Genomic DNA, 57301 nt, shown 5'->3' with positions numbered 1-57301 from the left:
AGAACTGGCTGTTTGCTGGCTCGCTGCGCAGTGGCCAACGAGCTGCCAATATCATGACTTTAATCCAGTCAGCAAAGCTCAATGGCTTGGATCCGTATGCCTATTTAAGTGATGTGCTGAAAAGGCTACCGACACACAAAGTGACCCAAATTGAAGAATTACTGCCACACCGGTGGCAACCCGACCAAAATTAAAAAATAGGTATGGGGTTCAGCGGATGCTTACGCTACTATTACAAAAACTTAATAATAGGCAGCACAACATCTATTTTTTGTTTACACTAGTCACAGGTACAGGGGATGAGCACGCTGCATAAGACAGCGATATAGACATGATAAGAATTCAAAGTGACGACAATGAAAAAATTAACTGTAATCAAACAGATCAAAGGCTTAATGGGTTTTATTGTACTGCTGTTATTTTTAGGGTTAGGTTATCATCAATTTAACCGCCATACAGGTCAGCCTTTGGTACGTTTAGCAGATCAAGATCAGCAGAAGCTGCAACAATATCAACAGCTGCGTCGGGTGAAGCATTATGAGTTTAAGTTAAAACCCAGACAATCTTTGTATTGTGCTGGGCGAATTTATTGTGTCGAGCAATCTACAGCAAGTCCTTAAAATTGCAAAAAAGCACCCAAGGGTGCTTTTTTTATGCTTCACAAAACTTCATAAAGGCTTTAAGCCCCGGACCTTGATATTTTTGGCGATGTACCAGCATAAATAAAGGACGGGTGAGTTGCCAAAACGGCGTATCTAAAATCACCAATTGACCTTTTTCACATAAAGGTTCAATGGCCAATTTAGAAATACACGACAAGCCTAAGCCACCCGCCACAATTTTTAAAATGGCTTCGTTATGACCAAGCGTCAAACGAATATTGGCATCAGGTACATCTTTTAAGATGGCATTATCAAACACTTCACGCGTGCCTGAACCTTCTTCACGTAAGATCCAATCAGCCTCGACAAAGTCCATCGCAGTCAATGGACGTTGTAATTGCGCTAAAGGATGGCTAGGCGCACAGCACACCGCCAACTCATCATCACGCCAATGAATACATTGTAATTGCGGTAAATGGCATGAGCCTTCAATGAGTGCTAAATCAAGCTGAAATTGATTGACTGCTTCAATCATTTGCCGAGTATTACCCACTTGTAACTGTAGATGCGCTTGTGGCTGAATTTGTAAAAAATTCGCCATCAAATCTGGCATTAAATAGTCACTAATGGTTAAAGTTGCCCCAAGACGTAGATCGATACTTTGTAATTCGCCTTTGGCTGCTTGTTCAAAAGCTTCACAGCGGCCTAAAATTTCTAAGGCTTGTGGGAGCAAAAAACGACCTAAATCATTCAGTTGTAAGCGTTTACCTAAACGATCAAATAGCGGAGCGCCTAAGCCATCTTCAAGGTCGGCCAAAGCCATACTTGCCGCACTTTGTGTGAGCTTGACCGCATCACTGGCTTTGGTGACGGTACCCTCTTGAGCGACTGCTACAAAAACAGCCAGCTGACGTAATGTCATGCGCATGAATATAGCCTTAACATTGAAAAAATATTCATAAATTATCGTCTCATGCTACCATGAGCGCAGTCTTTGATGCCACGTTGAAATTATGTCAATTGAGAAATTTACACAAGAAAAGGTTTTATCTGTACATCGTTGGACCAATACGCTGTTTAGTTTTACCTTAACGCGTCCTGCACGTTTTAAATTTACCGCAGGTCAGTTTGCCCGTATTGGTTTAAAAGTGGGTGATGATTTAGTGGTACGGGCGTACTCAGTCGTGTCATCGCCATTTGATGAAACTTTAGAATTTTTCTCAATTGTGGTGCCAGATGGGGCATTTACCTCTAACTTGCAGCATTTGCAAGTTGGCGATGAATTGTACCTTGAAAAAATTCCCTATGGCTTTTTAACACTGGCACGTTATCAGTTACCATTGCCACAAGATTTATGGTTATTGGCTACAGGCACAGGTTTAGCGCCATTTTTATCGATGCTACAAGATTTTGAAACTTGGTCAAAATATCAAAAAATTAATTTAGTCTATAGTGTACGTACAGCGGCAGAACTGGCCTATAGCGAGCGCATTCAAGAGATTGCTGCTACGTTTGGTGAAGGGCATACAGGCTTTAAATTTATTCCGATTATTACCCGTGACCCTAATGCAGTATTACATGAGCGTTTACCTGTGCTCATTGCCAACGGTGAGCTCGAACAAGCCGCAGGGATGCCGTTAAATCCTGAAACCAGTCATGTGATGCTGTGTGGTAATCCGCAAATGGTTGATGACACCAAAGAAGCCTTAAAAGCGCGTGGATTAACTATGAACCGCCGTGGGGAAGGCAATATTGCCGTAGAAAATTATTGGTAATTGCTTTGAAGCCCCTCCTTTTTAAAAGGAGGGGGTTTGGGTGGATTGTATTGACTACATTTATTCACAATCGAATCCCTCCCTTGCGAAGCCGTGCTTCTGAGCCTTTGAAAAAGGCAAGATGAGGTAAAAAAACCTCCAATCGGGAGGTTTTTTTATGTTTTAGTGCACAAACATATCAACAAATTGACGAATTTCTTGCAAGGCTGTTTCTACATCGGTGTTTAGCCACGTTGGTTCAAATAAACCCGCATAGTGATCGAGACGATCCTGTGGCACGACCAAACGTACAGGACATTCCTCTTCTAATAAACGCCATGGAATAATCGGTACTTCATTGTCTAAAAATGCTGCCACATTACGAATATCAATGACCATAGCATTAATGCATTCAGGGAAGGGCATGACCGAAAATTCTTCGGTACGACGGCGAAAATACTCTAAATCACCCCATTTTAGTCGGAAGCTTGGTTTATTAAATGCAATGATGCCAATCAAATGCTGATCACGCGTGTGGTGTAAAGTACATTGATGCGTGACATCCGTGTCTAAATCAAGCGTTACACTCTGTTGACGATACGCCATAAAGTAAAAACACAGCAAAAAAAGAGTGGCTGATTATAGCCTAAAATCACATCAGCGAGCGACTATTCGTTCACCATCCTGCTATGCTTCTTCACACAATGCAACACTTAGACTTGTTAGTATGAAAAACAAACAACTAAGGTGAGAGCAATATGCAACACGATCACAATAAGTCGCATCATGCCGCCAGTGCTTCAGAAACCCAACAAAAAAAGCGTTTGCCGGTATATATCTTAATTATTGTTGGGGTGTTTCTTGCGGCCTTAATTTTTTACATGACCGCAGACGTTAAACCAAAGCCAAGTGAGGCACCTCCAGGCCATCCAAATCCAACGGCCCAACCTGCAGGCGTGACCAATAGTCAGACTGCAACAGCTACAGATACCAGCACAAATGATCGCTAAGTTTGCTGCTACATATTGAAAAAGCTCTAGTTGTAACTCGCTAGGGCTTTTTTTACTCGCGCATTGTGGGTTTTTGTTGTAGTTTTAACACTAAGCGTTGAATAAAAAATAGACAAAATTTAAGGTGATAAAGAGAAAACGCTGGGCCAAAACCCGATAAACAAACAATAAAGGATAACAATATGAATGATTATTTTGAGCGCAGTCGAGGTGGTCTAAATGCCATGTACTATTGGGAGCAATTTCACCCAATTTTAGCCGCCATTGCCATTTTGATTATTGGTTGGATTATTGCTTTGGTGGTGGCAGCTGGCATTAAAAAGCTGCTGCAAAAACTCGGCACCAACCAAAAACTATCCAATGCCACAGGGCATCGTTCCAATATTGAAAATATTGTGTCGCGTATCGTGTTTTGGATCGTGATGATTATTGCGGTGATTGGCGCTTTGAATGCTCTTAACCTGAATAGTGTGAGTGGGCCATTTAGCAGTATGGTGCAGCAATTCTTATTGTTTGTACCACAATTATTGGCCGCGGTTGCCGTGGGTTTTATTGGTTGGTTAGTGGCCAATGTGGCCAAAGTAGGCTTGCAAAAGTTACTTGATCGTACCAGCTTAGATGAAAAACTCAGTGCAGAAGTGGGGGTAAGTCCCATTAGCCAAAATATCAGTGAAATTGTTTACTGGTTGATTTTATTACTTTTCTTGCCAATTGTACTGTCTATTTTAGGTTTAAATGGTCTGCTTTACCCCGTACAAAACATGGTTAATCAAGCCGTGGGCTTTTTACCTAATCTGTTTATTGCGGGCATTATTGTCTTTGCAGGTTATATCTTGGCCAAGATTGTACGTGGAATTGTTGAGGGTTTAGGCAATAGTTTAAATCTACAACAGCAAGCAGAAAAAATTGGTTTATTCAAAGGTTCGAATTTACCGCGCTTATTAGGCTCGTTCTTGTTTGCTGTGGTCATGATCACCGCCTTGATTGTGGCATTTGAGGCTTTAGGCGTAGAAGCGATTTCACAACCTGCCACAGCAATGTTGCATGAAATTATGAATGCGATTCCACACATTATTGCCGCAGGTTTAATCCTGATTGTGGCCTATGTGGTGTCGCGCTTCGTGGCAAAATTAGTGGTTGAAGTTTTAGCAGGAACAGGTGTAGATAATATTCCTGCCAAAGTAGGTGTCCAGCGCTTCTTAGGTGATACCAAAGTTTCTTGCGTGGTTGGCTACTTGATTGTGTTGTTTACCATGCTATTTGCTGTGTCTGAAGCAGCCAATCGTTTAGGCTTTGATCAAATCAGTGATTTGATTGCCATGTTTATTTACTTTGGTGCCAACATTTTACTAGGTGCTGTCATCCTAGTAATTGGTTTCTGGCTGGCCAATATTGTTGCCAATGTGGTACAGCGCGGTGAATATAAGAGTTCACGTTGGTTAGCCAACTTAGTCCGTGTGTTAATTATGGGTCTAGTCTTGGCGATGGGCTTACGTGCCATGGGTATTGCGGATTCGATTGTGAATTTGGCCTTTGGTTTAACTTTAGGCGCGGTTGCAGTCGCTTTTGCTCTAGCTTTTGGTCTAGGTGGACGCAATCCTGCCGAGCGAGTACTGAGCGATTTAATTGATAAAGCCAAACGCGAAGCCAATGAGCCAAATCCTGAACCAGCCAGAGCACCAGATTTGATGAAAGCACAAAGTCCAGCGCCAACTGCTGCTACCAAAACACCAAGTATGAAAAAAGCAGATAGCCCAATTATTGCCCCTGTTGAAGTAGTCACCGATAAAAAACCAAGCAGCCCAGATCCTGATGTTGCTGTGCCAGATAGCTTGGTCGTGAATCCTGAGCAGAAACCGTTAAATAACCCTTATGGTTCGACAGGCGAACCAGAAAGCGATACGGATATTCGACCTGAAGATAAAAAATAAACCTCACTAGACCGATGGCTAACTCCCCATCGGTTTTAACATTAAGGATGCCAAAATGTCATATAAAAAACCCAACAACCGTTTTGCCCCTGCTGTCATTGCAGGGGTGACTATTGGTTTTCTAGTCGCAGGTTATCAATTGGTCTTTGGCAGTAAAAAGCCAAAAGCAGAGCAAAAAGCCAAACACCACCACCAAGATAGAGCCAAGCAAAAAGAGCAAGAACAACAGTTAGAAAAGGAACGTGAAGACAAACGACAGCAAGAGCAAGAACAGCAGCACAAAGAGAAAAAGCAGGCCGCTGAAGATGATCAACAGCCTAAGTAAAGTTTATACATATTGGGCAGCGGCATGTGCTGATGCCCAAGCCCATTGGAAGTTATAACCACCTAAATGTCCTGAAACATCCAACACTTCACCAATAAAATACAAGCCTTTTTGTTTTTTACTTTCCATGGTTTTAGAAGATACTTCTGTAGTATCTACCCCGCCTAAGGTGACCTCGGCAGTACGATAACCCTCTGTACCTGAGGGTTTGACCTCAAAGCCGTGTAGCTGTGCTGCAATGGCATCTAGTTTATCATCACTAACATTACCAATCGCAGTATCAGCATGTTCTAACCAAATCAGATTTTGTAGCTCTAACACCACACTTTTTGGTAAATGCTCGCTCAATAGAGTACGTAATAACACTTTAGGTTGGCTTTGCTTCTTGGTTTTAAATAGGTGAGTTAAGTCCAGACTAGGTAACAGGTCAATCTTAAAGCTTTGCCCAACATCCCAATAGTTCGATAATTGCAGTGAACTTGGACCACTTAAACCGCGATGGGTAAACAATAAAGCTTCGGTAAAGCTATTGAGATCATTGGATAAAGTCGCTTCAATGGCATTACCACTTAAACGCGTGGTGACTTCTTTAAAGCCATCTGAAAAGGTAAAGGGCACTAAACCTGCACGGGTTGGATAGATATGATGACCAAATTGTTTGGCAATCTCATAGCCGACCCCCGAACCGCCTAAGGTGGGAATAGACAGACCACCGCTTGCCACGACCACAGACTCAGCTTCAAAAAAACCGAGTGTGGTTGCCAGTTGAAAACCGTGATCATCAAGCGTGGTGACTTGTTTGACTTCGGCACTGGTTTTAATCGTCACTAAACCAGTTTTGTCACATTCTTTTAACAACATGGCTAAAATTTCTTTAGCACCGTTTAGGGTAAACAGCTGGCCGTGTTTACGCTCTTCATATTGAATACCATAGTCGCAGACCATGCCAATAAAATCCCAATTGCTGTAACGGCTCAGGGCTGAAATCACAAAATGTGGGTTATGCGAAACGTAATTTTCAGGCTCGACATATAAATTGGTAAAGTTACATTTACCCCCGCCTGACATGAGAATTTTTTTACCCACTTTATTGGCTTTTTCTAACACTAAAACCCGACGACCACGCGCAGCGGCCATGGCTGCCAACATTAAGCCCGATGCACCAGCACCAATTACAATTACATCAAACACAGAGGGAGACACGGTGATATACCAAACAGCCAACAATGAAGCCGCGCATTATAGTCGATTTTTAGGCAATGTTGCGCCCTTGTAAGCCACCGCTATGAATCACCAAGATATTTTGGCTAGCAAGCAGCTCGCCACGCGCAATCATTTGAAAAATGCCATACAGCATTTTGCCGGTATACACTTGCTCTAAAGGAATATGATATTGGGCGCTAAACTCAAGAATAAATTGGATAAGCTCTGGGCTGGTTTTCGCATAACCGCCACAGCAAAACTCATCTGTAATCGACCAATTGCGTTTATGGGTCAGTTTTGCCACATCATGGCTTAAAAAATCGCCTTTTAAAGCTGAAAAGCCCAAAATCTGTTGCTGCGCGTGGCTGGCTTCAATTAAACCTGTGATGGTGCCGCCTGTCCCTACAGCGCAGCAAATTAGGTCAAAGTGCTGTTCTTGAGGGGTTAAAATCTCACGGCAACCTTGTATCGCCAGTGAGTTGGTGCCGCCTTCAGGCAATATATAGCTATGGGGATATTGGGTGTGCAGTGCCTGTAAAAACTCAGGCTGATTTTTATGGCGATAATCCTCGCGTGAGATAAACTTAAGCTGCATACCCAAATCTTGCGCCATGCTTAAAGTAGGATTAAGGGGTTGATCTTGTAGCTCTAAACCGCGGATGATACCAATGCTGCTTAAACCCATAGCCTGTGCGGCAAAAGCAGTTGCTGCAATATGGTTAGAATAAGCCCCACCAAAGGTTAATACTTGCTGATTACCTTGTTGCAACGCAGTAGCTAGATTGTATTTCAGTTTAAAAAACTTATTGCCTGAGATATAGGGATGAATCAAATCAAGGCGTTTAATACTGATGTTGACCCCTAAATAACGAATCCGTTGAGTCGGGATAGGTTGGGCTAAATTATCAAACATAAGGCAAAAGTCCATTACTAAAAAACTGCTGATAAAATATACAAATCCTGCTATGCTCAATCGCATAACAACAACAGAGGAGGCTTATATTATGCGTTGCATGCTACTCCTTATTTTTAGTCTAAGCACAGTGCTGTTATCCGCTTGTGATAATGCGACTGATCGTTTAAATCAACCACGTACCATGATTATTGGTGGCGTACCTGTCCATGAACACGACTATAAGCTCCCTGCTCAATCCTCCTTAAATGCGCCACATCAAAGTGTGGGCGAATAAGCAGCCTAAGCACATCGAAAAAGATGCCTAGAACAGGCATCTTTTTTGTATATGGATGCCATATTAACATGTGCAGCGCACAGCAGATTTTTTATCGATTGTTTAAAAAAAAATGCAGTAAAAAATTGTCAGTCAGCGTAGAATTGCGCTTTATTTTTTCCCTTGAATAGAGGAATCTCGATGGAATCACTTGTGATTTTAGGCTCAATTGCTTTGGCGCTGATGTTAGGTGCGATGAGTCCCGGGCCAACCTTTATTTATGTGGCAAAAAATTCAATTGCGGTTTCACGTAAACATGGTTTATTTACTGCTTTAGGCACAGGTACAGGTGCAGCGATTTTTGCGTTGTTGGCGGTACTGGGTTTGCAGGCATTATTATTGGCTGTGCCTGCGGCATATATGCTACTTAAAATTTGTGGTGGTTTATATTTACTTTGGCTGGCGTATAAAATTATTAAACATGCTAAAGAGCCTGTACAAAGTGTAGCAGATGGCGCACAAGTGATGAGTTATCGCCGTGCTTATGTTTCAGGCTTAATTACCCAAATGAGTAATCCTAAAATAGCGATTATTTTAGCCAGTATTTTTACTGCACTTTTACCTAAAGAAATCCCAAGTTATTACTATGTAGTATTACCGATCTTATGTTTCTTTATTGATGCAGGGTGGTGTTCTTTGGTGGCAGTTGCACTTTCGGCAGACAAACCACGCCGTGTTTATTTACGTTTTAAGGCATTGTTTGACCGTGGCGCAGGTGTGGTGATGACAGTGCTGGGTTTAAAATTATTATTTGGTATGAAATAAGCATGTTCTATAAAAAAAATCCTCTATTTGTAGAGGATTTTTTTGCAATGAATATTTACTAAGCATCTCTCATACAATAATCAAGTGGCAGAATGAGGCGGATATATTGCCAGTACATGGTAGTACGCAGTAAAAAGTCAGCGGTAAAAGATGCACAGTGCTGCGCCTAATGAGTAAATGGGCGAAGCAGACGCCTTGCTTCTAGCTAGTGTTTGTTGGATTAAAGCCTTACAAACCAAAGGCCTTGTACTCGCTCAATATATCCTAAAGCAGTTATAACCTAGAGTAGCTCAATTTGCCAATTGGATGCTTGAATTTCGAGATTATTTAAACGTAATTGTTTGCTGATGTCATCAGCCTGTTGTTGCAGTTGCTGTACCGAGACCGTTTTTAGCCAGCGGATTTCACTTGAGCTATAACGCGCATTATCACGACGAGTATGCTCGATAGCTTGTTGCACGATACGATGTTGCTGAGTGAGCAAATCCCGTTGATTGAGTACGCCAAGTAAAGCATTGCCATTGATAGTTTGTGCTTGTGCATTGGTTTGATGAATACGTCGAATCAGCCGATGCAGCTCGCTATTGACTTGAAATGCTTCTGCCAATAATGCAGTCGGGTCTTCACTGGGTTGATCACCTTCTTGTACTACCACATTGCTATTAATCCGTTGTTGTAAGGATACCAGTTTCGTTTGTAGATCACTTCGAAGTAATAAGGCTTCAGCGAGTTTCATGATAGGTCTCAATAAGAATAGATAGGCAGCTTCATCTGCATAAGGCAGATGTAGCCTTAAAAGTGACGTGCTTTAGCGCTGATCTTAGTCTTTAAAGTGAATAGGAATCCATTGATAACTTGTATCATTTTGGCGGTAAATATGCCCAATACCCGGAAAAGGTAAATGTGGTGCGGCAATCAGCTGTCCGTCTTTGGCATATTGGGCAAAATGTTTCAGTCGCGTTTGCACTGCCGTTTGCGGATCAATATCAAACTCAATTGCTGTTTCAGGTTGATCAAACTGTAAAGTATGTGAGTGTACAATATCCCCAATAAAAACTAATTCTTGACCATCTGTTTTTAATTTAAAACTGTAATGCCCCGGTGTATGCCCAAAAGATGGTTTAAATTCAACAGCACCAAAGCTTAAAGATTTATCCGAAAAAACTTTAATTTTTTTAGCTTTTTCATAAGGTGCAAGTGCGGCTTTAATTTTTTCAACTGTTGCTAAAAAACCTGCTTGTTTGTCTTTGGGTAGTTTTTTGACTGTGTTTGGACTCAGCCAATAGTCATATTCAGTTTTAGCAATGTGCAAAGTGGCATTTGGATAATTGGCTTTGCCGCTATTTGAAATACCGCACACATGATCAGGGTGTAAATGGGTGAGGAAGATGCCATTCACTTGCGTAGGTTGATAACCTGAAGCTTTAAGGTTGTTATAGATTGAGCCTAGATGTGTGCCAAAGCAGCTTGCCGCGCCACTATCGACCATAAAGAGTTGCTTACCTGTATTAATTAAAAAGGCATTCACAGAGGTTTGGATGCCTTTCTCATTTACTGCTGAGTATTTCTTTAAGATTTCTGTTTTTTCAGCGTCGCTTAAGCCTTTAAACATAGATGGACTTAAGTAGTTTGTACCATCAAGGAGGGCGGTGATTTGGGTATTGCCAATTTGGTGATGATAGTAGCCAGCGACTTGCTTTTGCGTTGGGATGGTTGGTTCAGCTGCTTGGGTGGTAAGGGTTGTGGCGCTTAAAGCGAGAGTAAGGAATAGGAGCTTTAGAGTTTTCATGGGATTTTTATTGATTTTAAAAGGATATGTTGTTTTAGCATTTGTAATTAATGAAGTGAATAGATAAATTGTCTAAAAAAATCTAAGGACTAAAAATGACAATATTAAACAATGCAATTGATTCTATTCACTTGGGGATAGATGACTATGAATTAATAGAGGAAAATCCTAAAAGATTGGTTTCATGTACACGAAATCTATTTTCAGGGATCTTACTACTATTTAAGAATTATTTGGCGGATTTAAGTCCAATAGGATCTAATGATTTATACATTAAAGTTAAAAATAAGGAAATAACAGATAAAGATGGAAATAAGAGTCTTGTCGGGGTTGGAAATAACACAGTAAATTTCAAAGGTATAGTTGATAGATTTAATGAATTTAAGATAGAAGTAGAATGGGAGAATTTAGAAAAAATTCAAGAGTATAGAAATAATGTAGAGCATTATTTTAGCAATGAAAATCCTAAGGCGATCCAAGCTATATTAACTCATAGTTTTAATATTATTAACGATTTTGTTCGAAAGTATTTAAATGAAGAGCCATCTAAACTACTAGGACAGAATTATTGGCAAAAATTACTTGATGTCAAAAATGTTTATGATAAAGAAAAACTAGAATGTTTACACTCACTAGATCAAAACACATATTTTTCAGCAAAACAAAAAAGCTTAATAAAAGATGCAATATGCTCAAATTGTGGTTCAGATTTGTTAAAGCCTATCGAAATACAAGTGTCAGCTAAATATACCGACTATGAGTGTGTAGCTTGTCATGATGAGCTTTCATTCGAACAAGTAATCGATTCTGCAGTTTCAGTCGATTGTAAAAGGCACTATGGTTATCACCATTATAAAGATGGTGGTTCTGATCCTTATACAATATGTCCAGAATGTGGTGAAGAAACATATTCTATGGAAGAGGGAGTTTGTTTATGCTGCGAGGAAAGTGCTAACCATGAATGTGAACGATGTTCAGCCAGTTTATGTCCAGAGGAAGTTACTTGGAATGAAGGATATTGTAGTTACTGCATACATCAGTGGGAAAAAATTCAAGAAGAATAAATATCAATTTTTACTTTTGAAGGATCAAAAGTAACAAAAATCCTTTGTTCGTTAGAGGGCACGTCCGTGTGCCCCTAACGAACGGGCGACATCCATGTCGCAAATCATCTGATTGCATACTGCTTTGGAAGTCAAAAAGACTTTCCCTCTCTTTTTAGGAGATGAGCAGCACTGCTGCGCAAGGGAAAGGTGAGAAAACCAATAAAAAAGCCCCTAAAACGTAGAGGCTTTATAATTAAGGTGTTCTATCTTATTTTTTACATTCAGGTTGTGAACGGTCAATTACTTGAGTACCTTCCACGCGGTAACCTATTTGACCAACAATAAATGCTTGGTTAAGTTGCGTAATCACCACATCAGATAAAGCAACTGCACAACGGTCTTTCTCAATTGCACGGTCTATGGCAGTTTTAAAGTTAGGAATACCTAATGGGAATAGAACTACAGGTACTTTATCTTCACCTGTAACTCGCTCACCTTTGACAAATTGGTTTGAGTTTAAGTTGTAGTTTTTAGTTGAAGCAACAGTCATGTCTGCCATACGAACAGAACAACCAGTGAATGCCACAGATGATACCGCTAAAGCAGCAATTAATAATTTTTTCACGATGTATTTACCCCATAAATAACGAGTGAATTGTAGTCAAATTGGTTGAATTTTCAATTGCAAATTCCACCAAAGTTGTAGCTATGATCTAAAAAATATATTTTTAAAATGGCTTAGGTAAATTGCAAAAATAAAAAAGCCCCTACAATGTAGAGGCTTTTCTTTATCTTAATCTAAAAAATTAAGACACTTTATCGCCCGGTTTAGCACCAGATTCAGGTGAAATCACCCAAACACCATCGCCATTACCCGCAGCTAATACCATACCGTTAGAAATACCAAAACGCATCTTACGTGGTGCAAGGTTTGCAACCATCACCACTAATTTGCCTTTTAAGTCTTCAGGCGCATAGAACTCACGAATACCGCTAAACACGTTACGTGGTTCAGCTTCGCCCACATTTAATGTCAATTGTAAAAGCTTGTCAGAACCTTCAACGTGAGCGGCTTCTAAAACTTCCGCTACACGTAAATCCACTTTCATAAAGTCTTCGATGCCAATAATTTCAGCTTCGCCTACTTTAGCTTCAGGTTTCTTTTCAACTTTCTTTTCTTTTTTCTTTTCAGTTTTTGGTGCTTCAGCAGGAGCCGCTAAAGAGTCTTTAGATGCATCGACCATTGCCGCTACAGCTTTCGGGTCTACACGTTGCATTAATGGTTGGAACAATGCAATTTCATGACCCACAAGAATCGTTTCACGCGAAGCAAAGTCGAAGCTGTCTAACTGTAAGAAGGCTTGCACTTGTTCAGCAAGTGTAGGCAATACTGGCGCAAGGTAAACTGCCAATTGACGGAACAGGTTAATACCGACAGAACATACGTCATGTACTTGTTGTTCTTCGCCTTCAATTTTAGAGAGTGCCCAAGGCTTTTTCTCATCAATGTATTGGTTGGCTTTGTCAGCTAACGCCATGATTTCACGAATCGCAGCAGAGAATTCACGCGCTTCGTATTGCGCTGCAATTGATGCACCTGCATCAATAAAGCTTTGTACCAATTCAGGTTCAGTACACGTCGCAGATAATTTATTGTCAAACTTGGTGTTAATGAATTTTGCACAGCGGCTAGCAATGTTCACCACTTTACCCACTAAGTCAGAGTTGACTTTTTGTACAAAATCATCAAGATTTAAGTCAGAATCTTCAACTTTATCAGACAGTTTAGATGCGAAGTAGTAACGTAGATATTCAGGGTTTAAATGCTGTAAATACGTTTCAGCTTTAATGAATGTACCACGAGATTTCGACATCTTCTGACCGTTTACAGTTAAGAAACCGTTTACGAATAAGCCAGATGGGGTACGGTAGTTGGCACCTTCAAGCATTGCAGGCCAGAACAGCGCGTGGAAATACACGATGTCTTTACCAATGAAGTGATACACCTCATTTTGAGAATCTTTTTTCCAGTAATCGTCAAAGCTTAAATCAGGACGTTTAGTCTTGATGTAGTTTTCAAAGCTCGACATATAACCAATTGGCGCATCCACCCACACGTAGAAGTATTTGTTTGGCGCATCAGGAATTTCAAAGCCAAAGTATGGCGCATCACGAGAAATATCCCAATCTGACAAACCTGCTTCAAACCATTCATCGAGTTTATTGGCAATAGAGACCGGTAAACGACCTTCGTCACGCGTCCATTTTTGCAGGTATTCTGAGAAATTCGGTAGTTTAAAGAAGTAATGATCTGAAGATTTCTCAACCGGTGTTGCACCGCTTAAGGTTGATTTTGCATCTAATAATTCAGTCGCGTTATAAGTGGTACCGCAGACTTCACATGAGTCGCCGTATTGATCTTCCGCTTTACATTTTGGGCATGTGCCTTTAATGAAACGATCTGACAAGAACATGCCTTTTTCAGGGTCAAACAATTGTTTAACAGGGCGTACAGCACTGTTACCGCCATCACGGTTTTTAATATAAATTTCTGAAGCACGCGCTTGGTTTTCTGCGCTGTTGGTCGAGTCGTAGTGGTCAAAGTCGACTTTAAAGCCTGCGAAATCGCGTTCGTGTTCGGCTTGCACATTGGCAATTTGTTGTTCTGGGCTAATGCCGTTCGCTTCGGCACGTAGCATAATTGCTGTACCGTGAGCATCGTCTGCACATACATAAGTCACGTTATGACCCATTGCACGCATCGCACGAACCCAAATATCTGCTTGGATATAACCAAGTAAGTGACCCATATGGATCGGGCCATTGGCGTAAGGAAGGGCATTGGTGACTAAAATATTACGCACGGATTAACTCTCTCATTCGTATTCATATGCAATAGGCTCGATTTTACCTGAGTTCCTAATCGCTTGCACAATAGATTGAGGGAATTATTTTAAGGAGGACTGCTTGAAAAATAAGCCAGTGATTTTGAAATTGATCTAAATATAAACACTGCTTGCGCGAGATTGTATGAGTATGAATTAAAACTAGATATAACAGGCTTTTATTTCTAGGGGAAACGCCATGACCACATTAGTTACACCACAAGACATCTTTCAAAAAGATGATTTACATGCTGCAATTGACCAAATGAAGGTCTTATTTCCAGACCAAGCAGAGCGTTTTGAGCAAGAAAGAGAAAAATTAATTCAAGAAATCTTAAAGAAAAAATCTATTGAAAATATCGCACCGATTCAGATTAATGAAGAAAATGAGCAAACTTATCTTTCAAAAAGTTTGATTAATTCAAACTTTGTTTGCACTACATCTGCGCCGTTAATAGGTAGCCCTGTTAAGGATTTAATCGGTGGCTGTCAATTTGCACTAATTCAAGTAAGTTTTAATATTGTGGCATTTGTTTGCTCACTTTTAGGCTGTAAGGTCAGCTTTAATGCAAAGATTGCGCAGAAAATTTGGGATTGCCTGGAAAAATCAGGTGATGTGGATGAGTTATTAGATGCTCTCATTGAGTTTAAGGATGCAGAAGGCGCTTTTGATAAAGCATCAGCTTTGTTCAAAGCATTTACCATTTTGATGGAAGTAGGTGTTTTTGGGGCTGTACTTGATGCTATTAAAGAAGGTGCAACTTGGTGGGAGTGGTCTTTAATGGTTGTAAGTATTACAGCTATGATTACAGCGTGGGTTGCAAGTGGTGGTGCGGCATTTGTTGCATTAGCTGCAGTACGTGTAATGGCTGCATGTGATTTAATTTCTAGTACAATTGAAGCAGTAAAAGAATGTTGTTTAGATTAGGTTTTTAGAAAAAATTAAGTCTATTCTGTATTCAGAGTAGACTTAAATCATTTAATAGAAAAATTAATACTACTTCTAGCTTAAAACTAAAGTAATAATAGCCACAAGATAAGTAAATTGAGCTTTTAAGTCATGATAGATGACGATTTTGATTTTGACGGCCCTGTCACCAAAATTGCCGCTAACAATAGCGCACAGTTGCTTGCAGGTAAGCAGATTTTGGCAGATGCCCAAGATTACTTTGCGACTATGTCGAACAAAGAACATCAGTTTTTACAGCAGCATTTAAGCAAGTTGGCTGAGCAAGATGCCTATTTCCAAGTCTTAGCAGATGAGCTAAATCAAGCGGAAGATGCCAAAATTGCCAATGATGCTTTAAATCTGTTGCATTTTTGGCAACTGATTAATCAAGCAGAAGATGTAAATAGCTTTAATTTATTGGATGTAATTAACGATACATTCTTTAAAACTGAGCTGTTTAAAGCCTTTGATGACTTAAGCCAAAATGCCAACAGTAGTGCGCGTCGTAGCGTGATTGAACAAGCCTTAGAAATGTATAAACTTGGTTTTTATGCAGGTTGTGTGCCGCTGCTGTATGCACAGCTTGAAGGTTTACTGACCGATGTATTATTAGCACAAGGCTTTTTAGCGCAAAAAGACACCAAGTTTTTAGATGTGTATAAAATTGTGCCCGGTTTAAAAGGCAACGAAATTAAAAGTTTGTGGCATAAAGCTAAAATTGCCACCGAAATGAATGCGTATTTTGCTGAAATTGCTGCCTATAAAATGGATAGTAGCTCCAATGTAACCATGACGCGTCATAATATTTTACATGGCACAGATGTGGCGCACTTTACCCAAGCGCGCAGCTTTATTCTATTCTTATGGTTATTTGCCGTGACGAATTTTATGCGCGGCATCCGCTAATAGCGATCAGCACTTCATTTGAAGTGCTGATTTTTTTATGGCACACAAGAGGTTTAAGGCTGACATACTGGTAACGATATAAAGCAAGTTATAGCGCTTTGCAAAATTAATAACGCACATCTGGTACTTATATCTTGCCATTGCGATGTTGGGTTCGGGTTTAGACAAATAAGATGCATACGAGTTAAATTTTGATGATGAAGCTGGCTATTCAGATCAATAACCTCCACACAAAAAACAACATGCTGCTTTATGTAGTCGACATGTTGCAAATTGCAGCTTTTAACAATTCATTCAGTAAAAAGCGCTATAACTAATTTAAAGCCCAAACTACAAGGTGTAGCGCATGAGTAAAATTGACGATCTCAAACATAAAGCCCATGAACTTGCCGATGAACTGAAACTCAAAGCCAAAGAGGCGTTAGTTAAAGGTGAGCAACTGGCCGATGATTTAAAACACAAAGCCCAAGATGCTAAGCTGAAGGCCGAACATAGGCTACATGATTTAAAACATGACAAAAAACCTGATAGCGATGATGAAAATCAACATCATGGTTAAGCAAAAAGATTGCCATTTGGCAATCTTTTTAGTTTTTGCTGCGTGAAAACTTGGTAATTAAATTAAAGCGGCTTAACCTTAACTTAAATAACCGCTAAACTAAGCGATTCGATCGAAAAATGCAGTTTTGGAGTAAATATATGTCGTGGCTTTCTTCGCTTAAATCAGTTTTTTCGCCCGCACAGGAGGTGAAGGAAGAAGAAATCCAACAGGTGCTACAAAGTTATCTATTGCCCAACTCCAAAGATGCACTCAAAGATCGTATTACACAAATTAATGTGCAAGGGCAAATTCTGCAAATCACTATTAATACTTTCCCAAGCGAAGCAGATGATTTGCAGCAGATTCATGATGAATTAGCAGATGCATTGGAAAAATGCGGCATTAAAGAGCTGAATATGCATGTGATTCAGCAAAAAACTGGGCATAAAAAACAAGGTGGTTGTGGGCATAACCATGCTGCCGGTGAAAGTTGCTCAACTAAAACAGCTGAACCTGCAAAAAATAATTTACCGCCTGTGGTGGATGCCTCTGCAAGTATGGATGCGGTGCAACAAGCCAATGCCAATTATCAGCCTAAGCAAGCAGAAGCACCTATTCAAAAAGCAGCGCCACAGCAACGTGATGTACCGAAACATCCACGTATTCAAAATGTGATTTTAGTCTCTTCAGGTAAAGGTGGTGTTGGTAAATCTACCACTACGGTTAACCTTGCTTTAGCGCTACAAAAGCTTGGCTTAAAAGTGGGTGTGTTAGATGCTGACATTTATGGCCCAAGTATTCCAACGATGTTGGGTAATGCTGGTCGCACGCCAATGATTGAAGCTGAAAACTTTGTACCATTAGATGCTTATGGCTTAGCGGTTTTATCTATTGGTCATTTAACTGGTGATCACAATACCCCAGTGGCTTGGCGTGGGCCAAAAGCCACCGGTGCCTTAATGCAGTTGTTTAACCAAACCTTATGGCCAGATTTAGATGTGTTAATGATTGATATGCCACCGGGTACAGGTGATATTCAACTGACATTGGCACAGCGTATTCCAGTGACGGGCGCCGTGATTGTAACCACACCGCAAAACGTAGCGCTGTTAGATGCCACCAAAGGTATTGAATTGTTTAACCGTGTTCATATTCCAATTATGGGCGTGGTAGAAAATATGTCGACGCATGTATGCTCAAATTGCGGTCATGAAGAAGAAATCTTTGGTACAGGCGGTGGTGATCAATTGGCGGAACAATACCAAATTCCGCTATTGGGTCGCCTGCCTTTAAATGCGCAAATTCGTGAAAATGCCGATGCCGGTAAACCATCCGTATTGGCAGAAGATGCTGCAGCAGCAAGTTATATCGCGATTGCTGAAAAAATCGTTCAAGCATTACCAAAAGCTGAAAAAGATCAAAATCGTATTTTTTAATACCAGATAACAAACAGACCCAAAGCGCAAGCTTTGGGTTTTTTTATGTTTAATTGCTGAAATTTATAGCAATTTTAAGTTAATGTTACAATTTGGTTACATTGTTTCCATATGTAATTCTTAATTGCGGCGCTTAATAGGCTTAGATTTTTTTGGGGGACACATATGAAAACTTTAACGCAAGCCATTGTTCTTGGTTTAGCTTCTGCTGTTATGGCAGCACCTGTTATGGCAGCTGAAACTCAGCCAGTGACTTTACAGCAATTTGCAGCACAGAAAAAAGCGGCAGCTGAAGCAGAAGCTGCGCAAAAATTAGCAGCGCAAAAATCGCAAGCAACACAAAAAGTAAATGCCAGCAAAGTGGTATTAAGCGAAAAAGAGCAAAAAGCTAAAGCCAAAGCTGCAGAAAAAGCGGCTAAAGCCAAAGCAAAAGCAGATGCTAAAGTGAAAAAACAGCAAGATAAAGTGGCTACAGAAAAAGCCAAAGCCGCAGAAAAAGCAGCGAAAGCACAAAAAACTGTTGCAGCTAAAAATGCCAAAATGAGCAAAGAAGCCAACAAAGTATCTACACAAGTACAAACTGCAAAAAGCCTAAAAACTGCAGTACTTGGTCAGTAATTTACGCTTCAGCGTTATAGCCCAACTTCGGTTGGGCTTTTTTTTGTTATTTAAGCAGTTTGGTACTGCTTTTTCGCTTGTAAATAATTCATCACAATTGCAATGGCAACCATAATCATGCCAATTACATCGGTGATGGTTTCAGGCACAATCATCATTAATGCGCCAATGCCTAAAAAAATACGCCAAAACCAATTGAGAGCGACTTTAAAATAGCCTTCGACAGCAGCCCCTAAAGCAATAATGCCCACTACAGAAGTAAAGCCAATACTGATAATAGTGGTCCATGCGGGTAAGGCAAATTCGCGTGCATTAACGGCAATATCTGTAGTGTCAATCATCAGCATTGCAGGGTTATACACAAATAAAAACGGCACAATAAAACCAGCTAAAGACAGTTTTAAGGCTTGAAAACCTGTGCGCATTGGATCACCCCCTGCAATGCCTGCACCTGCAAAAGCCGCCAATGCTACAGGAGGGGTAATGTTGGCAAATAAACCAAAATAAAACACAAACATATGTGCCACTAATACGGGAATATCAAAGTTGGCCAAAGCAGGGGCAGCCATAGTGGCAGTAATGATATAAGCCGGAATTGAAGGTAAACCCATGCCTAAAATCATAGATGCAATCATGGTAAAGAATAAGGTGAGAAATAAGCTACCTGCACCAATACTCATAATAGATGAGGTCATTACTGAACCTAAACTGGTTAAACTCACCACACCAATAATAATCCCGACCACGGCGCAGGCCGCCATGACTGATAAGGACTGTTTAGCACCATCGGCGAGAGCATCTAAAATATCTTTAAAGCCCATACGCGTAGACTTACGTAAATTCGCCACGACTATAGTTAAGACAATGGTATAAACCGCTGCATAGCTGACAGGTATAGATTGGAATAAGAAAAACACCAATGCGATGATAGGAATGAGTAAATGCCCACGTGCTTTTAAGACGTCTTTGACGCGGGGTAGGTCGGCTTTGGGCACGCCTTTTAAATTGTCACGACCAGCACGAAAATGCACTTGTGCAATCACACCTAAATAATAAAGTAGCGCAGGCAATAATGCCGCTAAAGCAATGGTGCCATAACTGACCCCTGTGGTTTCAGCCATAATAAAGGCACTCGCCCCCATGACAGGCGGTAAAATTTGCCCACCGACAGAGGCACTGGCTTCGACTGCACCAGCAAAGTTTTTGTGATAGCCAATTTTTTTCATCAGTGGAATAGTAAAAGAGCCCGTACCTACCACATTGGCCACAGCAGTACCGTTAATACTGCCCATAAAGCCACTAGAAATCACCGCAACTTTGGCAGGACCACCTTGTTTATGACCCGCAAGTGCCATGGCTAAATCATTAAACAGTTTGCCCATGCCTGATTTTGCTAAAAATGCCCCAAATAAAATAAACAAGAAAATAAAGGTCACTGAAGCACCAATCGCAGAGGAGTATAGACCTTCGGTTTTTAAGTACATTTGCCCAAAAATATCACTTACCGTATAAGGACGGGTGAGCAGCCGCTCAGGCATCCAATTGAAATGACTCATAAAAGGATAGGCTAAGAAAATTAACCCTAAAATAGGTAACATCCAGCCCATGACACGCCGTGCCGCTTCAATCACCAGTACCACGGTTAAAATGGCAAAAACAATATCAAGGCTGTTGGGAATACCACCACGAGTGGTCATAATGTCTTGATATTCTATAAATAAATAAGCAAAACTGGCAAAAGACAGCAACATGAGCAGCCAGTCAAGCAAATGAACTTTTTGCCGACTGCTGGTCTGACGTGCAGGATAGAGTAAAAAAATTAAGCCTAAACCAATCGCGACATGGGCAGAACGCTGAATCAGCTCGGGTAAGGGATGATAGGTAATCAATAAATGAAATAAGGAATAGCTGATCGCCAATGCACCAATCAACCATGCGACAGAGCGATTGCTTGGGCTGCGAGTTACAGATTCACGATCAAATTTTTCTAATAAAGCTTGTTGTTGTTGTTCATTAAGTTGTTCGGTATAGATTTTATCTTGGCTCATAGACATTCTCCTTGCTGCCAAGCTTGCCAACGCATAAAACGGCGCGGGCGGATATGAATGATTTGATAGTCAGAAACCTGTTCGGCAATCGGCCAAATTTGATCAGCCACTTGGATTTGCCCTTGCATGTGCCGCGATACTACCCAATTCAGTTCTGGTAGGAAGCGCTGCACCTGTAAGTGAATACTGTGTTGATCTTGCTGTTGAATGGGCAAATCGCTAGGTATGCCTGCACCAAAACCTTGAATGATGGTACTGTCTAAGTAAAGCTGTTGTTGCCTCACTTGATAGTTTTCTTGCCACAGGGTTTTTTCTACCGAATGGCGCCAAATTAAACTTAGCTGTGGCGTGCTGATCACACATTGTAGCTGTTGATCTTGGCTTTGCAGCGCAACATAAGTGTTGGGCCAAAGCAGATAAACACTCAACAGCAAAAGTGCAGCTAAAGCTGCACTGATCATACGCGCCATTATTTGCTGGCAAGCTCATCATAATATTGTTTAGCACCTGGATGCAGTGGGGCAACTAAACCTTGCTGTGCATGTTGCAAGCTAATGTCTTTGGCAGCCTGATGTGAGTTGACCAGTTGTGGCAAACTTTCAAAGAAGGTTTTGGTCAGTTGATAGCCATCTGCTTGTGAGATATCAGCACGTAATACTAAGGCATTCATAATCGCTGCTGTAGGGATATCCACAGCATTTCCATAAGTGCCTTTAGGAATATTTAAAGACAAGAAATAAGATTGATTTTGGGCAATTTCTTTGACTTTGGCAGGATCAATACTCACCAGTTGTAAATCAAAGCTTTGTTGTAATTCCATTAAAGAGGAGTTGGAAATACCACTGGTTAAAAAAGCTGCATCGAGTTTGCCACCTTTTAAGGCATCAGCAGCTTCTGCATAGCCTAAGTAGTCGACTTTAAGGTCTTTATAATCAATGCCAAAGCCTTTGAGTAAAGTACGCGCATTAACTTCCACCCCAGAGTTTTGCGCACCTACGGCAATACGTTTACCTTTTAGGTCTTCGATTTTCTGAATACCTGAACGTTTAGAGGTAACGATTTGTACATAGTTTGGGTACAAGGCAGCAATTTGCTGTACGTTATCAATTTTGCCTTTAAAGCTGCCTGTGCCATTTAATGCTTCAGTTAAACTGTCACTCATGACAAACGCCATTTCGACTTTATTTTGCTTGAGTAGATTTAAGTTTTCAACAGAAGCACCTGTGGTTTGGGTTTTTGAGTTTACACCATATGTTTTGTTATAAATCTCTGCCAAACTCGTACCAATGACGTTATAGGGGCCAGATGCACCACCAGTAGCAATACTAACAAAACGTGTTTCTAATTTATCGCTAGGTTGTGCCGAGCTACTTGCTTGTGCTGGGTTATTTTGATTTTTTGCATCATTTGAGTTAGAACAGGCGCTTAACGCTGCAACAGCGGTAATCAAAGCCAATGTTTGCCAAGCTTTCATAAAATTCTCCTGATAATGAATAGTTGTATATTTTTTGCTCTAATAATTAAATAACCAAAATGATTGTTTTTTATTCGGTATTGTTATAGTTCTAGCCTAAGCTTTGCGTTTTAGCAATTTTTTTTCGGTCTCGATTGAAAAAAATCCCGCATGGCGCGGGATTTTTTCTAAATGAAACAAATAAAATTATTTGGCAATTTTTGCTAATAATTCTGCTTTGCTTAAGTTGACAGATTCAGCATCACGGCGACCTTTGTATTCAAATGTGCCTGCGTCCAAACCTTTTTCACCAATCACAATACGGTGTGGAATACCGGTTAACTCAAAATCAGAGAATTTCACCCCTGGACGTTCGTTACGGTCATCTAAAATCACATCGTAACCTGCAGCAGTTAATTCTGCATACAACTCTTCAGCCGCAGCTAAAGCGCGTGGTGATTTATGTGCGTTCATTGGCACAATGGCAACTTCAAACGGTGCAATCGCGGTCGGCCAAATAATGCCTTTTTCGTCGTAGTTTTGCTCAATGGCAGAGGCAACGACACGCGTTACACCAATACCGTAGCAACCCATCGTCACGACAAATGGTTTACCATCTTCACCCAATACTTTACAGCCTAAAGCTTCTGAGTATTTTTGACCCAATTGGAAGATATGACCGACTTCAATACCACGTTTGATTTTTAGTGTACCTTTACCATCTGGAGATGGATCGCCTTCTACAACGTTACGTAAGTCGTAAACTTCAGTAAACTTAGCATCACGTTCCCAGTTCACGCCAGTAGCATGTTTGTCAGCAATATTTGCACCTGCAACAAAGTCAGACAATACTGACGCTGCGCGGTCAACAATCACAGTCACGCCTTTTTCAACCAGACCTTGTGGGCCCACGAAACCAGCCGTTAAGCCAAGCTCAGCAATTTGCGCTTCAGTTGCAAATGTTAAAGGCGCAGCAATTTGCGGGTGTTTTTCCGCTTTAATTTCATTTAGTTCGTGGTCGCCACGTAAGAATAACGCGACAACAGGTGCAGTTTTACCTTCTTCCGCTACACCTTGAACACGCAATGCTTTTACAGATTGCGCTGCATCTGTACCTAAGAATGCTGATACATCGGCAATGGTTTTTTGGTTTGGTGTATCGACCACTTGAAGTTCTTGCGTAGGGGCAGCACGTTCGCCAACCAATACCGCTTCTGCCATTTCTACGTTCGCTGCATAATCAGATTCAGTTGAGAATGCGATATCGTCTTCACCGCTTGATGCTAAGACGTGGAATTCGTGTGAACCTGAACCACCGATAGAACCTGTATCGGCTTGTACAGGACGGAAGTTTAAGCCTAAACGAGTAAAGATACGGCAATATGCGTCATACATAATGTCGTAAGTTTCTTGTAGCGACTCTTGATTGGCATGGAAAGAATAGGCATCTTTCATCACGAATTCACGTGAACGCATGACACCAAAACGTGGACGGATTTCGTCACGGAATTTGGTTTGCACTTGGTAGAAGTTAGCCGGAAGTTGCTTGTAGCTTTTTAATTCGTTACGCGCAAGATCAGTGATCACTTCTTCGTGGGTTGGGCCAAGCACGAAATCGTTGTTATGACGGTCTTTAAAGCGTAGTAATTCTGGACCATATTGCACATAACGACCTGATTCTTCCCATAAAGAAGCAGGCTGAGTGACAGGCATCAGCACTTGTAGTGAACCGGCACGGTCCATTTCTTCACGGACAATCGCTTCCACTTTATTTAAGACGCGAACACCCATTGGTAACCAGCTATATAAACCAGATGCCAGTTTACGGATCATACCGGCACGTAGCATCAACTGATGCGAGATCACTTCCGCATCATTTGGGGTTTCTCTTAACGTTGCAAATAAAAAGCGACTCGCGCGCATGGAAACTGTCCTAAGCAAAGATGAGTAATTAAGGGCGAAATTATACAATAAAAACTGCGCCGGCATGCTGAATGTCGGCGCTTTTGTGTCAAGAGAGAATTTTTTTGCTGATACGTTGCATCAAATTCTTAAAATCATCTAAATAAGTAAAGATCACCGGCACGACTACAAGGGTGAGTAAAGTCGATGTAATCACCCCGCCAATCACTGCATGGGCCATCGGGGCGCTTTGTTCACCGCCTTCACCTAAGCCCAATGCTAAGGGCACCATCCCCATGACCATCGCACTCGTGGTCATTAAGATCGGACGTAAACGGGTTTTGCCAGCTTCCACAATTGCAGCATAACGATCCACGCCGCGATCCATGGCTTTTTTAATAAAGTCGATCAGCAAAATGGCGTTTTTGGTGACCAAACCCATCAACATAATAATCCCGATAATCGAGAATAAGTTCATAGTGGAATTGAATAAGAATAACGCCAAGAACACCCCAATTAGCGACAACGGTAATGATGCCATAATCGCCGCAGGATGAATAAAGCTATTAAACTGCGAACCCAAGACAATATAGATAAACACAATCGAGAGGGTAATCGCGGTAATGGCATAACCTGCTGATTCGGCCATGTCGGCATTTGAGCCTTGGGTCATAAAGCTATAACCCGGTGGCAATTCAAAGTTATCCTGAATGGTTTGAATATCTCGACCAATGTCACCGGCAGGACGACCTGAGGTATTGGCTTCAACCAACACTTCACGCGATAAATAACGTCGGTTAATTTGTGAAGCACCTAAATCTTGTTGCATCGTGGCTACAGTGGAGAGCGGAATTAAAATCGGCTGACCATTGGCATCTAGTTTTTGTGAACCGATATATAGCTTTTCTAGATCATTTGGCAAGACGCGCTGGCTATCCGCTAAGCGCACATTGACGTCATAGGTTTCGCCTTTGGCATCTTCCCAAGTGGTGACATCATCACCAGCGAGTAACGGACGCAGGGCATTGCCAATTTGACTCACCGATAAACCTAAATCGCTGGCAAGTACTCGATTAATTTGAATGCTTAAAGTCGGTTTGGGTTCTTTCAGTGAGCTTTCTAAATCCACGATACCTTGCACTTGGCCAATCTCTGCCATAAAGCGATCGGAGATTTTTTGCAGTTCATCTAATTCAGGGCCTTGAATGGAAATCATCACCGGTTTTTGACCACCAGAGACGGTTTCATCGGCAGAAGCCACCGAAGTCACGGTAATCCCAGCGACAGATTGTAAACGCTGCCGGAATTCATTATTGAGTTGAGTCAGGCTTTGGTGACGCTCCTGCCGTGGTGTGACTTTTACCCGTAAACTGACATGGTTTTTGCCGCGATCAGTCACGCTATTAATCACGCCATAGGTGCTAATGACTTGCGGATGCTCGCGAATAATAGCATCGACTTGTTTGAGCTTGGCTTCAGAATATTCAATCGCAGCATCTACAGGTGTTTCAAATTTAATGCGAATTTCACCTTTATCGGGTACGGGTACAAATTCGGTACCAATCATTTTAGACAGTGCCAACGCACCAAACAATGAGGCGACGGCAATGCCGACCGTGATTAAGCGAAAACGTAATGCGAGTTTAAGTAACTTTTCATAAATCACGCTTAAATGATCTAAGCGTGTAGAGATCCAATCTAAGCCGCGTTGAATGAGATTAGGCTTTTGATTGGTTTTCGGTTTTTCCGCCCAATGCGCTGACAGCATCGGATCGAGGGTAAAACTGACAAACATCGAGATTAATACCGCAATGCTGACGGTCACCCCAAACTGGTAGAAGAAGCGTCCAATAATGCCACCCATAAAGGCAACCGGTAAAAATACCGCCACAATCGTTAAGGTGGTGGCAAGCACTGCCAAACCAATCTCTTTGGTGCCATCAAGAGCCGCCGTGACATGATCTTTGCCCATATCAGCATGACGGACAATGTTTTCCCGTACCACAATCGCATCATCAATGAGTAGACCAATACTTAAAGACAGCGCCAAGAGCGTCATCATATTAATGCTAAAACCAAAGGCCCAAATAAAAGTCAGTGTCCCGAGTAGCGCAATCGGTAGGGTAAGACCTGTAATAATGGTAGAGCGGAATGAACCTAAGAATAATAAGACAATCAGAACCGCTAAAATCGCACCTTCGATAATGGTACGCACCACGTTATCAATGCTGCCACGAATACTGTTAGATGAATCGACCACCACTTTGGCAGTGGTACCTTCAGGCAATTGGCTTTGAATTTTATCTAAGACTTTATAGGTGTTATCTACGACTTCAATAATATTAGAATCTGAGCTACGTAAAATATCCACTGCGACCGCAGCTTGACCATTTAAAAACGCACCTGAGTCAGTTTCAGCTTGGCTATCGGTGACTGTGGCGACTTGTTTTAAATAAATCGTTGCGCCATTTTTATTGGCGACAATTAAATCACCAAAGCCTTGCGGATACAGCACTTTAGACTGAATCTCGACCACGAGCTCAGTGTTGGGGTTTTTGAGGCTACCGCCGGGTAAATCAATATTTTCTGACTTTAAGGTATTGATGACTTGATCAATTCCCACCCCCAAGGCTTGCATTTTGCTAGGTTCCACCGCAATGCGAATTTGCCGCTGTGCATCGCCCAATAAATTGACCGAACCGACACCCGCCACGGTACGTAACTGCGGCACAATACGCTGCTCTAAATACGAGCTTAAATCCCGTAAGGCGAGGGTTTCTGATTCAAACACAATCGACATCACCGCGTTAGCAGTGGGGTCATAACGCTCAACAATAGGATCGGAAATTTCATCACGAAAATCAGCGCTGACCACGGCAATTTTATCGCGTACATCTTGTGCCGCCGTGGTAGAAGAAGTATCTAAATTAAACTCTACCATCACCGTAGATAAACCTTCGCTGGATTGCGAAACGATTTTTTTTACCCCTGAGATGGTATTAATTTGATCTTCAATTTTTTTAGTGATGTCGGATTCTACTGCTTCAGGTGAGGCACCAGCATAATTGGTGTACACCACCACAAATGGGAAATCGACGTCAGGGAATTCTTCAACGCCCATCCGTTGCCACGATGCAACACCCAATACCATTAAGCAAAACATCATCATCATGGTAAAAACAGGATATTGAACACTAATTCGGGTAAACCACATGCGAGGAAATCCTGTTACTGGGTGATGCTAACGGCTTGATTGAGGTGCTTGTCGCTAAAGTTGATACGGCTAATACGGTCATTATTGCTCAAACCCAGCACCACTGCCTGATTGAGACTAGGTTGGCTATTTAATAGCGTCAGTGCAACTTTATTAAGTTTTTGATTGCGAACAACCCATACATAAGGCTGGCTATCCATATTTCGAATCACATCAAGTGGAATGAGCTGACCTGCTACACCTTGACTGGCAATAATGTCGCCTTCGATAAATGCACCAATACTGAGACTTGGCATGTGTTGTTCGGGCAGCGCAAAAAATTCAATTTGACGACTGCTTAGATCTGCAAGCGGCGCAACACGACTAATTTTGGCAGTAAATACACTTGGATGACCTTGTACACGATATTCCAGCGCATTGCCCACCGTTAAGGCTGCTTGTTGCTCCACAGGCACTTGCGCGTGTAGTTCTAAACGATCTGGATCAATCATTTCAAATAAGGTTTGCCCCGCAGCCACAGTTTGCCCAGGTTCGACTTGGCGTTTGGTAATCACCCCAGACATAGGGCTTTTAATCACCCCATCTTGATTGGCTTTTTGTGCAATATTCACCTGAGCGCGTTGAGCCGCGACATTTTCTTGTTGGGCTTGATAATCGACCACACTTTGTTCATATTCGACTTTTGCAATAAAACCTTGATCGAGCAGGCGCTTTTTACGTTGCATCATCAATTGAGCTTGATTGGCTTGGGCTTGTGTGGCGGCTAAATTGGCCTGTGCTTGAGCAAGGCGTGCGGCATTGTCTTGATTATTGAGCACCACTAATACTTGACCTTGTCTGACTTGTTGCCCGACATTGGCCTGCACTTGTGTGGCGGTTGCCGTCACTTGCGCTTGTACGCTGCTTTGCTTAAGCGCGCGCAGCGTGCCACTAAAATGGGTTTTCTGGACTGCTTCGCCATATTTAAAATCTACTAAGTCGGCTTCAATCAGTTCAACTTGAGTCGCGCTAGGCTCAGGCTTAGCAACTTGCTCTTGACCACAACCACTGAGGCTTAAAGCCAAACTTAGACATAACACCAAAGATCGTGTAGTAAATTGCTGAGGTCGCATGCATCATTCCTAGAGAGGCCAAAACTAAAATTATTCCAGCGTTTTTAAACGCGTGATGATTCTATCGTATTCGCTTTGCGATTTTTGATATTGCATGTGTAAGGACTGCAATTGCTTATGTCCGTTTTGAATATATTGTTGGTTGTACTTTAAGGTGTTCTGTAAAGTGTGTGGTACAGCTAAACCCTTTTTAGTGTACTGCAGCTCTTGTTTTTTAAACATCACACGATCTTTTTGCAGTTGCTGCAATTGTTGTTGTTGCTGTTGAATCAGCTTATCAATATGCATCAGGCTTTCTTGGCGTTTTTGTGTTGCTAAACGACTCGAACCATAGGCTTTCTTTAAGCGTTGATCGGCTTCTTTTTGCTTATTGCTACTACTTTTGCTGACATGGGAGGATGCTTTATCAGGATTAAAGGGCTTATTACGCTGAATAACCTGCATGTTGCGGTCAAGTGCCTCATAACCATAGCGAATATGGTTGGGACTTACCGTCGTACTGAGGTTGGCCACCCCTTTATGATCATAATAACGGTACCATGCTGGCTTGACGGTGTCAGCCAAAATGGGTAGGCTAAAAGCGCTAAGTGCCACAAAAATAAGCCATTTTATTTTATAATGATGGCTTGAAAAAAGCTGTGGTTGGGTTAATTTTGTCATCCTAGTCTTACCTAAATAAAGTTGACTAAATTACTCATTTTTAAGTAAATAATTAAACTATATTAACATGCACTGCTGTTTAAAAAAGCATAGCAAACCTAAAAAAAAAATATTGTTGCACTATGCCTGTGATAAGGTTGTCATAAAGCATCGCAAATGCAAGCTCTTTCAAATTCACTTCGTTGAAAATACTGGTAAATCTGTGTTAAAAATGCAGATAATTTCTATAAAAGCATATTATATGCAGTCTAAAAATGGGCAGGGGTCATGAAATGGACGCAAAATTTCAAAATTTAAAAGTAATGGTCATTGATGATTCAAAGACGATTCGCCGTACCGCAGAAACATTATTACAGCGCGAAGGTTGCGATGTAGTGACTGCTGTAGATGGTTTTGAAGCTTTATCTAAAATTGCCGAAGCAAATCCAGACATCGTGTTTGTGGATATTATGATGCCGCGTTTAGATGGCTACCAGACTTGTGCTTTGATTAAAAACTCACAGCAATATCAAAATACACCCGTGATTATGTTGTCGAGCAAAGACGGTTTATTTGACCAAGCCAAAGGCCGCGTAGTCGGTTCGGATCAATATTTAACTAAACCATTTAGCAAAGATGAATTATTAGGTGCGATTCGCACGCATGTAACAGCAAAAGCATAATTATTTTAATTTTATTTTTTATTGGGGAAAGCTATGGCACGTATCCTAATCGTGGATGATTCACCAACTGAAACATTTCGGTTTCGTGAAATTTTAACCAAACACGGTTTTGAGGTGCTGGAGGCGTCAAATGGCGCTGATGGGGTTACCATGGCACAAGCTGAGTTACCAGATATGGTGCTCATGGATGTGGTAATGCCTGGGGTAAATGGTTTTCAGGCTACGCGCCAAATTGCCCGTAATGCCAGCACAAAACATATTCCAATTGTCATTGTCAGCACTAAAGATCAAGCCACCGACCGCGTCTGGGGAAAACGCCAAGGTGCGCGTGATTATTTAACTAAACCTGTTGATGAGCAGCAATTGATTGATGTGATTAAGCAACATCTCACTGTGGAATAAGTTATGGCTGCCAATGGATTTATCGAATTACTTCGTTTGGCAAAACGTGGCAATAAACACTACGTCAACCAAGACAATGAAGTAAACCGATGGTCAGGAATCGCCTTTGAGATCATGGGGCAATATTTTGTTGCCCCTTTGGGGGAAGTCTCTGAGGTGATTTATCCACCCAAATGTACACCTGTACCCAATACACAAGCTTGGGTACGCGGTGTGGCCAATATTCGTGGTCGACTGCTATCTGTTGCAGACTTGACCCATTATGTGGCTGGGCACAGAAGTCAAAGCTCGCGTGCACAAAAAGTATTGTGTATTCAGCATGACGATCATTATGTTGGATTGATTGTAGATCAGGTATTGGGGATTCAACATTTCAATAAGAAGAGCTTCTTTTCTAATCAAGACGCTGTAGAAGACATTTTACATCCTTATTGCCGCGGTTATTTCCAGCAACATAACCAAAAGTGGCAGGTGTTTTTGTTTAGTCAACTCCTGCAACATCCAAAATACATGAATGCCTCTATTTTATAATATTTAAGCGTCTAAATTTAAGTGAGACGTACACGCAATTGGGAGAAGCTGCATGGGCTTTAAGATTAAAAAAAGTGCAAGCGATGGGGATGGACTATTTAATAAAGTTCAAGACCACGTAGATGAGGTGTCACGCTTCTTTGGTGATAGTGAAAAGTCAAAACCTTATATTTACGCTGCTGCATTTAGCTTGCTCTTGGCTTTAGTGTTTTTAGCTTATTTGCTCTATAGCGTACCAAAAAATAATGCCTATACACAAAGTTTAGGTGAATTACGTTTGTTATCGCAAACTTTGCCTAATCAGGCGGCTATGACGACTTCAGCTGGAACACCAGAAGCATTAAAACAACTGGGGCTGGCCAAAGAGGAGTTTGCTGGGCATTTAGATCGTGTGCAAAGCGGCCATGGCAATCGTGATGCTTTAGAAAATGTAGAGGCCAGTTGGGCAAAAGTTGCCAGTAATGTCGATGTGATTACCGCGCAGCAGCCGCTCATTAATCAATTGTATGATGCTAACTTAGCGTTAACCGAAACCATTCCGAGTATTCAAGCCCAATACAATTTAATTATTGAGCAAATGTCGCGTCAGGGTAGTGCAGGTAGCCAAATTGCTATTGCTAAAAACCAAGTCTTTTTAGCAGAACGCATTTTAAACTCAATGAACAGTTTAATGAACGGTTCAGAGAACTCGAATGCTTCAGCAGAAGACTTTAGCAGCGATGTACGTAATTTTGCTGCATTTTTAAATGGTCAGCTCAACGGCAATGCAGCTTTAGGTGTGGCGCGTGTTGAAGATACCAATTTGCGTGCTGCTTTAACCAATATTAAAGCTGAATATGACCAAGTGGTGGCGAGTACGGCAAGTGTTGTACAAAAAAATGCCGAGCCAATTGGTAAAGTCCGTCAAGCGTCAAGCGTGATTTATAATGAATCCACGCCGCTATTGAATAACTTAAAGCAGCTATCAAGCAGCTCATCATTAGGCTTATGGATTCCAGCTGTTGGTTTAATTTTAGCTTTAATCGGCTTCTTGGTAGGTGTATTTAAACTCCTGACTTTACGTGGTGAAGCGGATAAACAGCGCGTTGCACGTTTACAAGAAGAATATGACCGTAACCAAAACGCAATTTTACGTTTATTAGATGAAATTGCCGACCTTGCCGATGGTGACTTACGTTCTTATGCGACGGTATCGGAAGACTTCACGGGTGCAATTGCCGACTCAATTAACTTTGCCATTGATCAACTACGTGACTTGGTATCGCGTATTAACGAAACCTCACAAGAGGTTGCGCAATATACTGCCAACACGCAACACATTACCAACCAATTAGCAGAAGCATCTGAACATCAAGCGCAAGAAATTGCGGGGGCTTCATCTGCAATTAACGAAATGGCAATTTCGATTGATGAAGTATCTTCTAACGCCTCCGAATCAGCACAGGTTGCTGAACGTTCGGTACAAATTGCATCGAATGGTGCTGATGTGGTACAGCGTTCGATTCAAGGTATGGATATTATTCGTGAACAGATTCAAGAAACCTCAAAACGTATTAAACGTTTGGGTGAATCATCACAAGAGATTGGAAACATCGTTGCTTTAATTAACGATATTGCCGACCAAACCAACATCTTGGCACTGAATGCTGCAATTCAAGCTTCGATGGCGGGTGAAGCAGGGCGTGGTTTTGCTGTGGTTGCCGATGAAGTTCAGCGTCTCGCAGAACGTTCAGCCTCTGCCACCAAGCAGATTGAAACTTTAGTAAAAACCATTCAAACCGATACCAACGAAGCAGTGATTTCGATGGAGCAAACCACCTCAGAAGTGGTAAAAGGTGCCAACTTAACCAAAGATGCGGGTGTGGCTTTGGGTGAGATTCAAACGGTGTCCAGCAACTTAGCGAAGCTGATTGCCAATATCTCGGATGCAGCAAAATTACAGTCAGCATCAGCAGGTCATATTGCAACCACCATGAACGTTGTACAAGAAATTACTTCACAGACAACCAGTGCAACCTTTGATACCGCTCGTTCGGTGTCGGAGTTGGCAAGCATGGCCGAGTCATTACGTGAATCTGTAACTGACTTTAAATTACCAGAATAAACCATAGCGGAGACTTAAACCTTTAAGTCTCCAAGCTATTGGCCCTGTGTTTGTCTCGAGTGAGGGTAGAACTTAAGAAGCTGAGCTATGAAAGAAATATTAAAAAATTTAGTTGCCCCGATGACGCTTCCAGAAGACAGTTATCTTCAACAAGATGCAGAAATTCTTGAGATTTTTGTTGAAGAAATTGAAGAAATTTTTCAGGAACTGCAGGTTTTGTTCCAAGATTGGCCGAATCAACCTGAATTGTTGGTAGAAATTCGACGCCATTTTCATACCTTAAAAGGCTCTGGACGCATGGTGGGTGCGTTACAGGCAGGCGAGTTAGCGTGGGCGGTGGAGGATACCTTAAACCGTGTGTTGGCAGATAATATTGACTTAACTGCCACAGTCCGTCGCTATAGCCAATATGTTTTTGAGTTTTACCAAGCCAAACTTTATCCGTGTTTTAAACACGCTCAAGCCTTGGCGCATGATGTACGCCCATTAATTATGTTGGGTCAGCAATTACAACAACAACAGCACATTCATCCAGAATTATTAAATTTAATTCAAAGTCGAATTGCAAAAGATACAACCACAGGTTTAGAAATTGCAAGCCATACTGAGCTGATGCTATCGAGCAGCACAGCAAGCTTGGATATGGCCTATGACTTGGCGGAAACCTTACAGGTATTTATTGAAGAAGCAGAAGAACACTTAGCCACCATTGACCGTTTCTTGCGAGATGCCGCAGCCAATAGTGCCGATGATTATAATGCCTTAATTCGTGCTTTACATACCTTGCGCGGTAGCTCATCGATGGCACAAATTGATGACATCTTTAGTGCCAGTGCCAAAGTCGAAAAACTATTTAAAAGCTTCTTGTTGCAAGAAGATGTAGTATCGACCTCAGCTGAAACCAAATTATTACAACAATACGCTGACTTTATTCGCCATTATTTACCTGCCTTACGCACACAAGATCAACGACGTTGTGCTGCGGTCAGCCGTGAATTTGAGGCAGCGTGGACCTTGTATGGTCGTCTCGTGCCAATGAATGAACAAGATAATCCACATGGCTTAGTGGCGCAGTTATTACAACTGGATATTGATTTATTACTTGATACCGAACTGGACTTTATCCAGCGTGCACAGCTTAACTTCCCTGCCTATTTACAAACCTTAACTGAACAAGCAGAGCGCTTAAGTTTACACACCGATAACCGTGCTGCGGTGGGCATTCATCAATATGCTTTAGCACTCAAAAGTGCCTATAGCAAATTGTGGAATAAACCTGAATTACTCAATTTAAGTTATGCTGAAGCGCTGTTTAATCAAGCACATGTTGAGTTTATTCACTTATTTGATACTTTGGCTTCAGGTCAACGCGTGGTGTTGTCACCGCCTGCGCAAACAGCATTACAGCAATTGCATGACTTTATTGATCATGAAGTCGAACAACTGGTCAGCTTTAATGATTTACCAGAATTAAACTTACATAAAAGTGCCATCGACTTTGCAGCTTTATCGCAGCGTTTGGCTGAAGACCGTAGTCAAATTGATTCTAGTGACAGCAACAGTGACTTCGATTTAGATTTATTAGATATCTTCTTAGAAGAAGCTGATGAGCTGTTTGAAGGTATTGATCAAGACTTAAATACTTGGGTAAAACAACAAGATGCAGCAGCTTTAAATAATCTAATGCGCTATTTGCACACCCTCAAAGGGGGTGCCAATATGGTACAAGCCAACCATATTGGTTTGATTGCGCATGAGTTAGAAAGCATTTATGAGCGTGTCATTCAAGGCAAGCTTAAAGTCAGCGCAGATATGATCAAAATTATCCAGTTGGTACAGGATAATATTGCTGAACGTTTAGAGCTGATTAGAACACAACATATTGATTATCCTGCGCAAAATGCAGTGGATATTTTGGTCAATATCGAAGAATTAGCACAAGCGCAAACAGGTGCAACTCAAATTGACCAACAAGCACTGGCAAGTTCGACGCAGCAAGCGCAAAATACTGTTGAAGCTGTTGAAGCTGTTGAAGCTGTTGAAGCTGTTGAAGCTGTTGAAGCTGTTGAAGCTGTTGAAGCTGTTGAAGCTGTTGAAGCTGTTGAAGCTGTTGAAGCTGTTGAAGCTGTTGAAGCTAAAGCGATGCAAGTGCTGCTTGAAGATGATCAGCTCAGTATTACGCAGCAGCCAAGCCAAGCTAAGCCAGTCAAAGACGATATGCTTGACAGTTTGGCCTTGTTAGACGTCACTGATGCGTTGCTAGAGCCACAGCGTGAGTTAAGCCTAGAAGAAATTGTTGAACAAAGTTTCTATGAAGAAGCTTATGAAGTGCTAGAGCGTACAGAAACTTTATTAAGTTTCTGGTTTGAGCAACGCAGTAACCGTAGTTTACTGTTACAGTTGCAACGTGCAGCGCATAGCTTAAAAGGCGGTGCACGTATGGCCGAGATTGAGCCGATTGTGCAAATTGCCTATGAATTAGAAACCGTATTTGAGCAATTTGCGGTGCATCAGATTAGCTCCAATATTCACGACAGCCTCTTACAAAGTACCTTAGCATGGCTAAAAGGGGCGATTTATGAGCGTGATTACAGCCATGTCGAGACTTTGGCGAAGCGCTTAGCCAGCATTGAATATGCCCACAGCACAGTTAAATTGCCAACGCATGCCACGCAAGTGGACTTCTTTAGCCCACAACCCGAAGCACAATGGATTGAAGGTGATGGCACTAGCCCACCATCGATGCAGGGTGAATGGCCAGCAACCAAGCAAAGCGATAACAGCAATGAGATGATTCGTATTTCAGCCGATTTGGTTGAAAAAATGATTGATCTTTCGGGTGAAAACTCGATTAACCGCTCGCGTATTGAGATGGATTTGGCACAGTTGGGCAACTATCTGAATGAAATGGATTTAACCATTCACCGTCTTGCCGATCAGTTGCGTCGTATGGAGGGTGAGCTAGAAACGCAAATTATCGCCAAGCATAGTCAAGATGAAAACTCAATCCATGCTGATTTTGATCCCTTAGAAATGGATCAATATTCATCCTTGAATCAACTATCCAAATCACTGAGTGAATCGGCCTCGGATTTGGTCGACTTTAAAGTGACCTTAGCCGAAAAAATCCGTGATGCCGAAGGCTTGTTATTACAACAATCGCGTATTCAATCGGAAATTCAAGAAAGCTTAATGCGTACCCGTTTGGTGCCATTTACGGGGATGTTGCCACGTTTACAACGTATTGTACGCAGTACTTCTGCCGCCTTAAACCGTCCTGCCGAGCTGGTGGTGTATAACACCGAAGGTGAGCTGGATCGTACCATTTTAGAGCGCTTGATTACGCCATTTGAACATATGCTGCGTAATGCGGTCGATCATGGGATTGAAAGCAGCGAAGAGCGTATGCAATTGGGCAAACCTGAAGTGGGGCAAATTGAGCTTAACATTAGCCGTCAAGGCACTGATGTCGTCGTGACCTTTAGTGATGATGGTAAGGGAATTGATGCCCAAAAGATCCGCGCCAAAGCAGAAAGTTTGGGTTTAATTGGCAGCAAGCAACAATTAGATGAACAAGAAATTATTCAGTTTATCTTCCACCCTGGGTTTAGTACCGCCCAACAAGTCACCCAGATTTCAGGTCGTGGTGTGGGTTTAGATGTGGTGCAAAGTGAGATTCGCGAACTAGGCGGCAACATCAGCGTTGAATCGGTATTAGGTGAAGGTACAACCTTCAGTATTCGTGTACCAACTACTGTGGCGGTTAGTGATGCCTTAATGGTGAAAGTAGGTGATCAACAATTTGCCCTACCATTGGCACAAATTGACCGTATTGTGCGTATTGCGCCAAGTGCCCTAGAGCAATATTTTGCCAGCGACAAAGACTACTTTAGCATTGACCATGTTGATTATAAATTGCGTTATTTAGCTGAATTTGTGGGTAACCAAAATGCACCGCGCTTGCAGCATGTTGCACATGCGTTACCAGTATTGCTCATTAAAGGCAGTGCTGGACAAAGTATCGCTTTATTGGTTGACCAACTGATTGGTTCACGTTCGCAAATTGTGGTCAAATCTATCGGTCAGCAATTCTCTAAAGTCGGTTCGATTGCAGGTGCGACGATTTTAGGTGATGGTCAGGTGTGCTTAATCTTAGATGGTCAAAACATTGCTCGTCAGATTCAAACCTCATTGCGTGACAAAGAAACGGTAGTGCCAAGTCGTGACCTGTCTGAACAAGCCAAGCAAAGCCGCTTGATTATGATTGTGGACGACTCTGTGACCGTGCGTAAAGTTACCTCGCGTCTGTTAGAGCGTCATGGTTATGAGGTCATGACTGCCAAAGATGGTGTCGATGCCATGGAGCAGTTAGAAAATCATCGTCCTGATCTGATGCTACTCGATATTGAAATGCCGCGTATGGATGGTTTTGAAGTGACGAATTTGGTACGTCACCACGATCTGCATCAAGACCTGCCTATTATTATGATTACCTCACGTACGGGCGAAAAACATCGCGAACGCGCCTTTAGTTTAGGCGTGAATCATTACATGGGTAAACCATTCCAAGAAGCAGATTTGTTGGAGAATATTCAGCAACTTTTGCTCGCGTCTGCTTAAGGAGTTGTTATGCAAGAGGTTAATCAGCAAGAGCTACAGCATTTAATTTCGGTATCAACGGGTTTTATTGACACTTATATCATTGAATGTTATCAGCAGCCTGCTATGTTGCTGCCACAAAATATTGTGTTATCGGCGCTAGATAGTCCGACTAACGTGACCACTATAGATTGGCATGATACTCAGTTGCCAGTCTATGCGATTCATCATCCCAGTCACAGCAAAGGCGTGGCTTTGGTGATTGAAGGTGAGGACAGTCGCCAACGTTTTGCCTTGATGTGCAATGAAATGCCGCAAAGTATGCGCTTACGTATTTCTGAGGTGGTCGATTGTGAACAATCGCTGCGCCCAGAAGAAGTCTTTCAATATGTGCAAGTGGGCGAACAGGTGTTTCATGTGCCTAATTTAGCCGCTATAGAAAAAAGCTTAATGCTATAAATAAAAAAGGAACGCAATGGCGTTCCTTTTTTGCTAGATGCGACTGAATTAAGCCAATAATTTTTCGAGAATCTTCTCGTAAATTTCTGCTAAAGGTTCTAAGTCACACACATCGGTATGTTCATTAATTTGGTGAATCGTGGCATTAAGTACTCCAAGCTCAAGCACTTGAGCCCCTGTTGGTGCAATAAAGCGACCATCTGAGGTACCACCTGAGGTCGAAAGCTCCGCTTGTGTGCCTGTAACTTCTTGGATGGCTTGGCTTGCTGCATTGACCAATTCACCGACTGGGGTTAAGAAAGGCAGACCTGATAAGGTCCATTCAATTTCATAGTCCACATGGTGACGCTGTAAAATTTCAAGCGTGCGTGCTTTTAATTCATCCGCTGTCACTTCAGTGGAATAACGCCAGTTCATTAAAATGCTCATGCTACCCGGCACGACATTGGTTGCACCTGTACCTGCATTAATATTAGAAATTTGGAATGAAGTGGCAGGGAAGTATTCGTTGCCTTGATCCCATACCGTGTCACAAAGTTCAGCTAAGGCTTTAGAGGCAGTGTGAATAGGGTTAATTGCCAAATGCGGATAAGCCACATGACCTTGCTTACCTTTTACAGTTACTTTGGCATTTAACGAACCGCGACGACCATTTTTAATAATATCGCCTAAGGTATTGGTACTAGAGGGTTCACCCACTAGACACCAGGTCATTTTTTCGTTACGCGCTTCTAAAGTTTCCACCACTTTTACTGTACCGTTGATTGAGGGGCCTTCTTCATCTGAGGTAATTAAAAAGGCAATAGAACCTTTATGGTGTGGATGTTTCGCCACAAAACGTTCAGAAGCCACCACCATCGCAGCCAAAGCGGTTTTCATATCAGCACTACCACGACCGTAGAGCTTACCATCACGAATTTCGGGTAAAAATGGGTCAGAATTCCACGCGTCTAAATGCCCTGTAGGTACTACATCAGTATGACCTGCAAAGCAAAATACTGGCGCTTGGTTACCACGTCGAGCCCATAAGTTATCAACATCTTCAAAACGCATGGTTTCAATGTTAAAGCCAATTTTACCTAAGCGTTCTGCCATGATGTCTTGGCAGCTATGATCGAGAGGAGTGACGGAAGGTTGGCGTAATAATTGTAGACTGAGTTCTAGAGTTTCTGAGGGTTGCATGGGGCTAAAATCTATGGAGAAAGTGCAACTATAATAGGGGAATCATAGATATATTCGAAGTTAGCAATGAAAAAAACCTTAAATAATTAAGGTTTTTTTCAAGCGATTGGCTTACATTTTGTCTTGAGTACGTTCTGCAGTTTTGGTGATACCTTGACCCGCTTTAGAGACATCTTTGCCGACGCCCTTAAAGGTATTACACCCCGTTAAAGCAAAGCTAACAAGCAGTGTGGCAGCAAGTATTTTTTTCATAGAAAGCTCCATCTGTGGACATTATTTTTAAGCTGTTTTTGCTCAATTGAGCTTAAGTTTGGCTTTATAAAAAAAATATAAACATTGTGTAGTGAAATGTAATAGTGTGTAAAATTTAAACAATACTGCGACTTAAATATGGGGCTTGACGGTACATATAATACTGCTCGGTGTTGCGCATTTTATATAAGCCATCTGTCCACCAAAGTGCAGTTGCACTACTTGGCGTGGCATTGGCACAAATCCATTCATGGCGTTGTAAACGGTAATAGTCCAACTGTGCAGCAGGAATATGATGTCCCCACTGACCTAAACGCCGTGTTGGATTCACCCAAGCAGGGAGTGGGTATGCTGTATGTTCAGGCAAATACAGCTGACCTTTTAGCATACAAAAACGTGCTTCAATGTCGTGTTGTAAGGCGTGTTGGAACTGAAATTGCTTTTGGGTAAAGTGTTGCAGCTTACGTGCTAAACGATCAGAACGATTGAGTCCATACCAGTGCTGTAGGCTATAGTCATATTCAGCCAAATAATATTTGACCGCAATTTCCCAATGTTCAATACGTTTTAGATCGCGATTTAAAATCAAAAAGTCTAATTCGCCAAGCGTGCGTGGCCCATCAATCATTTGAATGCTATACCCCAACAATTGATAAGGATGATAAGCAGCATCTAATAACCAAAACCAGATGAGCATTTCAAAGCGTAAGCCTAAACGGGTGCTTTTTAGCTTGGCAACAAAATCTAACAAAGGCTGCGGCTGGGTATCAAGCTGTTTGAGTTTTGGCAAATAATCTAAAAAATGCTGCTGCCATAGCTGATCTGGATGTAATTCAAAATGGTTTTCTAAAACAAGTTCTTGTGGGATCTGGCGCACAATATTATGACTGGCGATGGCAAAACCAAGTTGACGCACAATCGGGGTTGAAAATTGCAACCATGGTTCAACGAGTTGCAGCTGCATGACAACATTCCTTGGGTAAAACAGCACAATTGCTCTACATTACACTTTATACTAGCCCAATGACAGTTGTAGGACCGTGCAATGAAGACCCTATTTTGGCGCGCTTTGGTGGTGATTTTTGTCATCTTAGCGGGTATTGGTGCGGTGTTACCGGGGATGCCGACCACGGTATTTTTAATTTTAGCCGCATGGGCTGCATCAAAAGGTTGGCCACAAATGGATGCTTGGCTGTTAAAACACCCCAAATATGGCCCCACCATTCGTGCTTGGCGTGAAAATGGCACTGTGCCACGTCAGGCCAAATGGTGGGCATCGATCATGATGTTAGTCAGTGCTATTGTAATGCTGTTTACCCCAGCACCTTTTTGGGTCAAAGTATTTACCAACCTGACCATGTTAACGGTGGCCATCTGGTTGTGGCTACGACCAGAACCGCGTTCTTCCTTAGTTGGTGTAAAAGAGACTTAATTCATGCAAATACACGATGCAGATGTGTTCATTGATTTGGCTGAACAAACCTTAAGCTTGCCAAAATTGGGTAAATGTTATGTGATTTCTTCAGGTAAAAATGGCATTGGTGAAACTGAAAATAGCGGTAAAACACCGCGTGGTTGGCATAAGATTGCGCAAAAGTTTGGCGATGATCAGCCTAAGAATGCTGTATTTAAAGCGCGTGTGCCCACAGGTGAAATTTATGATGCCAATTTAGCAGCTGAGTTTCCTGAGCGTGACTGGATTTTATCGCGGATTTTGTGGCTACAAGGTTTAGAGCCGGGCTTTAATTTGGGCGAGGGTGTAGATACCTTTAAACGTTATATCTATATTCATGGCACGCCAGAGACTGAGGCGATGGGCGTACCGCTATCGCATGGTTGTATTCGTATGCGTAATGATGATGTGGTTGAACTATATGATTTAGTCGATCTGAATGCTTTGGTCTATATCTCGGCTGAGAAAATATGCACCAAAGACAGTTTGAGCGCCTCATTTTTTTAGCAATGCTAAAAATCTGAAGCAAATACTGCTTAAAAAAATCTACAAGAATTAAATATTTGGGTGAAAGTTAGACGATTTTTACTTTTTTTGGTCAAAATAACTTATTTTTTAATCATTCAATGCAAAAAAGCGAAAAACTTGTAGAAAAGCGTTTGACACACCCAAAAGTTTCTCTATAATGCACCTCATCAAGCGATGAAACGTTTTGAAAAGGGCGCTTAGCTCAGTTGGTAGAGCGTCTGCCTTACAAGCAGAATGTCGGCGGTTCGATCCCGTCAGCGCCCACCAAATCCTTTTCAGCGTTTAATTAATTTAAGTGCAGCGGTAGTTCAGTTGGTTAGAATATCGGCCTGTCACGCCGAGGGTCGCGGGTTCGAGTCCCGTCCGCTGCGCCACTTATTGATTAAACATTGCTTGCCACAATCGTAATATTGTGTAGATGCAGCGGTAGTTCAGTTGGTTAGAATATCGGCCTGTCACGCCGAGGGTCGCGGGTTCGAGTCCCGTCCGCTGCGCCATTTAACACAGTAAAACTTTTGAGGGCGCTTAGCTCAGTTGGTAGAGCGTCTGCCTTACAAGCAGAATGTCGGCGGTTCGATCCCGTCAGCGCCCACCACATCTTTTGATGCAGCGGTAGTTCAGTTGGTTAGAATATCGGCCTGTCACGCCGAGGGTCGCGGGTTCGAGTCCCGTCCGCTGCGCCATTTTAAGATGAACACTCGGTTCCTGAACCGAATAGATTGACAATCTGAAATCAGGGCGCTTAGCTCAGTTGGTAGAGCGTCTGCCTTACAAGCAGAATGTCGGCGGTTCGATCCCGTCAGCGCCCACCATATTTTTTGTGATGCAGCGGTAGTTCAGTTGGTTAGAATATCGGCCTGTCACGCCGAGGGTCGCGGGTTCGAGTCCCGTCCGCTGCGCCATCCCAAAGAATAATTAACACCCTTTAAGGGCGCTTAGCTCAGTTGGTAGAGCGTCTGCCTTACAAGCAGAATGTCGGCGGTTCGATCCCGTCAGCGCCCACCATATCTTTTAAGATATTGGTTATGTTTCCTAGGAAACATTGTGATGCAGCGGTAGTTCAGTTGGTTAGAATACCGGCCTGTCACGCCGGGGGTCGCGGGTTCGAGTCCCGTCCGCTGCGCCATTTATCTTAAACTAGCTTAAATTCCTGAGACTTTAAGTTAGCATCAAGACTACGCACTGCGTTTGTATTGCGTCATAAAGATAACGATGTTATTTTTATTCCTCAGGGCGCTTAGCTCAGTTGGTAGAGCGTCTGCCTTACAAGCAGAATGTCGGCGGTTCGATCCCGTCAGCGCCCACCATATATTTTAAAATAAACAATGGCCTCTACTTATGTAGGGTTTTTTTATTTCTGCCTTTGGCAAAATTATGCAGCCCTCATCTGAATCTCCTGTATCTACGCTTTTAGCAGCTCCTGCAGCTTTGATTTATCAACAGTTTGTTTTGGCCTTAGTGGCGCAGCAGCAAGTCATGGCCTTAATTAATTCTCAGCAGCAGTGGGCATGGTCAGGCACTGGTACACAGCAAGCTTTGGCTTTGTGGCAGCATCCTTCCTTCATTAAACCTGTGATTGGCTATTGGCCCAATTATCGGGTGTTTCCAATTTCATTAGAAGAGCTGATTTATAAAATTATTCCTGTATTAGCACGAGAGCAAAAATACCTATCGTTAAATTTGGCTGCGGATGGTCAGCATGTTGTTGTGCAACCTAAACAGTTGTTAACGGATTTAAAAAACTATTTGTATGAATTAGAGCGTTTGCAGCCACAACAATTTAGGACAGCAGGTTTACCTAAAGCACGTAAAATTCGTTTGCATGATTAAATGGTTCAACCTGTGCCGTACTCTTGAGGCTAGATGCGCGGATTAAAAAAAGCAATAAAAAAACCGAAGCCTGAGCCTCGGTTTTTTAGTTTAAAGATTAATAGACATCACGACGATAACGTCCTGTTTCACGTAATTGATCAACAGTCGTTTCACCTAAAATATCAATTAATGCAGCATCAACATCGCTGGCCATACCTTGAATGCTACCGCACACATAAATTACAGCACCTTTTTCAATCCAAGCAGTTAATTCTGCAGCTTGTTCACGCAGTTTATGATGGACATAGACTTTTTGAGCTTGATCGCGTGAGAAGGCTAAATCTAAACGACTGAGCATACCTGTGGTCTGCCAAGCTTCAATGGTTTTTTGATAGAAAAAGTCATGCTCACGTTGGCGTTCGCCAAAGATTAACCAGTTTTCGGTGTAATCCAAGCGTACTCGTGCTTGAATGAGGCTCATTAAACCTGCAATCCCAGTACCATTGCCAATAAAGATCGCTGGACGGTTATCATCAATTAAATGGAAAGATGGATTACTACGAATACGTAATAATAGCTCATCACCCACCTCTAGATGCTGCGTTAACCAACCTGAGCCTAAGCCGAGTTCTGTATGATTGTGCTGCTGACGCACCACTAAACGCAGTATTTGTTGACTTGGAATACTGGCAATAGAATATTCACGCGCAGGTAAGTCACTTAACTCATTCAATAATTCGTCGGTGCTAAAAAAGCCATTGACGTTTTGAGTGAGATCTTTATAACGTAAAGCCTGTAGCAGCTCTGCTGTTGCTGTGAGTTTATGCTGCTGTAAAAAGGCTTGCAAACGTGCTGGGCTATTGCCTGGTTGAATCTCTGCAATATCACCTGCTTGCCAATTGATATCGTGCGTGGTGCTCAGTTCAAGGTTAAACGCAGCTTGGCCCAAACTGTTTGGATTAAGCAATAGACGTGTTTTGAGTGTCCAAGCATCATAGACTTTTTCTACCTGCATACTGGCTAAATCTAGATTAGTGCTTTGTGCAAGGGCAGTGTTCCAGAGCGCAATATCAGCATTGCTGGCGTTGTTGACTTCAATGGTCGCAAACATTGCTTGAGCACCATTGTTTTGTAACCATTTTGCAATTTGATGACCAAACAGACAATAACTGTCTGGATATTCTTTAGAACCTAAAGCCAATACAGCATAATTTAAGTGGCTTAAATCTAGCTGGGTATTTAATAGCTTTTTGGCAAAACTGCTGGCTAAATCTGGTGCTTCACCTGTACCGTAAGTACTTGCGACAAATAAAACATGCTGAGTATTTTTAAGATCTTCAACAGTTAAATCTTGTACCGCTTTGACTTGCGTTGGGATTTTTGCCTCTTGTAAGCTGGTTGCTGTGCGCCAAGCCAGTTGTTCTGAAACGCCTGTTTGAGTGGCATAAGTAATCAGCCATACTTTTTGATCTGGGTCTATAATATGTGTGCTTGCCCCTTGGCGTGCAGCCAAAGTTAAGCGTTTTTGTTTACGACGTTTAAGATATAGCATCCAACCTGTCACAAAGAACAGCGGCATTGCTAAAGAAGCGAGCATGGCCATAAATTGGTAAATTGGGCCAAAGAAGCTACCACGATGCACAGGTAGCATACTGCTCATAATTTTTTCATTGAGCTTTTTATCTTCATATAGCTCAAGCTTGCTAATGCGATTGTCTTGATAGTTAAAGCTTAGATGATTACGGGCGCGTTCATGTTGCGGATTGGCATCAAAGAAACTCATTGAAACTTCGCCATCTGCACGTTTAGGCAGCGTAATGGTGAGCGTTGAGAAATCCCGTCCGACTTGACCAAAACCTTGCCAGCCTTGGTTGAGGGCAATATTAATCTGTTCAGGCGTGATTTTCTCAGCACGTTCGTTGCGTCTGGTTTGCTCTGTGCTACGCCCGCCTTGACCGCCTTGACCGCCTTGACCGCCTTGACCGCCTTGACCGCCTTGACCGCCTTGACCGCCTTGACCGCCTTGACCGCCTTGAGGTTGGCTACGCTCGACACCTAATACTTTAAACATGCCATTACGCCACCAGTCATATGACCAGTACAAACCTGTGCATGCCAGTAAGAGGTAGAAAATCACCACCCAAGTGCCCACCACTGCATGTAAATCCCACAGGAAGTTGCGACCTTTGAGTTGCGGTTTGACAAATAACCATTGCTTTATGCTATGTCGTTTTGGCCAGCGTAAATACAAACCACTCAGCACAAAGAAGATTAGCATTAAAGTACAAGCGCCAGTAATTTGTTTGCCCACAGGGCCTACTGTTAAATTACGGTGTAATTGTTCAATAAAGCGAAACACCTCTTTGCCTTGGATATCAGGCAATACCGAGGCGTCATAAGGGTTGAGCATTTGAGTTTGACCGCGCCTTTCACCTTCTTTCGCCACATTAATACTGGCAGCAGCACTGGGGTCTTTGGCAACGGTAATGCTATTGATCTGGGCTTCAGGATGAGCCGCGCTATAGCGTTGATAGATTTCAGCAGGGCTTAGTGGTGCAGTATTTTGCACCTGAACAACATAGCTGTCTTGATTGATCCACTTTAAAATCTGTGATTCATAAGAATACAACGCACCCGTTACCCCCATAATGGAGAGGATTAAGCCAGCCGTGATCCCTAAAAACCAGTGAATCTGGAAAAAGATTTTTTTTAACATGACGAAAAATGAGGCTGAAAGAATGGGACAAATTATAGCTGAAGAAGAGAGAGAATAGGTGAAGTATTAATATTTATTCTCATTATCATTTGAATAAAAAAACCTCCAAGATTGGAGGTTTTTAAAAGCTTGAAACTTAAAGTACTTTTGGCTCACCTACAGTTTCTTGTAAATGCTTACGTATAGTGGCAAAAGAAAAGTTCTTTGAATCCATACGTTTTGGCAGGATATAAGCACCTTCTTGGCCTTTAACTTTAAATTTGACCAACATATATTCAGGGGTACTATACCACTCATAAATATCTTTCCAAGAAATGACTGCCACGCCTTCTTGCAGACCCATTTGCTGACGCATCACTAAACCATGCGGTTGTACGCCTAATTTAATGCCTTTAATTTCTTGGGTTGGAAACTCATTCATTTTGCGTTTTACGTACCATTCAAGGCCAAACTTACGCACCAAGAAATAGCCAATAACAGCAACAATTGCGACCCAACAAAAAATAGTTGAATAGTTTTTGAGTAAAACAAGTCCTAGAATTGATAAAGCCAATACCACACCCATAATGGCCCAAGCTTTTAGCCCAATGGTGTTGGTGCTGCGCCACATTTGTAGCTGAATCTCGCGCTGTTCTTCAGCACTGACTTCATAAGGTACAGGCTGCAGCGTATAAGCGTATAAATTTTTAGCGGTCATAGTGAAAATAACAGATGTAAAACTGCGAAAAGTTTAGCATTAAATCTCACGCTATCGTGAACTTATTGTGCGAAAAATAGCAACTAGAGCGAGGCAAGTTCTGTGGCATGTTGATCGCGTTCATGACTTAAGCTTTGCTTTAGATGGCTTAAATTGTCTAAGATGCTGAGCATTAAAGACAACTGCTGCAAAATAATTAACGATTTTTGATGTTCATCTTGGTTTTGCACCAAACGTTGCCTGATATTTTGCAGCATATTGTGTGCAGTTAAATCAGGTGCCTTATCTTCTAGTAAGGCACCTTGAATATCATGCAGGGCATTATTGAGTAAGCTTAAGACTTCTTGGTCTTGAATTTGCTCACGATGCGCACCTAAAGCCGCGATATAACTTAAAAAAGTATGGCTTAAGCACAACAACTCAAAGGCCAAGGCTTTTTGATCAGGATCAAAATCAGGTTCGGTAGCTAAGGTCGAAATTAACGAGGCAACATCGGCATCGCGGTTATGTGCTGCCCGACGTACCACGCGATAATTTAGACCATTGTTACGCCCAGATTGATATTGCGTCACCACTTCGGCTAAATAATTGCACTGCGCTTCTAGTGAGCGACGAATTGTGCGCGGTAGACGGCGGAATTTCCAGTCAGGAAAAATAAAATATACCCCAAGCCAAGCAATAAAACAGCCCACGAGCGTATCAATCATACGTGGAATGGCAGCTTCAAAGCCCATTCCATCGAGGTTAAAGTTTAACAGCGCTAAAATGGTAATAAAGGCTGTGGCTTGTGCATATTGTTTACTGCGTAGTTCAAAGAACAATACGCCACTCAAAACCAATAACAGCAATTGTCCTTCAATAGAAGGAATAAAGTATAAAATCGCATAGCCAATCACAATCCCGATTAAAGTACCCACGACACGTAAGCGTAAGCGGCGTTTGGTGGCGTTAAAGTTCGGCTGAGTGACAAATAGGGCGGTGAGTAATACCCAATAGCCATATTCGATATTGGTTACTTGGACAAAGATATACGCCACCAACAGCACCAAGGACAAACGAATCGCATGGCGAAACAGCACCGATTCTGGGGTTAAATGCTGCTTAATACGCACCATAATGTCATCTAAGCCTTTTAAATCGTCATCTTTGAGCTGGTTTTCGGCCTGACGGGCTTTTTCTTCATTCATGGTCTGTTCGGTTTCGAGATTACGCAGCTGTCCATCAATGGATTTTAAGTTTTGGTACAAGCTAAATAAGGCGTTAATCCAAACTTGGTCATAATGCTGATCTTGGCGTAATTTTTCTAAAGAATGCTTTAAGTTAGCAAAAGCATGTTTAAAGCGTTTATTGTGCTGATAATGTTGGCGACGTGACAGACTTTCGCTTAAATCATGACAGGCCTTGGCTTGTAGCGATAAAATCCGCTGTAAGCGAAACAGCACATCACTGTGCTCAAAAATCTTAGCGAGTTTTTGGTAGTCAATATGCGCTGAATCGGCACGTTCATGAATATCTTGGGCCACAAAATAATATTGTAAGCTACGGCGGGTATCTTTTTGTCCACGGTCGCCTTTAAGGCGGGTTAGCAGCGCAGTTTTAAGCTCATTAAAGATTGCCACCAATTTGCCATTTTCAAGCGATAAATCAATCATACTTTGTTGATAGCTTTTCGCAGTCATATCTACATCAAATAAATTAGATTTGGCATATAAGAAATGCCCTAAGGCACTATAGCTTTTAGACAGTTGATCTTGGACTTGGCGCACAGGAAATAATAAAAAGCTAATAGTAGAAATGACGCCATACCACAGCGCACCTGTTACCAATAACAGGGGCTGTTTATACCAATCATCAAATAGATCCACGCCTAGCATGGCATATACTGACACCACCAAACAGCCGTAGGAAATGGTGACATAACGCCGTCCGAGTGAACCGAGTAAAATAAAACCAATACAAGAAATAATTAAGCCGATGCCAAATAAAATCGGATAGGGAAATAAAAAATAAATTGAAGTGGCAGTAATAAAGAAGCCGACATAGGTATACAGTTGATTCAGGATTCGTGCCGAAAAGCGATCATCAATGTCACTTAAACCTGCCGCCACCACGCCTAAGGTCAGTGGAATGGTCGCCAGTTGCATATCCAGTAAATAAGGGACAAAAGCTGTGCCAGTAAAAGCGATCAACATCCTGATGTTATACATCAAGGTAGAATTATAAGTGGCTTGTTGTAACTTTAAAAACCAAGCTTTCAAGATGAATCCCTAATCTATGTTTATCTATTTTTTTGCAATCAATACAACATTGTTGCCACGCAAATCATACTATGAGGGTGTAGAATTGTCTGCACGCTTGCTCTTTTAAAAATAAATATTGCCATGTCACATGCCGCACCAAAACAATATTCCAATGCTTGGATTTTATTACTTGCCTTACTGACCGCATTAGGGCCACTCAGTATTGATATGTATTTGCCAGCTTTGCCTTTAATGGCGGATGATTTTGGAGTTACAACGCAAATGGTGGCCAACAGTTTGCCCGCCTATTTTTTAGGTTTAGCGGTGGGGCAGTTAATTTATGGCCCCTTGAGTGATCGTATTGGTCGTAAACCACCTTTATATATTGGTTTGAGTTTATATGTGCTGGCAAGTTTACTCTGTGTATTTGCTTATAGTGAGTGGAGCTTAATTGCCGCACGCGTCTTACAAGCTTTAGGGGGGTGTGTTGGAGTGGTCATTGCACGGGCAGCGATTCGTGATCGCTTAGATTTAAATGCCTCAGCGCAAGCCTTTGCCAGTATGATGATTGTGAGTACTATTGCACCAATTATGGCACCCACCTTAGGGGCTTGGGTGCTATTGTTTTTTGATTGGCATATTATTTTCGCTTTTTTAACAGCAATTGGCATTATCGCAGCACTTTGTGTGCATTTCTTTTTTAAAGAAACTTTAGTGCCAGAGCGCCGTTTAAATTTGAGTTTTAGTCAAATTTTAAACCTATATGCCAGCATTTTTAAAGACCCCTTATTTTGCTATGCCATGCTAGCGGGTTGTTTAAGTAGTGGTGCTTTATTTACTTATATTAGTGGTTCTGCTGCTGTATTAATGGAAAGTTATGGCTTGGGGCAACAGTTATTTGCTTATGTATTTGGCTGTAATGCTGTAGGAATTATGCTGTTTTCAAGCTTAAATAAACGTCTCGCACAGCGTTATGGGATTTTAGAGCGCTTGAAACTCGGTGGAATGGTTCAAGCCTTTGGGGCGGTGTTGTTGTTACTGTGTGGTGTGGTATCTGCGCCTTTGGCTTTGGTGCTATTGGGTTTATTTTTAACGGTGGCGGGGATTGGTTTTACCGGCCCTAATGCAATGGCATTAGCAATGTCAGAACAAGGCAGTCGAGCAGGGACAGCCAGTGCTGTGATGGGCAGTATGCAATTTGGTGCCGGTTTAGTGGGTGGGATTTTACTTAACTTTTTAATATGGTCACCGCTATTGAATATGGCAGTCATGATGCTGCTCTTTATTGGTAGTGCCAATTGGGCGATGCGCCATATTCAACAAGGTGCGCTGCGTTAATCTAAGAACACGGTAAATTCGTGCAGCGCGACTCGCGGTGTGACAAACTCATTGACCAATGCACTTTGGTCTGGATAACCCAATGCAATGGCACATACCAACTCTTCATTGGCAGCAGCACCTAAGTGTGGCAAGACCACAGAATGAAAATGATTCCATGCCGCTTGTGGACAGGTTGCCAGTCCACGCGCTTGCGCGGCGGTCATCACGTTTTGCATCAGCATCGCCACATCCATTTTAGCACCCACACCTAAATCTTGATGGGTAGTAAAAAACAGCGCTACAGGTGCATCAAATAATTGATAATTACGTAAATGCTGCGCTGCCATGCCCGCTTTATTGTCTTTAGCTAAACCCAATAAACCATATAATCCTAGACCATTTTCGCGGCGTCGCTCGATAAACGGTGAAAACCAAGTTTTAGGATAATAATCAAAGCTGGCCACATAATGCTGGGCTAAATCGGGTGTCTGCTGAATATGCAGCTGAGTTTGGCAGACTGCATCAATAATTTTTTGCCGCGTTTGCCCTGTAACCACATAGACTTTCCACGGCTGGGTGTTGCTTCCTGAAGGTGCACGGCTGGCGACCTGTAAAATCTCGCTAATCATCTCGCTGGGTACTTGATCTGGTAAAAAAGCACGAATCGAGCGTCGTGAACAAATCGCATGATCCACTACAGCGCTATTTAAATTATTCATTGTCTATCCTTATTCTTGTGTAGTTCATTGTAGAGCGTTGTTAAATCATGAATCAATATTCAATAATTCATTCATAGAAAAATCAAAAGATACATTCGACTAAAGCATAGCTGTTACAGTTGTTAAAAATCGTTCAAATTTGAGCCAGCATCAGGATGGATGCCACAACAAAAACACTTAAAGGATAAGCTATGTCAGCAAAATTTCAATTATTGCTATTAAGCGCTGCGATTGCAGTGAGCTCTATGGGACATGCCAATGGGGACAATGAAATTGAGCAGCTACGCCAAGAGGTGCAACAATTACGTCAATTGGTGCAGCAATATGGCGAGCAACAACGCCTAACTCAATACCAAGTTGCTGCACCACAACATCCAGTCGTTAGTTCAGCAGCAAAAAATTCTGCCCTGAGTCTGAGCACCAAAGGTGGCGCAGAATTAAAACTCTATGGCAACGTCCGTGCTGATGGTAGTTATCAAATTGAAGGTGGTCCAGGTTCAAGCCCTTATAACCAAATTGCCAATGTCGCTTTAGAAGGCGAGCCAGGCTATAAAGATCGCTTAAAAACGACTTTAGCTGCCACCCGTTTAGGTTTGGATTTTACCGCACCCGTCAACGATGCTAAATTGACCGCGAAAGTCGAAGTTGATTTCTTGGGAGCCAATGACAATTTACGTATTCGTCATGCCTATTTAAGCTATAACGATTGGTTAGTAGGGCAAACATGGTCAAACTTTGCCCCACCTGACTATATCCCTGAAACGGTAGACGCTATGACGTATGCTGGTGGCGCGATTAAACGTACCCCACAAGTGCGCTATACGCATAAATTTAGCCCTGAAACCAATGTTGTGGTCGCAGTTGAAGATCCAAAAGATGCCAGCAGCACTATGCGTTTGCCCGCCTTAACCACACGTTTAAATCATCAAGTGCTTGATAATATGCAAGTCGGTTTACGTGGTATGGTCAGTGAAAAACGCACCGATGCAGACACCACCACCGCATGGGGTGTGGGTTTAGGCACCAAGCTGGATATTACGCCAAGCACCACCTTAAAAGCCGACTACTACCATGTCAAAGGCGATAGTAGTTTTGTACTTTCAAGCAACCAAGGTTTTGCCCAAGACAACAATAAAAATATTGTAGACGAAAATGAGTTTGACTCAATTATTGTTGGGATTACCCAGAAATTTAATGAGCAATGGCGTGGCACTTTAGGCTATGGTTATATGAAAGCTGATGATAACGATAATTATTTACGCTATGCCACAGGTAACCTCAACAAAGAATTATGGCAAACTTGGGCCAACTTATTTTATAGCCCAGTCAAGCCAGTGAGCTTTGGACTTGAATACACCATGGGTGAACGTAAAACGTTTGAAACCCCGCAACAAGGCAGCCGCACTGGTGACGACCAACGCGTCAACATGATGGCAATTTATAATTTTTAAGCAAGTCGAGCGAAAAGGGGTCATATGACCTCTTTTTGTGTTTGAGCAGATCTAAAGCAATCTTTATAAAAAATAATGTTATTAGATTGTTTAAAAAAGTAACAAAATATGCCATTTTAATGAGCACAAGCTGCCTGCTAATAGTAAATAACATCTGCTATCACAATTGCTTGGCAGGAGTAGAGAACAAAGGCAATAAAAAAAACTGAAAATTTGGAGTTTTAAGTGAAAAACCAAGTGCAATCTTTCATAAAAATCAGCTTAGTTAGCACCGTAGCCAGCATCATGGGGGCCAATGCTACAGCAGCAACAGAGCAACAGCAAATTCAACAATTGCGTCAAGAAGTGGCTGCTTTAAAAAGTTTAATTCAGCAACAACAGCATATCCAAGTACAACAACAGCAACAAATCAACCAAGTTGCCAAACAACCTGTGGCTGAAACAGTCAAACAAGAGGGCTTAAAGCTCACCACAGCCAATGGCGCTGAATTTAAGCTCTATGGTTCGGTGCGTGCCGATGCCAACTATATTGTTGAAGGTGCTGATAACGACTTTAACAGTGTGGCGACTTCAACTGGCGCCAGCAAAGACAAATTACGTTCTACCTTAAAAACCACACGTATTGGTGTTGATTTCTCAACGCCACTTGAAAATGGCAAGCTTGGTGCTAAAGTCGAAACAGACTTTGCGAGCAGTAGTGATAATTTACGTATTCGACACGCTTATTTAACTTATAACGATTGGTTAATTGGTCAAACCACGTCGACCTTTTTATCTAATCATGCGCCAGAAATGATTGACTTTGGGACCAACGTAGGTGGCGGTACAGCACGTATTCCGATGGTACGTTATAACCATAAAGTCGCACCACAAACGCAAGTGATGCTTTCCTTAGAAAAAGGGGATAGCTCAGCGACAGGTTCAACGGTAAAATATAGCGCACCTGTACTGGCTGCCAAAGTGGTACAAGGTTTTGATGACGGCAAGGGTGCTGTGTCAGCGCGTGCTTTAGTCGAACATTATAAAGCTGATGTTGGCCGCGATGATGCCATGGCATGGGGTGCAGCAGTTGGGGTCAACTATCAAGTCAGTCAACCTTTAAAAGTTTCAGCTGATTATTCTTATGTGCAAGGCGATAACAAATATTTATACGGCAGTAATACAGCTTTTGCTTTAGATGAACGTGCGCAGATTGAACAAAATGAATTTCATGCTGTACAAGTTGGGGCAACTTATAAATTCTCTCCACAATGGCGTTCAACTTTAGCCTATGGCGCGTTATTTGCGGATGATGGTACAGATTATGCGCGTTTAAATACAGCGGGCAATGAACAAGTGCAACAAGCATGGCTGAACTTTATTTATTCACCAGCTAAACCTGTTGATCTCGGCATTGAATATGTAAATGGTAAACGCGAAACCTTTAAGGGCGAATCTTTTAAAGATAACCGTATTGGTTTAATGGGACGTTACAGTTTCTAAACTTTAGATTGATAACTAAACCGAGGTGTATTACCTCGGTTTTTTTTATGATTTGTTTAAATAATATGCAGATATTACATAAACGAGGCCACTAAGCATAGGAGTTGGCTGATTAAAATTGCATAATAACCGCGTTTTTCGCTCATTAGATGAATCAGGTGATTCAAATCTGATTTCAAATTATTATTTTTTGCGTTGCTTTCATTCTTCAATGAATCACGTGTTATTGCAAAATTGCTCTTTACATTATTTCTCTTGTAGCAATCGTGGGTTAATTTAAAGTAAATCTAAGTCATCAAAATAATGATGCAGGATTTCTTTAACATTGAACTGAACGCTGTAGAACAATAAAAGTATTGATCAATTTTAACGGATATCATCGCTATGGAATTTACTTTTGACGCATTTTATACGCTGATTGCGGCGGTCATTGTTCTGTTACTGGGCCGCTTCTTAGTCAACAACATTGATTTTCTAAAACGCTACAATATTCCAGAGCCTGTGGCAGGTGGTCTAGTAGCGGCTGTTATTTCTCTAATCGTATATAACTTTTGGGGCTATAGCATTACGACCAGCAGTACATTACAAAGCAGTTTTATGCTGATTTTCTTTGCTTCTATTGGTCTAAGCGCCAACTTCTCAAAGTTAAAAGAAGGTGGTCTTGGTTTAGTGATCTTCTTGGTTGCGGTTGCCTCTTTTATTGTGGTGCAAAATGTAGTCGGTATTAGTTTAGCCACTTTACTTGGTATTGATCCTTTAATTGGTTTAATTGCAGGTTCAATTACTTTAACGGGTGGTCATGGTACAGCAGGTGCATGGGGTGAAATTTTTGAAACCACACATGGTATTGATGGTGCCTTAGCATTAGGTATGGCCAGTGCCACTTTTGGTTTAATCATTGGTGGTATTATTGGTGGCCCACTGGCGAAAACCTTAATTAATAAGCATAAACTCGCGACCCCACGAACCAGTGCGCAAATTGAAGAACGTGATAATCGTCCTGTAGGGGATTTAGCAGGTAATGAGTATGTACCTTTTGAATATCCACATCGGGTGCGTTTAATTACTGCTGATAATGCCATTACTACCTTAGGTTTATTTGCGATCTGTTTAGCTTTTGCTGAATTTATGACAGGTTATGCCAAAGGCACGATGTTTGAATTACCGACCTTTGTCTGGGCATTAGGCTGTGGTGTGATTTTACGTAACTTGCTCGAAGGTGTGTTTAAAGTCACTGTCTTTGATCGCGCGATTGACGTATTTGGTAATGCTTCTTTATCGCTGTATTTAGCAATGGCGTTATTGTCATTAAAATTATGGCAATTGGCCGACCTTGCGGGTCCATTAATGGTAATTTTAGCGGCGCAAACTATCACGATGGCGTTATATGCAGCCTTTGTAACTTTCCGTGTCATGGGTAAAAACTATGATGCTGCTGTACTGGCTGCAGGTCACTGTGGTTTTGGTATGGGGGCTACGCCAACCGCGGTTGCCAACATGCAAGCCATCACCAATATGTATGGCGCATCGCATAAAGCTTTCTTAATTGTACCTTTGTGTGGCGCATTCTTCGTTGATTTAATTAACGTGGTAGTCATTCAATCCATCTTAAGATTTTTAGGTTAATCATAACCGTTTTACACCTTAAGCCCCATTTGTGTGGGGCTTTTTTGCTTTTTCTCCCGCATCAATCATTGATGGGACAAGGATAATAAGATGAATGAAAGTTTAAATCAGACCCTACTCGATGGGGTAAATGCCTTAAATGGCCCGTTGTGGGACTTCTTGGTGGTGTTTTTGGTAGCAGTGGGTATTTTATACACCATTGCCACAGGCGCTGTGCAGATTCGTCTGTTTTTGCACAGTATTAAAGTCATGAAACGTAGTCGTAAACCCGGCGATGATGAACATGGTATTACCCCCTTTCAGGCCTTTGTCACAGGACTTGCCAGTCGTGTTGGGGTGGGTAACGTAGCAGGTGTTGCCATTGCGATTGCTATTGGTGGGCCGGGCGCCGTGTTTTGGATGTGGTTTACTGCCTTTTTAGGTATGAGCTCCGCCTTTGTTGAGTCTTCATTAGCACAGCTGTTTAAAGTACGCGATATGCAAAATCAACAGTTCCGTGGTGGGCCTGCTTACTATATTACGCAAGGCTTAAAACAAAAATGGCTTGGGGTGGTTTTTGCAATTGCCTTAATTTCAACCTATGGCTTTGTTTTTAATGCAGTACAAGCCAATGCCATTAGTGGTGCAACTTCACATGCTTGGGGTTGGGATCAAGCCAATATCATGTTGCCAGGTGGTTTTGAAATCTCTTGGATTGGATTGGCATTGGTGATCATGACCGCGCTGATTATTTTTGGTGGTATTAAGCGTATTGCCAAAGTAGCAGAAAGCTTTGTGCCATTTATGGCACTGCTGTATTTGATGGTGGCGTTATATATTGCTGTGATTAACATTGAGCAATTACCATCGATGTTCCAGCTGATCTTTAGCAAAGCCTTTGAGTTTGAAGCAGCTGCAGGCGGTTTCTTTGGTGCGATGATTTCTATGGCAATGATGATGGGGATTAAGCGTGGTTTATTCTCCAACGAAGCAGGGATGGGGTCTGCACCGAATGCCGCTGCCGCTTCGGATGTCAAACATCCTGTGAACCAAGGCTTGGTACAGATGTTAGGCGTTTTTGTTGATACCTTTGTGGTATGTTCTTGTACCGCAATTGTCATCTTAGCTTCAGGTTTATATGAAAATGCGGGCTTTGAAGGCGTAACGCTGACTCAAATGGCGCTGGAAAGTCAGATTGGGGCATGGGGGGATGACTTCTTGGCCTTGATCTTATTCTTGTTTGCTTATTCATCTATTATTGGTAACTACGCTTATGCAGAAGGCAATGTCCAGTTCATTAATAACAATCCACGCGTGATGTTTGTGTTCCGTGTCTTTGTGTTGGTGATGGTATATTTTGGTTCAATTGCCAGCGTACCGCTCATTTGGTCAATGGCTGACCTATTTATGGGTGTTATGGCTAGTATCAACTTAATTGCAATTGTATTGCTCATGCCATTTGTCATGATGCTACTCAAAGACTATATGAAACAGTTAAAAGCAGGGGTAAAAGAACCAGAATTTAAACTTGATCAACATCCTAAATTTAAGAATAAGGTCAACTCTGATATTTGGTAAGCACACAAGCCTCCGTTTACGGGGGCTTTTTTTCTCTTAGTTTAAACGGCTAATGCTGCAGTTAAATGAAATACAACACAGTCAAGCTTTAAAATCGCATACACTTGCGCCACGTTTTTAATTCACTTTTG

The 57301-nt window shown here is 42.0% G+C and carries 50 protein-coding genes and 10 tRNA genes; 38 read left to right on the top strand and 22 right to left on the bottom strand.

Features of this window, described 5'->3' with window-relative positions:
• A partial coding sequence (locus CYK47_RS04780; protein WP_164709117.1) for a transposase domain-containing protein occupies positions 1-194 on the top strand: 194 nt, incomplete at its 5' end.
• A gap of 162 nt (positions 195-356) precedes the next feature.
• Positions 357-620 (top strand): hypothetical protein, encoded by a 264-nt coding sequence (locus tag CYK47_RS04775; RefSeq protein ID WP_122899420.1) that lies wholly within the window; start codon positions 357-359, stop codon positions 618-620.
• 31 nt (positions 621-651) lie between these two features.
• Here the strand turns inward: CYK47_RS04775 and gigC are convergent, their stop codons facing one another.
• Positions 652-1530, bottom strand: coding sequence for a LysR family transcriptional regulator GigC (gene gigC / locus CYK47_RS04770; RefSeq protein ID WP_122899418.1), 879 nt, complete (start codon positions 1528-1530; stop codon positions 652-654).
• 85 nt (positions 1531-1615) lie between these two features.
• Here gigC and CYK47_RS04765 point away from each other — a divergent pair, with 85 nt between their 5' ends.
• Positions 1616-2377 (top strand): ferredoxin--NADP reductase, encoded by a 762-nt coding sequence (locus CYK47_RS04765; protein ID WP_122899416.1) that lies wholly within the window; start codon positions 1616-1618, stop codon positions 2375-2377.
• Between the two features lie 162 nt (positions 2378-2539).
• Here CYK47_RS04765 and CYK47_RS04760 read toward each other — a convergent pair whose 3' ends face one another.
• Entirely contained in the window at positions 2540-2962 is a 423-nt protein-coding gene (locus CYK47_RS04760) for a hypothetical protein (RefSeq protein WP_122899414.1), read from the bottom strand.
• A 152-nt stretch (positions 2963-3114) separates the two neighbouring features.
• Here CYK47_RS04760 and CYK47_RS04755 point away from each other — a divergent pair, with 152 nt between their 5' ends.
• From CYK47_RS04755 to CYK47_RS04745, 3 genes are all read left to right on the top strand, one after another.
• Complete coding sequence (locus tag CYK47_RS04755) at positions 3115-3366, top strand: hypothetical protein (RefSeq protein WP_122899412.1); 252 nt, start codon at positions 3115-3117, stop codon at positions 3364-3366.
• Between the two features lie 182 nt (positions 3367-3548).
• The gene (locus CYK47_RS04750) at positions 3549-5297 is read left to right on the top strand and encodes a mechanosensitive ion channel (RefSeq protein WP_122899410.1); all 1749 of its coding nucleotides are present in this window, start codon (positions 3549-3551) and stop codon (positions 5295-5297) included.
• A gap of 55 nt (positions 5298-5352) precedes the next feature.
• Positions 5353-5622, top strand: a complete 270-nt coding sequence (locus CYK47_RS04745; RefSeq protein ID WP_122899408.1) for a hypothetical protein — start codon at positions 5353-5355, stop codon at positions 5620-5622.
• 3 nt (positions 5623-5625) lie between these two features.
• On the opposite strand, the gene CYK47_RS04740 is transcribed toward CYK47_RS04745, so the two are convergent.
• Together CYK47_RS04740 and CYK47_RS04735 are read right to left on the bottom strand one after the other, a co-directional pair.
• Complete coding sequence (locus tag CYK47_RS04740; RefSeq protein WP_122899406.1) at positions 5626-6825, bottom strand: BaiN/RdsA family NAD(P)/FAD-dependent oxidoreductase; 1200 nt, start codon at positions 6823-6825, stop codon at positions 5626-5628.
• A gap of 49 nt (positions 6826-6874) precedes the next feature.
• The gene (locus CYK47_RS04735; RefSeq protein WP_122899404.1) at positions 6875-7738 is read right to left on the bottom strand and encodes a 1-aminocyclopropane-1-carboxylate deaminase/D-cysteine desulfhydrase; all 864 of its coding nucleotides are present in this window, start codon (positions 7736-7738) and stop codon (positions 6875-6877) included.
• Between the two features lie 91 nt (positions 7739-7829).
• Here CYK47_RS04735 and CYK47_RS04730 point away from each other — a divergent pair, with 91 nt between their 5' ends.
• Both CYK47_RS04730 and CYK47_RS04725 read left to right on the top strand, forming a co-directional pair.
• Positions 7830-8015 carry an NF038215 family lipoprotein gene (locus tag CYK47_RS04730; protein ID WP_122899402.1) on the top strand — a complete coding sequence of 62 codons (186 nt, stop codon included), beginning with the start codon at positions 7830-7832 and terminating at the stop codon, positions 8013-8015.
• A 180-nt stretch (positions 8016-8195) separates the two neighbouring features.
• Positions 8196-8819 carry a LysE family translocator gene (locus CYK47_RS04725; RefSeq protein WP_122899400.1) on the top strand — a complete coding sequence of 208 codons (624 nt, stop codon included), beginning with the start codon at positions 8196-8198 and terminating at the stop codon, positions 8817-8819.
• Positions 8820-9099: 280 nt separating this feature from the next.
• On the opposite strand, the gene CYK47_RS04720 is transcribed toward CYK47_RS04725, so the two are convergent.
• Both CYK47_RS04720 and CYK47_RS04715 read right to left on the bottom strand, forming a co-directional pair.
• Positions 9100-9555, bottom strand: coding sequence for a DIP1984 family protein (locus CYK47_RS04720; protein WP_122899399.1), 456 nt, complete (start codon positions 9553-9555; stop codon positions 9100-9102).
• An 84-nt stretch (positions 9556-9639) separates the two neighbouring features.
• The gene (locus CYK47_RS04715) at positions 9640-10608 is read right to left on the bottom strand and encodes an MBL fold metallo-hydrolase (RefSeq protein ID WP_122899397.1); all 969 of its coding nucleotides are present in this window, start codon (positions 10606-10608) and stop codon (positions 9640-9642) included.
• A 95-nt stretch (positions 10609-10703) separates the two neighbouring features.
• On the opposite strand from CYK47_RS04715, the gene CYK47_RS04710 reads away from it, so the two are divergent.
• A complete protein-coding gene (locus CYK47_RS04710) occupies positions 10704-11672 on the top strand; it encodes a hypothetical protein (RefSeq protein ID WP_122899395.1) in 969 nt (322 codons plus the stop codon).
• 250 nt (positions 11673-11922) lie between these two features.
• On the opposite strand, the gene CYK47_RS04705 is transcribed toward CYK47_RS04710, so the two are convergent.
• Both CYK47_RS04705 and metG read right to left on the bottom strand, forming a co-directional pair.
• Entirely contained in the window at positions 11923-12279 is a 357-nt protein-coding gene (locus tag CYK47_RS04705; RefSeq protein ID WP_122899393.1) for a hypothetical protein, read from the bottom strand.
• Positions 12280-12460: 181 nt separating this feature from the next.
• Positions 12461-14518 carry a methionine--tRNA ligase gene (gene metG / locus CYK47_RS04700; protein WP_122899391.1) on the bottom strand — a complete coding sequence of 686 codons (2058 nt, stop codon included), beginning with the start codon at positions 14516-14518 and terminating at the stop codon, positions 12461-12463.
• A gap of 220 nt (positions 14519-14738) precedes the next feature.
• Between metG and CYK47_RS04695 the strand changes: the two genes are divergently transcribed.
• The 5 genes from CYK47_RS04695 to CYK47_RS04675 all read left to right on the top strand — a co-directional run bounded on the left by CYK47_RS04695 (position 14739) and on the right by CYK47_RS04675 (position 18989).
• Positions 14739-15467 carry a hypothetical protein gene (locus CYK47_RS04695; protein ID WP_122899389.1) on the top strand — a complete coding sequence of 243 codons (729 nt, stop codon included), beginning with the start codon at positions 14739-14741 and terminating at the stop codon, positions 15465-15467.
• Between the two features lie 132 nt (positions 15468-15599).
• Positions 15600-16394, top strand: a complete 795-nt coding sequence (locus CYK47_RS04690) for a GAT domain-containing protein (protein WP_122899388.1) — start codon at positions 15600-15602, stop codon at positions 16392-16394.
• 346 nt (positions 16395-16740) lie between these two features.
• A complete protein-coding gene (locus CYK47_RS04685; protein ID WP_122899386.1) occupies positions 16741-16953 on the top strand; it encodes a hypothetical protein in 213 nt (70 codons plus the stop codon).
• A 140-nt stretch (positions 16954-17093) separates the two neighbouring features.
• On the top strand, positions 17094-18371 hold the full coding sequence (apbC, locus tag CYK47_RS04680) for an iron-sulfur cluster carrier protein ApbC (protein ID WP_122899384.1): 1278 nt from the start codon (positions 17094-17096) through the stop codon (positions 18369-18371).
• Between the two features lie 165 nt (positions 18372-18536).
• On the top strand, positions 18537-18989 hold the full coding sequence (locus CYK47_RS04675) for a hypothetical protein (protein ID WP_122899382.1): 453 nt from the start codon (positions 18537-18539) through the stop codon (positions 18987-18989).
• Between the two features lie 50 nt (positions 18990-19039).
• On the opposite strand, the gene CYK47_RS04670 is transcribed toward CYK47_RS04675, so the two are convergent.
• The 7 genes from CYK47_RS04670 to CYK47_RS04640 form a co-directional block, all read right to left on the bottom strand.
• Positions 19040-21043, bottom strand: a complete 2004-nt coding sequence (locus CYK47_RS04670) for a TRAP transporter permease (RefSeq protein ID WP_122899380.1) — start codon at positions 21041-21043, stop codon at positions 19040-19042.
• The gene (locus tag CYK47_RS04665) at positions 21034-21507 is read right to left on the bottom strand and encodes a DUF1850 domain-containing protein (RefSeq protein WP_122899378.1); all 474 of its coding nucleotides are present in this window, start codon (positions 21505-21507) and stop codon (positions 21034-21036) included. The genes CYK47_RS04670 and CYK47_RS04665 overlap by 10 nt, the downstream gene beginning before the upstream one ends.
• A complete protein-coding gene (locus CYK47_RS04660) occupies positions 21507-22511 on the bottom strand; it encodes a TAXI family TRAP transporter solute-binding subunit (protein ID WP_122899376.1) in 1005 nt (334 codons plus the stop codon). The genes CYK47_RS04665 and CYK47_RS04660 overlap by 1 nt, the downstream gene beginning before the upstream one ends.
• Positions 22512-22697: 186 nt before the next feature.
• Positions 22698-24413, bottom strand: a complete 1716-nt coding sequence (locus tag CYK47_RS04655) for a proline--tRNA ligase (protein ID WP_122899373.1) — start codon at positions 24411-24413, stop codon at positions 22698-22700.
• An 88-nt stretch (positions 24414-24501) separates the two neighbouring features.
• On the bottom strand, positions 24502-27606 hold the full coding sequence (locus CYK47_RS04650; protein ID WP_122899371.1) for an efflux RND transporter permease subunit: 3105 nt from the start codon (positions 27604-27606) through the stop codon (positions 24502-24504).
• A gap of 14 nt (positions 27607-27620) precedes the next feature.
• Complete coding sequence (locus CYK47_RS04645) at positions 27621-28718, bottom strand: efflux RND transporter periplasmic adaptor subunit (protein WP_122899369.1); 1098 nt, start codon at positions 28716-28718, stop codon at positions 27621-27623.
• A gap of 30 nt (positions 28719-28748) precedes the next feature.
• Positions 28749-29312, bottom strand: coding sequence for a hypothetical protein (locus CYK47_RS04640; protein WP_228722452.1), 564 nt, complete (start codon positions 29310-29312; stop codon positions 28749-28751).
• Positions 29313-29650: 338 nt separating this feature from the next.
• Between CYK47_RS04640 and pilG the strand changes: the two genes are divergently transcribed.
• The 6 genes from pilG to CYK47_RS04610 all read left to right on the top strand — a co-directional run bounded on the left by pilG (position 29651) and on the right by CYK47_RS04610 (position 38135).
• Entirely contained in the window at positions 29651-30040 is a 390-nt protein-coding gene (gene pilG / locus CYK47_RS04635) for a twitching motility response regulator PilG (protein WP_122899426.1), read from the top strand.
• Positions 30041-30073: 33 nt separating this feature from the next.
• Positions 30074-30442 (top strand): response regulator, encoded by a 369-nt coding sequence (locus CYK47_RS04630; RefSeq protein WP_122899367.1) that lies wholly within the window; start codon positions 30074-30076, stop codon positions 30440-30442.
• A gap of 3 nt (positions 30443-30445) precedes the next feature.
• Positions 30446-30973 carry a chemotaxis protein CheW gene (locus CYK47_RS04625; protein WP_122899365.1) on the top strand — a complete coding sequence of 176 codons (528 nt, stop codon included), beginning with the start codon at positions 30446-30448 and terminating at the stop codon, positions 30971-30973.
• 52 nt (positions 30974-31025) lie between these two features.
• A complete protein-coding gene (locus CYK47_RS04620) occupies positions 31026-33077 on the top strand; it encodes a methyl-accepting chemotaxis protein (RefSeq protein ID WP_122899363.1) in 2052 nt (683 codons plus the stop codon).
• Positions 33078-33164: 87 nt separating this feature from the next.
• On the top strand, positions 33165-37697 hold the full coding sequence (locus tag CYK47_RS04615; RefSeq protein ID WP_122899361.1) for a hybrid sensor histidine kinase/response regulator: 4533 nt from the start codon (positions 33165-33167) through the stop codon (positions 37695-37697).
• 9 nt (positions 37698-37706) lie between these two features.
• Complete coding sequence (locus tag CYK47_RS04610) at positions 37707-38135, top strand: hypothetical protein (RefSeq protein WP_122899360.1); 429 nt, start codon at positions 37707-37709, stop codon at positions 38133-38135.
• A gap of 48 nt (positions 38136-38183) precedes the next feature.
• On the opposite strand, the gene dapE is transcribed toward CYK47_RS04610, so the two are convergent.
• From dapE to CYK47_RS04595, 3 genes are all read right to left on the bottom strand, one after another.
• Positions 38184-39317 (bottom strand): succinyl-diaminopimelate desuccinylase, encoded by a 1134-nt coding sequence (dapE, locus tag CYK47_RS04605; RefSeq protein ID WP_122899358.1) that lies wholly within the window; start codon positions 39315-39317, stop codon positions 38184-38186.
• Between the two features lie 111 nt (positions 39318-39428).
• Positions 39429-39569 (bottom strand): entericidin A/B family lipoprotein, encoded by a 141-nt coding sequence (locus CYK47_RS04600; RefSeq protein WP_122899424.1) that lies wholly within the window; start codon positions 39567-39569, stop codon positions 39429-39431.
• Between the two features lie 115 nt (positions 39570-39684).
• Complete coding sequence (locus CYK47_RS04595) at positions 39685-40533, bottom strand: DUF1853 family protein (protein ID WP_122899356.1); 849 nt, start codon at positions 40531-40533, stop codon at positions 39685-39687.
• Positions 40534-40614: 81 nt separating this feature from the next.
• Here CYK47_RS04595 and CYK47_RS04590 point away from each other — a divergent pair, with 81 nt between their 5' ends.
• The 13 genes from CYK47_RS04590 to CYK47_RS04530 all read left to right on the top strand — a co-directional run bounded on the left by CYK47_RS04590 (position 40615) and on the right by CYK47_RS04530 (position 43380).
• Complete coding sequence (locus tag CYK47_RS04590) at positions 40615-41001, top strand: YbaN family protein (protein ID WP_122899354.1); 387 nt, start codon at positions 40615-40617, stop codon at positions 40999-41001.
• A 3-nt stretch (positions 41002-41004) separates the two neighbouring features.
• Entirely contained in the window at positions 41005-41529 is a 525-nt protein-coding gene (gene elsL / locus CYK47_RS04585; RefSeq protein WP_122899352.1) for a cell wall-recycling L,D-carboxypeptidase ElsL, read from the top strand.
• A gap of 212 nt (positions 41530-41741) precedes the next feature.
• Positions 41742-41817 (top strand) — tRNA-Val (locus CYK47_RS04580).
• Positions 41818-41847: 30 nt separating this feature from the next.
• Positions 41848-41924 (top strand) — tRNA-Asp (locus tag CYK47_RS04575).
• Between the two features lie 46 nt (positions 41925-41970).
• A tRNA-Asp gene (locus CYK47_RS04570) sits at positions 41971-42047 on the top strand.
• A gap of 22 nt (positions 42048-42069) precedes the next feature.
• Positions 42070-42145, top strand: a tRNA-Val gene (locus CYK47_RS04565).
• An 11-nt stretch (positions 42146-42156) separates the two neighbouring features.
• Positions 42157-42233: transfer RNA gene (locus tag CYK47_RS04560), tRNA-Asp, on the top strand.
• A gap of 53 nt (positions 42234-42286) precedes the next feature.
• Positions 42287-42362, top strand: a tRNA-Val gene (locus CYK47_RS04555).
• Between the two features lie 13 nt (positions 42363-42375).
• A tRNA-Asp gene (locus CYK47_RS04550) sits at positions 42376-42452 on the top strand.
• A 27-nt stretch (positions 42453-42479) separates the two neighbouring features.
• A tRNA-Val gene (locus CYK47_RS04545) sits at positions 42480-42555 on the top strand.
• Between the two features lie 44 nt (positions 42556-42599).
• Positions 42600-42676 (top strand) — tRNA-Asp (locus CYK47_RS04540).
• A gap of 105 nt (positions 42677-42781) precedes the next feature.
• Positions 42782-42857: transfer RNA gene (locus CYK47_RS04535), tRNA-Val, on the top strand.
• A 67-nt stretch (positions 42858-42924) separates the two neighbouring features.
• On the top strand, positions 42925-43380 hold the full coding sequence (locus CYK47_RS04530) for a DUF2750 domain-containing protein (protein ID WP_122899350.1): 456 nt from the start codon (positions 42925-42927) through the stop codon (positions 43378-43380).
• Between the two features lie 97 nt (positions 43381-43477).
• On the opposite strand, the gene CYK47_RS04525 is transcribed toward CYK47_RS04530, so the two are convergent.
• The 3 genes from CYK47_RS04525 to yccS form a co-directional block, all read right to left on the bottom strand.
• Positions 43478-46078: a PepSY domain-containing protein gene (locus tag CYK47_RS04525; RefSeq protein WP_122899348.1), complete on the bottom strand. Its 2601-nt coding sequence runs from the start codon at positions 46076-46078 to the stop codon at positions 43478-43480.
• Positions 46079-46214: 136 nt separating this feature from the next.
• Positions 46215-46775, bottom strand: coding sequence for a YcxB family protein (locus CYK47_RS04520; RefSeq protein ID WP_122899346.1), 561 nt, complete (start codon positions 46773-46775; stop codon positions 46215-46217).
• A gap of 83 nt (positions 46776-46858) precedes the next feature.
• Positions 46859-49033, bottom strand: coding sequence for a YccS family putative transporter (gene yccS, locus CYK47_RS04515; protein ID WP_122899344.1), 2175 nt, complete (start codon positions 49031-49033; stop codon positions 46859-46861).
• Positions 49034-49156: 123 nt separating this feature from the next.
• Here yccS and CYK47_RS04510 point away from each other — a divergent pair, with 123 nt between their 5' ends.
• A complete protein-coding gene (locus CYK47_RS04510) occupies positions 49157-50353 on the top strand; it encodes a multidrug effflux MFS transporter (protein WP_122899342.1) in 1197 nt (398 codons plus the stop codon).
• Here the strand turns inward: CYK47_RS04510 and CYK47_RS04505 are convergent.
• Positions 50350-51054: a nitroreductase gene (locus tag CYK47_RS04505; RefSeq protein ID WP_122899340.1), complete on the bottom strand. Its 705-nt coding sequence runs from the start codon at positions 51052-51054 to the stop codon at positions 50350-50352. The genes CYK47_RS04510 and CYK47_RS04505 overlap by 4 nt on opposite strands.
• A 191-nt stretch (positions 51055-51245) precedes the next feature.
• Here CYK47_RS04505 and CYK47_RS04500 point away from each other — a divergent pair, with 191 nt between their 5' ends.
• The 4 genes from CYK47_RS04500 to CYK47_RS04485 all read left to right on the top strand — a co-directional run bounded on the left by CYK47_RS04500 (position 51246) and on the right by CYK47_RS04485 (position 57170).
• Entirely contained in the window at positions 51246-52505 is a 1260-nt protein-coding gene (locus CYK47_RS04500) for a DcaP family trimeric outer membrane transporter (RefSeq protein WP_122899339.1), read from the top strand.
• A 285-nt stretch (positions 52506-52790) separates the two neighbouring features.
• Positions 52791-53987, top strand: a complete 1197-nt coding sequence (locus CYK47_RS04495) for a DcaP family trimeric outer membrane transporter (protein WP_228722467.1) — start codon at positions 52791-52793, stop codon at positions 53985-53987.
• Between the two features lie 384 nt (positions 53988-54371).
• A complete protein-coding gene (gene gltS, locus CYK47_RS04490; RefSeq protein WP_122899335.1) occupies positions 54372-55613 on the top strand; it encodes a sodium/glutamate symporter in 1242 nt (413 codons plus the stop codon).
• A 90-nt stretch (positions 55614-55703) separates the two neighbouring features.
• Entirely contained in the window at positions 55704-57170 is a 1467-nt protein-coding gene (locus CYK47_RS04485) for an alanine/glycine:cation symporter family protein (RefSeq protein ID WP_122899333.1), read from the top strand.
• Positions 57171-57301: the final 131 nt, after the last annotated feature.

This window comes from Acinetobacter sp. B51(2017), from assembly GCF_003711395.1.
GTDB lineage: Bacteria > Pseudomonadota > Gammaproteobacteria > Pseudomonadales > Moraxellaceae > Acinetobacter.
The sequence above is the reverse complement of the archived record's forward strand: the minus strand, read 5'-3'. Positions and strand labels throughout refer to the sequence as shown.

Excerpts from the sequence above, each read along its gene's own strand:
- CYK47_RS04775 (WP_122899420.1), top strand. The coding sequence starts at position 357 with ATGAAAAAATTAACTGTAATCAAACAGATCAAAGGCTTAATGGGTTTT.
- gigC (WP_122899418.1), bottom strand. The coding sequence starts at position 1,530 with ATGCGCATGACATTACGTCAGCTGGCTGTTTTTGTAGCAGTCGCTCAA.
- CYK47_RS04765 (WP_122899416.1), top strand. The coding sequence starts at position 1,616 with ATGTCAATTGAGAAATTTACACAAGAAAAGGTTTTATCTGTACATCGT.
- CYK47_RS04760 (WP_122899414.1), bottom strand. The coding sequence starts at position 2,962 with ATGGCGTATCGTCAACAGAGTGTAACGCTTGATTTAGACACGGATGTC.
- CYK47_RS04755 (WP_122899412.1), top strand. The coding sequence starts at position 3,115 with ATGCAACACGATCACAATAAGTCGCATCATGCCGCCAGTGCTTCAGAA.
- CYK47_RS04750 (WP_122899410.1), top strand. The coding sequence starts at position 3,549 with ATGAATGATTATTTTGAGCGCAGTCGAGGTGGTCTAAATGCCATGTAC.
- CYK47_RS04745 (WP_122899408.1), top strand. The coding sequence starts at position 5,353 with ATGTCATATAAAAAACCCAACAACCGTTTTGCCCCTGCTGTCATTGCA.
- CYK47_RS04735 (WP_122899404.1), bottom strand. The coding sequence starts at position 7,738 with ATGTTTGATAATTTAGCCCAACCTATCCCGACTCAACGGATTCGTTAT.
- CYK47_RS04730 (WP_122899402.1), top strand. The coding sequence starts at position 7,830 with ATGCGTTGCATGCTACTCCTTATTTTTAGTCTAAGCACAGTGCTGTTA.
- CYK47_RS04725 (WP_122899400.1), top strand. The coding sequence starts at position 8,196 with ATGGAATCACTTGTGATTTTAGGCTCAATTGCTTTGGCGCTGATGTTA.
- CYK47_RS04720 (WP_122899399.1), bottom strand. The coding sequence starts at position 9,555 with ATGAAACTCGCTGAAGCCTTATTACTTCGAAGTGATCTACAAACGAAA.
- CYK47_RS04715 (WP_122899397.1), bottom strand. The coding sequence starts at position 10,608 with ATGAAAACTCTAAAGCTCCTATTCCTTACTCTCGCTTTAAGCGCCACA.
- CYK47_RS04710 (WP_122899395.1), top strand. The coding sequence starts at position 10,704 with ATGACAATATTAAACAATGCAATTGATTCTATTCACTTGGGGATAGAT.
- CYK47_RS04695 (WP_122899389.1), top strand. The coding sequence starts at position 14,739 with ATGACCACATTAGTTACACCACAAGACATCTTTCAAAAAGATGATTTA.
- CYK47_RS04690 (WP_122899388.1), top strand. The coding sequence starts at position 15,600 with ATGATAGATGACGATTTTGATTTTGACGGCCCTGTCACCAAAATTGCC.
- CYK47_RS04685 (WP_122899386.1), top strand. The coding sequence starts at position 16,741 with ATGAGTAAAATTGACGATCTCAAACATAAAGCCCATGAACTTGCCGAT.
- apbC (WP_122899384.1), top strand. The coding sequence starts at position 17,094 with ATGTCGTGGCTTTCTTCGCTTAAATCAGTTTTTTCGCCCGCACAGGAG.
- CYK47_RS04675 (WP_122899382.1), top strand. The coding sequence starts at position 18,537 with ATGAAAACTTTAACGCAAGCCATTGTTCTTGGTTTAGCTTCTGCTGTT.
- CYK47_RS04670 (WP_122899380.1), bottom strand. The coding sequence starts at position 21,043 with ATGTCTATGAGCCAAGATAAAATCTATACCGAACAACTTAATGAACAA.
- CYK47_RS04665 (WP_122899378.1), bottom strand. The coding sequence starts at position 21,507 with ATGGCGCGTATGATCAGTGCAGCTTTAGCTGCACTTTTGCTGTTGAGT.
- CYK47_RS04660 (WP_122899376.1), bottom strand. The coding sequence starts at position 22,511 with ATGAAAGCTTGGCAAACATTGGCTTTGATTACCGCTGTTGCAGCGTTA.
- CYK47_RS04655 (WP_122899373.1), bottom strand. The coding sequence starts at position 24,413 with ATGCGCGCGAGTCGCTTTTTATTTGCAACGTTAAGAGAAACCCCAAAT.
- CYK47_RS04650 (WP_122899371.1), bottom strand. The coding sequence starts at position 27,606 with ATGTGGTTTACCCGAATTAGTGTTCAATATCCTGTTTTTACCATGATG.
- CYK47_RS04645 (WP_122899369.1), bottom strand. The coding sequence starts at position 28,718 with ATGCGACCTCAGCAATTTACTACACGATCTTTGGTGTTATGTCTAAGT.
- pilG (WP_122899426.1), top strand. The coding sequence starts at position 29,651 with ATGGACGCAAAATTTCAAAATTTAAAAGTAATGGTCATTGATGATTCA.
- CYK47_RS04630 (WP_122899367.1), top strand. The coding sequence starts at position 30,074 with ATGGCACGTATCCTAATCGTGGATGATTCACCAACTGAAACATTTCGG.
- CYK47_RS04625 (WP_122899365.1), top strand. The coding sequence starts at position 30,446 with ATGGCTGCCAATGGATTTATCGAATTACTTCGTTTGGCAAAACGTGGC.
- CYK47_RS04620 (WP_122899363.1), top strand. The coding sequence starts at position 31,026 with ATGGGCTTTAAGATTAAAAAAAGTGCAAGCGATGGGGATGGACTATTT.
- CYK47_RS04615 (WP_122899361.1), top strand. The coding sequence starts at position 33,165 with ATGAAAGAAATATTAAAAAATTTAGTTGCCCCGATGACGCTTCCAGAA.
- CYK47_RS04610 (WP_122899360.1), top strand. The coding sequence starts at position 37,707 with ATGCAAGAGGTTAATCAGCAAGAGCTACAGCATTTAATTTCGGTATCA.
- dapE (WP_122899358.1), bottom strand. The coding sequence starts at position 39,317 with ATGCAACCCTCAGAAACTCTAGAACTCAGTCTACAATTATTACGCCAA.
- CYK47_RS04600 (WP_122899424.1), bottom strand. The coding sequence starts at position 39,569 with ATGAAAAAAATACTTGCTGCCACACTGCTTGTTAGCTTTGCTTTAACG.
- CYK47_RS04595 (WP_122899356.1), bottom strand. The coding sequence starts at position 40,533 with ATGCAGCTGCAACTCGTTGAACCATGGTTGCAATTTTCAACCCCGATT.
- CYK47_RS04590 (WP_122899354.1), top strand. The coding sequence starts at position 40,615 with ATGAAGACCCTATTTTGGCGCGCTTTGGTGGTGATTTTTGTCATCTTA.
- elsL (WP_122899352.1), top strand. The coding sequence starts at position 41,005 with ATGCAAATACACGATGCAGATGTGTTCATTGATTTGGCTGAACAAACC.
- CYK47_RS04530 (WP_122899350.1), top strand. The coding sequence starts at position 42,925 with ATGCAGCCCTCATCTGAATCTCCTGTATCTACGCTTTTAGCAGCTCCT.
- CYK47_RS04525 (WP_122899348.1), bottom strand. The coding sequence starts at position 46,078 with ATGTTAAAAAAAATCTTTTTCCAGATTCACTGGTTTTTAGGGATCACG.
- CYK47_RS04520 (WP_122899346.1), bottom strand. The coding sequence starts at position 46,775 with ATGACCGCTAAAAATTTATACGCTTATACGCTGCAGCCTGTACCTTAT.
- CYK47_RS04510 (WP_122899342.1), top strand. The coding sequence starts at position 49,157 with ATGTCACATGCCGCACCAAAACAATATTCCAATGCTTGGATTTTATTA.
- CYK47_RS04505 (WP_122899340.1), bottom strand. The coding sequence starts at position 51,054 with ATGAATAATTTAAATAGCGCTGTAGTGGATCATGCGATTTGTTCACGA.
- CYK47_RS04500 (WP_122899339.1), top strand. The coding sequence starts at position 51,246 with ATGTCAGCAAAATTTCAATTATTGCTATTAAGCGCTGCGATTGCAGTG.
- CYK47_RS04495 (WP_228722467.1), top strand. The coding sequence starts at position 52,791 with ATGGGGGCCAATGCTACAGCAGCAACAGAGCAACAGCAAATTCAACAA.
- gltS (WP_122899335.1), top strand. The coding sequence starts at position 54,372 with ATGGAATTTACTTTTGACGCATTTTATACGCTGATTGCGGCGGTCATT.
- CYK47_RS04485 (WP_122899333.1), top strand. The coding sequence starts at position 55,704 with ATGAATGAAAGTTTAAATCAGACCCTACTCGATGGGGTAAATGCCTTA.